The organism is Kitasatospora sp. NPDC001309, assembly GCF_042896295.1.
Taxonomy (GTDB): Bacteria; Actinomycetota; Actinomycetes; order Streptomycetales; family Streptomycetaceae; genus Kitasatospora.
The window spans coordinates 56281-110087 of sequence record NZ_JBIAXC010000024.1; the positions used below are offsets into that span (position 1 = coordinate 56281).

The following is a 53807-nucleotide window of genomic DNA, read 5'->3' on the forward strand; positions in this document are numbered from 1 at the left end:
CCGCCCGTCCGGCCCCGGCTCGAACCCGACCGTGACCGCCGCGAACACCCGCCCGCCGGCCGAGGACGACCGGCCCTCCTCCCCCGACGTCGCCCGCTCCTCCCCCGACGACGACAACGACAGCGACGACGCCCCCGCCCGCCCCGCCAACTCCTCGTGCGAGGTGGTCTCCCGGTACACCTTGGGGTGGACCGGCCAGGGCTGCCCCGGCCCGCGCCGCTCCGGCGGACACGGGTTGATGTCCAGCTGGGTCACCGAGGCCGCACCCTCGCGCAGCGCCGTCCCCAGGCAGTCGGAGGCGGTGTCCCCGCCGCCGACGACGACCACCCGCCGCCCCCGCGCGGACAGCGGCGAGACCGCCCGGTCCCCCTCGTCCACCCGGTTCGCCCAGGTCAGGTACTCCATCGCCGGGTGCACTCCGGCCAGCTCGCACCCGGGCACGGCCGGCACCCGCCAGGCACCGGCCCCCACCGCGACCACCACCGCGTCGTACCCGGCCCGCAGCTGCTCCCCGGTGACGTCCCGCCCGGCCCACACCCCGGTGCGGAACTCGGTGCCCTCGGCCCGCAGCTGCGCCAGCCGCCGTTCCAGCCGGTGCTTCTCCAGCCGGAACGGCGGGATCCCGTAGCGCAGCAGCCCGCCCGCCCGGTCGGCCCGTTCGTAGACGGTGGTGGCGTGGCCGGCCCGGGTCAGCTGCTGGGCGGCGGCCAGCCCGGCCGGCCCGGAGCCGATCACCGCCACCCGCCCGCCCGGTTCCGGCCGCTCGGGCGGCTGCGCCGCGTCCCAACCCTCGGCCCAGGCCCGGTCGGCGATCGCCAGTTCCACGTTCTTGATCGTCACCGCGTCCCCGTCGATCGCCAGCACGCAGGCGCTCTCGCACGGGGCCGGGCAGAGCCGCCCGGTGAACTCCGGGAAGTTGTTCGTCGCCAGCAGCCGGGCGGCCGCGGCCCGCCAGTCCGCGTCCGCGACCAGCCGGTTCCACTCCGGCACCAGGTTCCCCAGCGGACAGGCCGCGTGGCAGAACGGCAGCCCGCAGTCCATGCAGCGCTCCGCCTGTCCGCCCACCACCGGCAGCAGTGCCCCCGGCCGGTACACCTCCCGCCGGTCCCCCAGCCGCGCCCGGGCGTCCCGGCGCGCCCGCTCCGCGCGCGGGGTGGTGAGGAAGGCCATCCGCTCTGCCATCGAGGCCTCCGGCGGGGCGTACCGAAAGGGTCCGGCGGCCCACCCGGCGGCACGCCACCGTGTGGCCACCGTACGCCCACGAAGCGGCGCGCGACACCCGTGCCGGCCGGGAATCCGTGCCCCCGCTCTCCACTGCCGTGAGCACGCCAGGGAGAATCTCCCGCATGAGCCACACCGTGCTGATCGCCGAGGACGACCGCGCCATCCGCGACTCGCTCACCCGCGCCCTCACGCTGGAGGGCTACCGGGTGCGGATAGCCGCGGACGGCACCCAGACCCTGGCCGTCCTCGCCGAGCAGCGGCCGGACGTCCTGGTGCTCGACGTGATGATGCCCGCGCCGGACGGCCTGGAGGTCTGCCGCCGGCTGCGCGCGGCCGGCGACCGCACCCCGGTGCTGATGCTCACCGCCCGGGTCGAGGTCCCGGACCGGATCGCCGGGCTGGACGCCGGGGCCGACGACTACCTGGTCAAGCCCTTCGACGTGGACGAGCTGTTCGCCCGGCTGCGCGCCCTGCTGCGCCGCAACCCGCCCGCCGACACCCCCGAGGACGTCCTGACCGTCGCCGACCTGCGGGTCGAGCCGCCGGCCCGCCGGGCCTGGCGCGGCGGCGCCGAACTGGAGCTCTCCCGCACCGAGTTCGACCTGCTGGAGCTGCTCGCCCGGAACGCCGGCGCCGTCCTCGACCAGACCACCCTGTACGAGCGGATCTGGGGCTACGACTTCGGCCCGGGCTCGAAGAACCTCGCGGTCTTCATCGGCTACCTGCGCCGCAAGCTCGACCGCCCCGGCCTCACCCCGCTGATCCACACCGTCCGCGGCGTCGGCTACACGCTGCGCGAGCCGTGACCGGCCCGTCGGCCCGCCGCCCCCGGCTGCCGCGCCCCGGCCTGCGCACCACCCTCTCGCTCGCCTTCGCGGTGATGGCGGCCCTGGTCGCGGTGGTGATCGGCACGCTCGGCTACCACGCGGCGGCCGCGCTGATCCGCGACGACGAGTCGGACGACTTCAACTCGGCCGTCCACGCGGTCAGCGGCCAGGTGGACCGCCAGAAGCTGTTCCCAGGGGACTTCAACAGCCCGAGCGGGCTGAGCGAGCAGCTGCTGCACCCGATCAGGGTGACCGCCCAGGCCCTCGACTCGCACGGGGCGATCCTCCCGGGCACCGCGCACCTCGACCTGCCGACCACCGCGACCGACCGCGAACTCGCCCGCGCCGACGCACCCGCCCGCACGGTGATCGACGTGCGCCAGGTCGGCGGCCGGACCTGCCGGGTGGGCGTGGTCTCGCTCGGCGGCGGCCGGGGCGCCGTCCAGGTCGTGCTGCAACTCGACGACATCGAGGAGCTGTTGGAGGTGCTGCGGCACCAGATGGCGGCCGTGGTGGCCGTCGTCGTGCTGGTGGCGGGCGGATCCGGCTGGCTGGTCGCCGGGCGGATCACCGGCCGGCTGGTCCGGCTCACCGACGCGGCCGAACGGGTCGCCGCCAGCGGCCGCCTGGACGTCCCGGTGCCCGCCTCCGGCCGGGACGAGGTGGGCCGGCTCGGCCGCGCCTTCGACCGGATGCTGGTGCGCCTCGCCACCGCCAAGGAGAACCAGCGCCGGCTGGTCCAGGACGCCGGGCACGAGCTGCGCACCCCGCTGACCAGCCTGCGCACCAACCTCTCGGTGCTGCCCAGCATCGACCGGCTGCCGCCCGCCGAGCGCACCGCGCTGCTCGCCGACCTGGCCGAGGAGGCCCGGGAGCTGACCCAGCTGGTGGAGGAGCTGGTGGCGCTGGCGGCGGACCGCAAGGCCGACGAGGACCCGGTCGAGGTGGTGCTGGCGGAGGTGGTCCGCTCTGCCGCCGCCCAGGCCCGCCGGCGCAGCGACCGGGAGATCACCGTGGTCACGGACGACACCGTCGTCATCGCCCACCCGGACGCGCTGGCCCGCGCGGTGGGCAACCTGCTGGACAACGCGGCCAAGTTCGACCCGGCCGGGACGTCCCCGATCGAGCTGGTGGCGCACGGCCTCCGGGTCGAGGTCCGGGACCGCGGTCCGGGCATCGACGCGACCGACCTCGACCGGGTCTTCGACCGCTTCTACCGGGCCACCGCGGCCCGCAGCCTGCCCGGCTCGGGCCTGGGCCTGGCCATCGTCGCCGAGGTGGCCCGCTCGCACGGGGGCACCGCCTACGCCGCCAACCGGTCCGGCGGCGGCGCGGTGATCGGCTTCACCCTGGGCGGCTGAGCACCCCCGAGCACACCCGGGCACAGCTCAGCCCCCTCGGCCTCGGCACGCCGAACGGGCCCGGCGCGCACCAGGCGCACCGGGCCCGTTCGGAGGACGGGTCGGCTCTCAGACCGCGGCGAGCAGTCCCCGCCCGAGCCAGTCGGCGTCGTCCTTCACGCCCGGCAGGACGAAGAAGTACCCGCCGCCGGTCGGCGAGATGTAGTCCACCAGCGGCTCGTCGATCAGCCGGGTCTGGGTGGCCTCGAACTGCCGCACCACGTCCTGCTGGTAGCAGCAGAACACCAGGCCCATGTCCAGGTTGCCCGCCTTGTCCACGCCCCGGTCGTAGTTGAAGCCGCGGCGCAGGATGCGCGAGTCGTCGGTGTCGGCGGTGCGCGGGTTGGCCAGCCGGATGTGCGCGTTGAGCGGGATCGCCTTGCCGTCCGGGTCCTTGCCGTAGTCCGGCGCGTCGTTCTCCTGGTGCCCGTCCAGCGGCGCGCCGGTGTCGCGGCGGCGGCCGAACATCTTCTCCTGCTCGCTGAGCTTGACCCGGTCCCAGAACTCGATCAGCATCCGGATGATCCGGACCACCTGGTAGCTGCCGCCGGTCGCCCAGGCGGGCTCGCCGGCACCGTCGGTGACCCAGATCAGCCGGTCGCTCTCGCGGGCCGAGGTGGTGTCCGGGTTGGCGATGCCGTCCTTGAAGCCGAGCAGGTTGCGCGGGGCGCCGTCCGGGCGGGAGGCGCTCTTGAAGCCGTCGATCCGCCAGAGGATCTGCATCGCCCCGCGGGTGTGGCGGGTGATGTCGCGCAGTGCGTGCAGCACCGTGTCCTGCTGGTCGGCGCAGATCTGCAGCGAGAGGTCGCCGTGCAGCTCGCCGGGCTGGAGGTTGTCGTTGGGGAAGGTCTTCATCGGCGTCAGCTTGACGGGCTTGGCCTTGGCGAGCCCGTAGCGGTCGTCGAACAGCGAGGCGCCGACGCCGACCGTGACGGTGAGGTTGTCGGTGGGCACGGTGGGGCCGAGGATGCCGCTGTCCGAGGGCGGGGCGCCGACGCCGAGGTCGGGCGGGGTGCCGCCGGCGGTGAGCAGGCGGATCCGCTCGGTCAGGGTCCTGAACAGGTCCTCCAGGCCCTTGCGGTCCTGGGCGATGACCTGGCAGGAGACGAAGGCGGCGAAGCCGGGGGCCGGGGTGACGACGCCGGCCTGGTGGGCGCCGTGGAACGGGACGGCCCCGTTCGCGGGCTGGTGGGTGTCCCCGGCGGCGGCCGGTTCGGCCCCGAGGGTGAACGCCCCGCCGGCCAGTACGGCGGCCCCGGCGCCCGCGCCGAGCGCGGCCCGGACGAAGCTGCGCCGGGCCGGAGCGGCCGGGCAGCCGCCCTGGTCGGCGACCGACTCGGCGGCCGGTGCGGCGGAGACGGCGGCAGCGGCGTGCGGGAACGGGCAGGAGCCGGCGGCTGCGGTGTGGTCGGTCATCAGGCGGCCTTCCGGATCTCGAGCAGGGCGGGGACGGGCGAGAGGTCTTCGAGCAGCTGGCCGGTGGCGCCGTTCAGCTGGCGGCGGGTGCCGTCGGGCAGCTTGTCGAGCGGGGTCCAGCCGTCGGCGGTGTGCGCCGCGGCGACGAGGTCCCCGACCCGCTTCATCCCGGCGTTGACCCGGACCAGCACCTGCGGGTCGCGCTCGTCGAGCAGCGGCTGGAGCAGGGTCAGCAGCTCCTGGGTGCCGGCCAGGTTGGCCTGGGTGGTGGCGAGGTTGGTGCCGCTGCCCATGTCGGTGTCGCCGGTCAGCTCGAACTGGAGGGTGTTCTCCAGGATCTCGTGGGCGCGCAGCGGGAGGTCGCCCGGGTCGAAGTCCTGGGTGGGGAAGTCGTGCACCAGCTTGGCGACGTTCTGGGCGAGCTCGTCGGCGACCGGCGTCAGGTCGGCGGCGGACTGGCCGTGCCAGAGGCCGTACTCCAGGCGCAGGAAGCCGGTGAAGCCCGGGTCCTGGGCCTTGTCGGCGTAGCCGTCGGCGCGGCCGTCGATCTTCTTGTCGAGGTCGGCGAAGGTGCCGTAGGCGGCGCCGAGCGAGGCGTACTGGAGGTGGGCGGTGAGCCAGTCGGCCTTGGCGGCGTTGAGGTCGCCGCCGTGCACGTCGGTCTGGATCTTCTGGGTCTGCGTCATCAGGGTCGCGAGGCCCTTGGTGACGTAGTCCTTGTAGCTGTCCAGCGGGGCCTTGAGGTCGTCCTCGGAGACCGGCTTGACGGCCTTGACCTCGGCACCGCCGGAGACGTGCACGGTGGCGGAGGTCGCGGTGGTGCCGCCGGTGGGCACGCAGCGCCAGGCGTAGTCGCCGGAGCCGATGGTGGCGGTCAGCGCCCGGGTGGTGCCGGGGGCCAGGCCCTCGATCTCGCCGTAGACCGCGCCGGTGCCCGGATTGACCAGGTAGACCTCGGAGACCTTGTCGCCGCTGTTGTGCATCTGGAACACCTGCTGGCCCGGCTGGGGGGTGCCGAAGCCCTTGCCGCACTCCTTCTCGGAGACCGCGACGGTGGCCGAGCTGTCCTGCTTGCCGTCGCTGACGGCGATCACGGCGCCGGCCACCACGACCGGTACGGCGACCAGCGCGGTCGGCAGCACCCAGCGCGGCCGCCCGGTGCGCACCGGCTCGGCCTGCTCCGCGTCCGGCTTGCCCGCCGCAGCAGCGGCGGGGGCGGCGGGGGCCGCGGCCGGAGCCGCCGTGCCGCCGCGCACGCCCTCGATGAACAGGGTCATCACGATGCTCAGGTAGGCGATGTAGCCGACGACCTGGAGGACCGTCATGGTGACGGTCAGGTTGAGGGTGCCCTGGACCAGCGTGGCGTACCAGGACGAGGCGTCCAGGTGCCCGCTCAGGTCGAAGGCGTACGTGCTGCCGCCGCCGACCAGCCCGGACTCCTGGAGGTCGCGCAGGCCGTAGCCGAGCACGCCCGCGGCGACCACGATCAGGCCGGCGCCGGTGAGGGTGAAGAACTTGGTGAGGTTCATCTTGAGGGCCCGGCGGTACAGGCCCCAGCAGAGCGCGACGGAGAGCAGCAGGCCGACGGCGGCGCCGATGATCGGCCCGGTGGACTCCCCGGCGGTGCGCGCGTTGGTCCACAGGAAGAGCGAGGTCTCCAGGCCCTCCCGGGCGACGGCGAGGAAGCTGGTGAGCACCAGCGCGCCCGCGCCCATGGCCAGCGAGGCCTGGACCTTCTCCTTGATGTCGGCGGAGAGGGTGCGCGCGGAGCGGCGCATCCAGAACACCATCGCGGTGACGAAGCCGACCGCGATCAGGCTCAGCACCCCGCCGAACGCCTCCTGGGCGTGGCCGGAGAGGTTGGCGGCGGTGAAGGTGAGCACCGCGCCGAAGCTGAGGCTGAGTGCGACGGCCGCCGCGACGCCCGTCCAGACCTGGGGGAGCCGGCCCTTCTGACCGGCCCTCACCAGCGTGGCGACCAGGATCGAGACGATCAGGCCCGCTTCGAGTCCCTCGCGCAGCCCGATCAGAAAGCTGGGAAACGCCTCATCCCACATGCAGCGGGCTCCTCCCCCGGGCCGCCCCGGGTCGTACCTGTTCTGGAGCGCACCGCCGCGGCAGCGGCGGCACGGCACGGCGAACGCCCCGGACACCGTGGTCCAGGGCGTTGCGCTTAGCTTAGGCAAACCTTAGAGGGACGGCGGTCAACTGCACCCCCCGTTCAGGTAAGGGTTCGGTATGAGAACACCCATGCGCCGGGCAACTCCGCAGGTCGGAGCCGTCGGGGCCGCCGAGGGGCGGGCCGGTTCACCCCCACCACTGCTCGGGTGCCGCCTCGGGCCCGGGCTCCGGAGGGACCGTCACCGGTTCGGCGCAGCGCACCAGCAGCTCCCCCTCCTCCGTCCCGGTGACCAGGAAGCCCCGCTCCCGCAGGACGAGCGCGGCCGCCCCGCACAGCGCCGCCCGCGCCGACCCGGAGGGCGGACCGTCCGCCTCCGCCCCCGGGGACCAGCCGACCGCCACCCCCTCGGGGTGACGGTCGATCGACAGCGGCGAGGTGCCCGGTGCGGTGTCGAACCCGGCGCGGGACAGGGCCTCGGTGACGGACGCGAGGAGTTCACGGTGATCCACCATTGGCGCAGCGTAGGCCCGGCCCCGCGCGGCGCCCGGACGCGGCACGCGCCGAAACGGTTCAGCTGCACCCGGGCGCAGCATCTCCCCCGCCCGGCCCCGACCGGCGGCCAGCCGATCGGGCGTCAGGAACCCCCGTCCGGCCCGACACGAGCGGCCGGACGGCCCGATGGACGTGCACAGTCGGCCCCCTGCCGACAGCATGACAGAGTAAGCGCTCCATCACCCTGAGCAACGGGTCCAGTGAACCGCCCAGGTCCGCGCGCCGGTCCGCCCGGCGGACCCGTATCGAGAGGTCCCATGATCACAACACTTCGCCGGCCGGCGTCCTCGCCGACGGGCCTCCACGCCGGCACGCCGAGAACGCCGGGGAGCCCGTCGTGAGAACCGACCAGCAGTCGCAGCCGGGACCGGTGACCAGCACCCGCGCCAAACCGGCCAACAAGGCCGAAGCCCTCGCCGACTGGACCGACGGCCGACTCGGCATCTACTCCCTCGCCAAGGCCAACCTGCGCAAGATCTTCCCGGACCACTGGTCCTTCATGCTGGGCGAGATCGCGCTCTACACCTTCGTCATCATCATCCTGACCGGCGTCTGGCTGACCCTCTTCTTCAACCCGAGCATGGGCGAGGTCGTCTACGACGGCTCCTACGTCCCGCTCAAGGGCATCCGGATGTCCGAGGCCTACGCCTCCACCGTCAACATCAGCTTCGAGGTCCGCGGCGGCCTGCTGATGCGCCAGATCCACCACTGGGCGGCCGTCGTCTTCATCGCCTCGATGCTGACCCACATGCTGCGGGTGTTCTTCACCGGCGCCTTCCGCAAGCCCCGCGAGATCAACTGGATCTTCGGCGCGCTGCTGCTGTTCCTCGGCATGTTCGACGGCTTCATGGGCTACTCGCTGCCGGACGACCTGCTCTCCGGCACGGGCATCCGCTTCATGGAGGGCGCGGTCCTGGCCGTCCCGATCGTCGGCACCTACCTGCAGTTCTTCATCTACGGCGGCGAGTTCCCGGGCACCGACATCATCCCGCGGCTGTTCACCGTCCACATCCTGCTCATCCCGGGCATCATGGTGGGCCTGCTCGCGGCGCACCTGATCCTGGTCTTCTACCACAAGCACACCCAGTTCGCCGGGCCCGGCCGGACCAACGAGAACGTGGTCGGCATGCCGCTGATGCCGGTCTACATGGGCAAGGCGGGCGGCTTCTTCTTCCTGGTCTTCGGCGTCATCTCGTTCATGTCGGCGATCGCCACGATCAACCCGATCTGGGCGTACGGCCCGTACCGGCCCGACCAGGTGTCCACCGACGCCCAGCCGGACTGGTACATGGGCTTCTCCGAGGGCCTGATCCGGGTGATGCCGGGCTGGGAGATCAGCGTCTGGGGCGGCCACACCCTGAACCTCGGGGTGTTCATCCCGCTGATGGTCTTCCCGACCGTGCTGCTGGCCATCTGGTGCTGGCCGTTCCTGGAGGCCTGGGTCACCGGGGACCGCGGCGAGCACCACATCGCCGACCGCCCGCGCAACCACCCGGTCCGCACCGCGTTCGGCGTGGCCTGGATGGGCCTCTACCTGATCCTGCTGGCCGGCGGCGGCAACGACCTGCTGGCGACCCACTTCCACCTGTCGATCAACGCGATCACCTACGCCGTGCGGATCGGCTTCTTCGCCCTGCCGGTGGCGCTGTTCGTGATCACCAAGCGCTGGTGCCTGGGCCTGCAGCGGCGGGACAAGGAGAAGGTGCTGCACGGCCGGGAGACCGGCGTGATCAACCGGCTGCAGCACGGCGAGTTCGTCGAGGTGCACGCGCCGCTGCCGCAGGGCCGGCTGTACACCCTCACCTCGCACGAGCAGCCCGAGCCGGTCGAGCCGGCGCCCGAGGTGGACGAGAACGGCGTGGCCCGCCGGGCCGGCCTGTGGACCCGCACCCGGGCCAAGCTGTCCCGCGGCTTCTACGGCGAGGGCAGCCAGATCGCCAAGCCCACCGTCGAGGAGCACGAGGAGATCACCAGCGGCCACGGCCACCACTGACCGAGCCCCCGGCACGACCAGGGCCCGCTGCACCGGAAACGGTGCGGCGGGCCCTCGGTGTCGCCGGACTCCCCCGCGCAGTCGCCCGGGCGGGCCGGCGGTTCAGCCCCGCAGGGCGGCCGGGACGACGGCGAACAGCGCCGCCGCCAGGGTGACGGAGAGGCAGAGCGTCGCCCAGCGGGTACAGATCCGGCGGCACTCCGCGCGGTAGCGGGCGGCCAGCCGGCGGCAGCGGTCGACGGCGCGGTCGACGACCTCCTCGGCGTAGCGCAGGCGGTCGGCGGCGTAGGCCCGCTCCAGGTCCTCCCGTTCGGCCTCCGGCAGCCAGGGGAACTGCGCGGCGAAGGCGCGGGCGTCGCGTTCGGCCGCCGCGACCTCGGCCTCCCAGGCCAGGAAGCCCTCAATGCGGGCGATCCCCACCCGGGAGTTCCTCCGGCCGCCGCCGGCCGCCCCGCCCTGGCGCGGGGTCCGCGCCCGCGGTGGACGCCGTCTGCCGCTCATGACCGCTCCTCACGTCCTGTCGGGTCGTCCCGCCGGAATTCCTGCGCGGACGGGCTCCGGCGCCGAGTCGCTCCGCAACCACGCAACTACTACCAGCGACGAACCGCAGGTGGCGGGCGGCTCGCCACGACCCCGGGGGCCCGAGAAAACTTGCGTGTCACGCACTATTGCGCACCACGCACCTTTGGCGGGACAGTGGTGCCATGACGGACGGAGAGCCCGGACTGCGGGAACGGAAGAAGGCCGCGACGCGGGAGGCGCTCAGCTGGGCGGCGCTCAGCCTGGCGGTGGAACGGGGACTGGAGAACGTCCGGGTCGAGGACATCGCGGCCGCGGCCGGGGTGTCCCCGCGCACCTACAACAACTACTTCTCCAGCAAGGCCGAGGCGATCGTCTTCCGGCACCGCAACCGGATCATGCGGGCCGCCGAGGCCCTGGCCACCCGCCCGGCGGAGGAGCCGCTGTGGGAGGCGCTGTCCCAGGCCCTGGTCGAACCCTTCGACGGCGCCGAGGAGGAACCCGCCCCCGGCTGGGTCGCCGCCGTGCGACGGCTCCTGCGCGAACCCTCGCTCCAGGCCGAGCTGTTCCGCGGCGGCGCGCAGACCAGGGCCGGGCTCACCGCCGCGATCGCCGCCCGCACCGGCACCGATCCGGACCGGGACCTCTACCCGAAGCTGGTGGCCGCGGCCGCGCTCTCCGCGCTGCAGGTCACCAACGAGCACTACCTGGTCGCCGACCCGGCGGTGCCCTTCAAGCCGCTGTTCGCCGAGGCGCTGCGCCAGCTCGCGGCCGGGCTGCCCGATCCGTCCGCCCGGTGAACCCACCACACCCCTGGGGGAATTGACATGACCAACGAGGTCGTCATCGTCGGCGCCGGCCCGGTCGGGCTGTTCCTGGCCTGCGAACTGACCCTGGCAGGCGTCCGGCCGGTGGTCCTGGACCGGCTGCCCGAGCGCTCCGGCGAGCAGAAGGCCAACGGATTGGTCGGGCAGGTGCTCCGGCTGCTCGACCACCGCGGCCTCCACCGGGCGCTCAGCGGCGCCGCCGGTGCGCCGCGGCCCGTACCCCGGTTCGTCTTCGGGGCCTTCCCGCTGGAACTGCACCGGCTCGACGGCAATCCGCTGCACGCCCTGCCGATCCCGCAGCACCGGATCGAGGCCGTCCTGGAGGAACACGCCCTCGCGCTGGGCGTCACGGTCCTGCGCCGGTGCGAGGTCACCGGCTTCACCCAGGACCGGGACGGGGTCACCGTGGACCTCCACGGCCCGGACGGCGCAGGGCAGCTGCGCACCCGCTACCTGGTCGGCGCGGACGGCGGCCGCAGCACCGTCCGCAAGCGCGCCGGCATCGGCTTCCCCGGCGTCACCTCGCCCGACCCGGTCTCCCGGATCGCCCACGTGCTGCCGCCCGAGGGCCTGCGCACCACCGACGACGGCAAGCTCCTGCTGCCCGGCTGCCCGACCCCGTTCGGGCCGTGGACCCACACCCGCACCGAGCACGGCGTGTTCGTCATCTCCCCGTTCGGCCCGGACGCCGCCATGATCGCCACCATGGAGTGGGGCGGCCCGCCCGTCGACGGGGCCGGCCCGCTCACCCTGGACGAACTGCGCGCCAGCATCCGCCGGGTCACCGGCGCCGACCTGCCGCTCGCCCCGGCCCGGACGGCGGGACCGTTCACCCCGCGCCGCACCGTCGGCCACAACACCCGGCTCGCCGAGCGGTACCGCGAGGGCCGCGTCCTGCTGGTCGGCGACGCCGCGCACGTCCACGCCGCGACCGGCGGCCCCGGCCTCAACCTCGGCCTCCAGGACGCCGCCAACCTGGGCTGGAAGCTCGCCGCCGAACTCCGGGGCTGGGCCCCGCCCGGCCTGCTGGACAGCTACCAGGACGAACGCCGGCCGGTCGGCGAGCGGGTCTTCATGCACTCCCAGGCCCAGACGGCCCTGATGGCCCCCGGCCCCGGGATCACCGCGCTGCGCGCCCTGGTCGGCGAGCTGATCGCCCACCCGGACAACCTCGCCCGGATAGCCGCCCTGATGGCGGGCAGCGACGTCCGCTACGACACCGACTGCCCGCACCCGCTCGCCGGGGGCTTCGCCCCGGAACTCACCCTCGACACCCCGACCGGGAGCACCCGCCTGGCCGAACTCACCCACAGCGGAAGGCCGTTGCTGCTCGACCTGACCGGCGGCGCGCTCGGCCTCGCCGACCGGGCGGCCGGCTGGAAGGACCGGGTCGACGTCCTCGCCGCCGACTGCCCCCAGGCACCACCGCCCGCCGGAGCCCTGCTGCTGCGCCCGGACGGCTACGTCGCCTGGGCCTGCGCCCCCGGCGAGGCCGACCGGGCGGGACTGGACCGGGCGCTGCGCGGCTGGTTCGGCGAGCCGCGGATCTGAGTACCGGCACCCGGGCGGACTGAGTACTCCACCCCTGCCGGGGCGGCGGGAGCCGCCGGAAGACTGGGCGCATGAGCGAATCCCTGCCCACCGCAGCCGCCCCGATCAGGACCGCACCGGACCGCTGGTGGCGGGCCCCGTCGATCTCGACGGCGCTGACCCTGGCACTGCTGCCGCCCGCGGTCATGCTCCGGGGCCTCGGCGAAATGGCCACCGACCCCTGTACGTCCACGGGCCCGTGCCCCGCCGTGCCGCACCTGGCGGTCGCCTCGGCCGCCGTGGTCGCGGCGGTGATCGCGGTCGTCCTCCAATGGCCCGCGGCCCGGCTGTTCCGACCGGCCCGGGTGGCCGTCTCCCTGGTCCCGCCGGCCGCACTCGCGGTCGAGTTCTTCGCCATCCTGAGCATCGGCCCCGGCGCGTGACCCCGGCGCCCGCCCCCAGGTCAACTGAGGCCTGTCTCTTGGATCCTTGCCGGGTCCGCGACGCCGGGGCACGCACCTCGCCGCGTTGTCGTCGGTCACCAATGCTCCGCAGTGGCTCCCTCCTCCGCCTTGCGATGCACGCACCCCGACGCCGCGGCCTGATCCGACAAAATCCAAGAGACAGGCCTTAAGGTCGTCGCGGCCGCCCTTCGACGGGCGGAGGGAACCGGACGAACGGGGAACCATGCGCATCGGAATCATCGGCACCGGCGTGGTCGGGCAGACCCTCGCGGACAAGCTGGTCTCGCTCGGCCACCAGGTGGCCCTGGGCTCCCGGACCAAGGACAACGAGCACGGGCTGGCCTGGGCCGGAAAGGCCGGCCCCGCGGGCAGCTGCGGGACCTTCGCCGAGGCGGCGGCCTTCGGCGAGGTGGTGCTGAACGCCACCGGCGGGACAGTCTCGCTGGCGGCGCTGCGCGCGGCCGGGGCGGAGCACATCGCCGGGAAGCTGCTGATCGACGTGTCCAACCCGCTGGTGTTCGGCCCCGAGGGCGTCACCCTCGCCCCGGTCAACACCGACAGCATCGGCGAGCAGATCCAGCGCGAGTTCCCCGAGGCCCGGGTGGTGAAGGCCCTCAACACGCTGAACTGCGAGCTGATGGTCGCACCGGGCAGACTGGCCGGCGAGCACAACCTGTTCATCGCCGGGAACGACGCCGTCGCCAAGGCCGAGACGGTCGCCCTGCTGGGCGAGTTCGGCTGGCCGGCCGAGTGGATCGTCGACCTCGGGGACATCACCGGCGCCCGGGCGACCGAGATGATGATGCCGTTCTGGCTCCGGATGATGGGCCACTTCGGCGACGCCTCGTTCAACTACTCGTTCCGGCGGCCCGCGTAGCCCTCCGGGCCCGCCCCTCCCCCGGTGGTGGGGCGGGCCCGACGGTCGCCGACCGGCCGTGGGGGACAATGGTCGGCATGTCCCGACGTCGTTCCGCGCCCCGCCCCGCCGCTCCCCGGCTGCTGCCGTCCTCCCCGTGCCCGTGCGGCCTGCCCGCCGCCTACGGCGACTGCTGCGGCCGGCTGCACCGCGGCCAGGCGAAGGCCACCACCGCCGAGTCGCTGATGCGCTCCCGGTTCAGCGCCTTCGCCGCCCAGGACGAGGCCTACCTGCTGCGCACCTGGCACCCGGACACCCGGCCCGACGAGGTCGACTTCGACCCGGCCCTGCGCTGGACCGGGCTGGAGGTGCTCTCCACCAGCGAGGGCGGCGCCTTCCACGCCGAGGGCACGGTCGCCTTCCGCGCGCACTGGACGGAGGGCGGCGAGCAGGGCGTGCTCAGCGAGCACAGCCGCTTCGTCCGGCACGAGGGCGCCTGGGTGTACCTCGACGCCCTCTCGCTCGGCTGAGGACCCGCCGGCCGGGGCCGCCGCCCTACAGGTAGTCGTCCAGGCGGCCCAGCGAGTAGCCGGCCGCGGTGACCTCGTTGAGCACCTTGCGCAGCAGGTCCGGCATGGTGGCCTTCCAGTCGGAGGTGCCGCGGAAGTGGGTGAGGATGATGTCGCCCGGGTGGAGCTTCCGGTCGTCGTAGCGCCACTCCATGTGGTCCGGGAAGGCCTCCTCGTTCCACAGCGGGACGGCCTGCACCCCGCAGGAGGCCGCGGCGCGCAGGGTGTCGTCGTTGTACTCGCCGTACGGGGGGCGGAACAGCCGGGGGCGCACGCCGATCTGCTGCTCCAGCTGGTCCTGCTGGTCGCAGATCTCCCGGCGCTGGGTCTCGTAGTCGAGGACCTTGAGGTTGCGGTGGTTGATCGTGTGGTTGTTGATCTCCACGCCCTGCTTGTGCAGGTCCCGGAAGTAGCCGTAGTTGTCGCGGACGAGGTAGTCGGAGAGGAAGGCGCTGAGCGGGATCCCCAGTTCCGCCGCCATCCGGGAGAACTCCGGGTCCTTCTCGAAGCCGTCGTCGATGGTCAGGAAGACCACCTTGTCCTCGGTCGGCACCCGGAACACCACGGGCGGGCGGCCGTCCTTCAGTTTGACGCCCTGCACCGGGGTGAGGGTGGCCTTGGCGGCGGGGCGGGCCGGGGCCTTCAACGGCGGGTGGTCCAGGCCCCAGCGCTGGGCGGTCTCCAGGGCGGTGCGGGCCACGTCGGCCTGGCGGGCGGCCGCCTCGCTGCTGGTCTCCTCCTGCTCCCGGGCCAGGCCGGGGAGCAGCGGCGGAGCGGGTTGGGCCGCCCCGGGGCTCGCCGGGGCGGCGTCGGCTCCGGCGGGCGCTGCCGCGGCTCCGGCGGCGGGCGCCCCGGCGGCCGGGGCGGGCTTGGGCTGGGCGGCGGGACCGGCGCAGCCGGTGACCACGGCGGTGAGGCAGACGGCGGCCAGCAGTCCGGTGCGTGCGCCGCTCCGCTTCTGACCTTTCCTCAGATCCCCACTCATGCGACAAACTGATGGTCCGTTCATAGCTGCTACTGCTCCCCCGCCGGGCGCCCCCGCCAACCCTCCGTCACCCGCCCGGGGCAACGGCACGCCGCCCGCCTTGCCGATCCTTTGCCGAATCCCCCACAACCGGTACGAAAACCCTTTGCGCCCGCGGCACCCGGAAACGGATCATGCGCGCATGACCGACCGCTGGACCGTCACCACCGCCGACGTGACCGCCCCCGAGGCCACCGACCTGCTGCGCGAGTACTACTACGACGTGGCCAACCGCTACTACCGCCTGCACCTGGGCCGCGAGGGCACCCCGGAGGAACTGGAGTCCGGCCTCGCCGGCTCCCCCAGCGGCGACCTGGCCGCCCCCACCGGCCTCTTCCTGCTCGGCCGCTACGACGGCGCGCCCCAGTCCTGCGCCGGCCTGCGCCGCCACGACGCCACCAGCGTCGAACTCACCCGGGTCTTCGTCCGCCCCGGCCTGCGCGGCACCGGCGGCGGCGCCCAGCTGCTCGCCGCCGTCGACCGGGCTGCCCGCACCATGGGCGCCGAGCGGATCGTCCTGGACACCCGCCTCGACCTGGTCGAGGCCCGCGCCCTCTACCTGCGCAACGGCTACCGGGAGATCCCGGCGTACGGCGACACCGGCCCGTACTCCGAGGTCTGGTACGGCAAGGACCTCACCGAGCCGGGCCGCCACGGGAGTTGACCACCGGCACCGGCCCTGCCGCGCCCCTGCCCCGCCCTAGCGCGCCCCGGCCGCCCGGCGGCCCGCCAGGGCCGCGGCCAGCTCGGCGGCCGAGGGCGGGTTGGCGCCGGGGCGGGAGACGGTCAGCGCGGCGGCGGTGACGGCCTCGGCGAGGCAGTCGGCCAGATCCGTGCCGGCCGCGCGGGCGTGCAGAAGGGCCGCCATGAAGGAGTCACCGGCGCCGACGGTGTCCGCGACCGCGACCGGGACGGCCGCCACCCGCTCCCGGCGGCCCGCCGCGGTGAGCGCCAGGGCGCCCTCCGCCCCGAGGGTCACCGCGACCGTGTCGGGCCCCAGGGCGAGCCAGCGCTCGGCGACCGCCTCCACGGGCTCGCCCGGGTAGAGCCAGGCGAGGTCCTCGTCGCTCGCCTTCACCAGGCCGCTCAGCGCCACGCAGCGCTCGACCCGGCACACCGCCGCCGCCCGGTCGCCCATCAGCGCGGGGCGCACGTTCGGGTCGTAACTGACCGGCGCCCGGTCGCGCCACCGTTCCACCAGGGCGAGCACCGAGGCGGCGCCCGGTTCGGTGACCGCGCCGATCGAGCCGAGGTGGATCCCGGCGGGGGCGGTGGGGAGTTCGGTCGGCGGCAGCGTCCAGCCGATGTCGAAGGTGTACCCGGCCCGCCCCTGCCCGTCCAGCCGCACCACCGCCGAGGGCGTGCGGGCCACCTCGGCCGCCCGGACCACCACCCCGGCCGACTCCAGGTGGCGGCGGATCAGCCGCCCGTCGGCGTCCGGCCCCAGCTCGGTGAGCAGCACCGCCGGGCGGCCCAGCCGGGCCAGGCCGTACGCGACGTTCGCGGGGCTGCCGCCGGGGTGGACCCGGTCGGGGGCGCCGTCCGTCCGGACGATGTCGGCGACGCACTCACCGATCACCAGAAGGTGTGAAGCGGGGCTGGTCACGGCGGCTCCTGGCATCCGGTACGCGGGCGTCGTCCGGGGGCCACCCTACGCGGTGCGTCCGGGAAGGCGTCCGGGCACAGGAGTACGGCCGCCGGACCTGGCCAGGTTCTCCGACGGCCGTGGCCCCGTCCGTCAGGGGACGAAGCACTACGAACGCTAGCCCCGGCCCGGGGGCGCCGCCAGCACCGTGGTCCGTCCGGGGGACGCCCGCGTGTCGGCACCGTTGTGGCCGGATCCGGCGGGATCCGGCGGGATCCGGCGGGATCCGGCGGGACTCGGCCGGTCCCCGCCGGGCGGAGCTGACGGTCCAGTAGGGTCCGTGCCCGGTGCGCCGCGCACGCACCGCACGTCCGCCCCGTACGAAGTGTGGTGATCCCCCTTGCCCAGGACCCGTGCCGCCTCCGCCCTGGCACTCGCCCTCGGCGCGGTGCTGCTGTCCGCGAGCGCCCCGCCGGCCGCCGCCGTGGACGGTCCGGGCGATCCGGTCTTCCCCTCGCTCGGCAACCCCGGGTACCGGGCGCTCGCCTACGACCTGTCCTTCGAGTACCGGGCCGACACCCGGACCGTGGCCGGAACCGCGGTGATCACCGCCCGGACCACCCGGACCACGGCCGCCCTGTCGCTGGACGCGCTCGGGCTGGACGTGCACGCCGTCCGGGTCGACGGGCGGGCGGCCCGGTTCGCCGTCCACGACGAGAAGCTGACCGTCACCCCCGGGGAACCGCTGCGCCGGGGCAGCACCGCGCGGCTGACCGTCGAGTACACCGCCGACCCCCGCGCCGCCCTGCCGCACACCGGCTGGGTGCCGACCGCGAACGGCTTCGCGGTGGCCGGGCAGCCCGCCAGTGCCCACACCGTCTTCCCGTGCAACGACCACCCGAGCGACAAGGCCCGCTTCACCATCGCGGTGACCGCGCCGGATCCCCTGCTGGGCGTCGCCAACGGGGAGCTGGCGCAGACCGTGCCGCTCGGCGACGGCCGCACCACCCGGCGGTACGTCTCCCGCGAGCCGATGGCCACCGAACTCGTCCAGGTGTCCGTCGGCGACTACACCGTCCGCGAGCGCCCCGGCCCGCACGGGCTGCCGCTGCGCGACGTCGTACCGACCGCCCGGGTCGCCGAGCTGGCCCCGGCCCTGGACCTCACCGCCGACCAACTCCGCTGGGCAGAGCAGCACTTGGGACCGTTCCCGTTCGAGTCCTACGGCATCCTGCCGGTCGACAGCGACGACCCGGCGGCCTTCGGCTTCACCGGACTGGAGACCCAGACCCTCACCCTCTACAAGCCGGGCTTCCTGCGCCAGGCCGAACCGGCGATCGGCTCGCACATGATGCACGAGCTGGTGCACTCCTGGTTCGGCGACAGCGTCACCCCCGCCACCTGGGCCGACCTGTGGCTCAACGAGGGCCACGCCGACTACTACGGCCTCGCCTACCGCTACGAGCGCGGCTGGCCCGACGCCTGGGGCGACACCACCCTGACCGCCCGGATGCGCCGGGTGTACGGCCTCGGCGACCAGTGGCGGCACGACTCCGGCCCGGTCGCCTCGCCCACCGCCGACACGCTCTTCGACGACCAGCGCTACACCGGCGGAGCCCTGGTGCTGTTCGCCCTCCGGGAGAAGGTCGGCGCCGCCGCCTTCGACCGGATCGAGCGGACCTTCCTGCGCGAGCACCGCCACGGCACCGCCACCACCCGGGACTACGTCCGCACCGCCTCCGAGGTCTCCGGGCAGGACCTCACCGGCTTCCTGGACGACTGGCTGGACGGGCGGCGCACCCCGCCGATGCCCGGCCACCCGGACTGGACGGTGGCGCCCGCGACCACCGCACCGGACCCCGCCGGCGCCCGCCCCGCCGGGCCGCCACGGCTGACGGAGCACTCGGGAACGGTCTGACCCGCTTCGCGGCGTCCGACCGGCTTGCGGAGCTTTCGGACGCTCCGTCGCCGTTCGCCCGCCCGGGCGCGCCACCGTGCACGCCCGGGCGCCCCCGTGCGCCCCTGGCCGTCCGGGAACGGACGGGCCATGGTGGTCCCCACGGCCCGCCTGCCGCCCGGCCTAGCCCCGGCCGGCACGCGGGCCGTCCAAGCCCTCCCTCCCCGCACCACCGGGGCCGCGCCCGGAACCCGCCCGGGGAGCTGCGAAAATTCTTCCGACGGGCAGGCAACCCGGTCCGCCGCCCATCGCGTTCAGCAGCCGTGAGAACGACACGAACGAGGACGCGGCCCGCCGGGCCGCCACGGCTGACGGGAACGGTGCGGGAACCATGGCAGGGGCAGGGGCGGCAGCAGGATGACGGACGCGACACCGGACTTCACGGAGTTCGTCGCCGCCTGCGGCCCCAAGATGCTGCGCACGGCCTGGCTGCTCACCGGGGACCGGCACCAGGCCGAGGACCTGCTGCAGACCGCACTCGCCAAGGTCTGGCCCCGCTGGGAGCTGATCGCCCGCGAGCGGCCCGAGGCGTACCTGCGGAAGGTACTGGTCAACTGCCACGTCTCCTGGTGGCGGCGGCGCTGGACCGGCGAACTCCCGCACGAGGAGCTGCCGGAACCGGCGGTCGCCCGGGCCGACCCCTACGAGGACGTGCTGCTCGGGCAGGTGGTCGCCGAGGCGGTCCGCTCACTGCCCCCGCGCCAGCGCGCCGTGGTGGTGCTGCGCTTCTTCGAGGACCTCAGCGTGGAGGAGACCGCCGAGGTGCTGCGCTGCAGCACCGGAACGGTCAAGAGCCAGTCGCACCGGGCGCTGGCCGCCCTGCGCGGACGGCTCCCGGCCAGGGAACTGCTGCTGGACGGGGGACGTCGTGAACGCGTCTGATCCGCGCGAGGGCGCCGGGGTGGAGGAGGACGAGCTGCGCGTCCTGCTGCAGGAGGCCGTCCCGCCCCTGGCCGCGCCGAAGGACCGGATGGAGCGGGTGTTCGCCCGAGCGGCCCGGACCAGGCGGCGACGGCGCAACGCCGGCCTCGGGCTCGGCCTGACCGGCGGGCTGGTCGCCGCCGTACTGGCCGCCGCCCCGGCGATCGCCCCGAGCCCCGGGCCGGCGCAGGAGGCCGCGGGGCGGCCGACCGCCACCGCCTCCCCGCTCCCCACCGCAACGGGCGCCCCGCTCCGGTTCCCCGAGGTCGACGGGCTCCTCGCGACCCTGCCGCCGGGCTGGTTCTCGGAACCCGTCACCGGCGACCCGCACCAGGCCGTCGGGTACCTGGCCAACCGGCCGTTCAATCCGAACGGGCCCTGCTTCGGGCTGCCCGTCCCCTGCGGCGCATCGGCCGCGCAGCCGGCCCCCGACCGGGTACTGCTCACCCTGCGGCTGGTGAACGCGCCGGACACGGCCGGGCAGCCCGACGGAGCGACCACCGGGATGACGGAGACCCCCTTGGACAAGGAGTGCTCGACCCGCAACGGCAACCGGGAGCTCGTCGGCCGGCGGAGCGTCGACCTCAAGGGGCCCGCCCTGGTCGAGGTGACGGCCTGCGCCCTCGACCCCTCCGAACGGACCCTGCGGCAGGTGCAGCAGGTGCTCGACTCGATCCGGACGGCCGACCGCTGATCCCCTGACGCCCGGGCCGCCCCGCCCCGTCCCGGCCCCGTCGTCGCCGCTGCCGCCCGCACCCACCCGAAACGGAACCGCCATGTCCCTACCCCGTCGCGCCCTCGTGGGGCTGGCGCTGCTCCTGGTGAGCTGCGCCCCCGAGGCCCACGGACCGTCCACCGCGACCACCCCCGCCCCGACCGCCCCCGGCACCTCCGCCCCGGACCTCCCGGCCGAGCAGCCGGCCGTCGCCGTCGCCGCGCGCCCCGCACCTCCCGAGCTGCCGCGCCAAGTCCCGGGCGTAGGGCCGCAGTTGCGCAGCGCGATACCGGCCGGGACCCGGCAGGTGCTGGTGGTCACCGGCGACGGCCCCGAGGCCTCGACCGGGCACGCCGTGCTCTACCGCGACGACGGCGACGGGTGGCGCGCCGGGCCCGCCTGGCCGACCCGCAACGCCGTGCACGGCTGGACCACCGACCACCGCCAGGGCGATCTGCACTCCCCCGTCGGGGTGTTCACGCTCACCGACGCGGGCGGCCGACTGCCCGACCCGGGCGCCCGGCTGCCCTACCACCGGTCCGAGGACTTCGTGATGGGCGGCACCGGCTTCGAGGGGGAACCGCTGGCCGGCTCCTTCGACTACGTGGTCGCCATCGACTACAACCGGGTCCCCGGCTCGACCCCGCTCGACACCCGCCGCCCGCGCGGCACCGGGTACGGCGGCGGGATCTGGCTGCACGTCGACCACGGCGGGCCGACCCACGGCTGCGTCAGCATGACCGCCGACCGGATGCGGGAGCTGCTGCTCGCGCTCGACCCCGCGCTGCACCCGGTGGTGGTGATGGGGGACGCCCGGAACCTCGCCCGCTGAGCACGGACGCGGGCTCCGGGCGGGTCCCAGCGGGTTCCGGGCCGGCCCCGGCGGGTTCCGGGCGGGCCCCGGCGGGTTCCGGGCGGGCCCCGGCGGGTTCCGGGCGGGCCCCGGCGGGTTCCGGGCGGGCCCCGGCGGGCTGCGGTCAGGTCCGCGGCTCGGTGGTCCGGCCCCCGTCGAACCGGTAGGCGGTCTGGCCGAACCCGCCCTTGGCGAAGGCGAGGACCTTGGCCGGCCGCACCCCGAAGACCAGGGACGCGCCCCCGTCCTGGTGGGCGAAGCCGTCCGCCGTCACCCGGAACCGCCACTCGCCGTTCCACTTGGCCGCCCAGGCGGCCGCGAGACGTTCCAGCGCGGGGCGCGCGGTGACCCGCACGGCCACGCCCTCCACCACCACGTCGAGCCCCCGGTCCCAGCGGTCGCAGCCGGTGGTCAGCGCCACCTGCCGGTTCCCGCCCAGGTTCACGGCCTTCTGCTCCGCGGCGCCGGTGGTGAAGTGCAGCTGCCCGTCGAGCCACACGGCCACCAGGGGCGTGACGTGGGGGCGTCCGTCGGACCGCACCGTGGTGATCCAGAACAGCTGTGCCGATTCCAGCACCCCACGAACGGTCTCCCACGGCGTCGCGCCCGAACCGGGGTCGCTGAACCGTTCGTCGAACCGCGCATCCGGGTCGTTCGTGCTCATTCGTCGCTCCTGTCAGGAGGAAGTGGCCGGACACCACCACACCGCGATCGGCGGCTACCGGGCAAGGTGGCCGTCGGCCCCGGCCGTGGACGGCGACACGCCCCCCACCGTGCGCCCTTGCGGCCGGAGGGCCGTCGCGGCGACCCTTGGGACGAGCGACGGCCGGCACAGCCATGCCTTCGAAAGGGCACCCCCCATGCCTCAGGACACCGCGTTCACCCTCCCCTTCGACACCGCGACCAGCCCGGACGCCGACGCGGCCCGGCGGCGCAGCCTGCTCTGGAGCCGGCGGCAGGGGCTCGTCGCGGACCCGGTCGACGAGGCGCGCTTCCTGCGCTGGGACATCGCCGGGCTGATGGCCGTCTGGAACCCCCGGACGAGCGGGGCCCGGCTGGACCTGACCGTGGACGCCGTCGTGGTCGCCACCTTCCTCGACGACCACGTGGACGGCCCGCCGGCCGACCGGCCGGAGCGGGTGGACGCCGTCTGCGCGGACTTCGCCCGCGTCATCGCCGCAGGCGGCCGACCCCCGGCCGGGGCCGGGCCGCTGCTGCGGGCCTTCGGCGACGTGTGGCAGCGCCTCGCCGACGGCGCCTCCCCCGCCTGGCTGGAACGCACCGGACAGCACTGGCAGTGGTACCTCGGCGCGTACGCCCAGGAGGCCCGCAACCGCGCCCACCGACGCGTCCCGACCCTCGCCGAGTACGCCGAACTGCGCCGCCGCTCCGGCTTCGTGTACGCCATGCTGGACCTCAGCCAGAAGGCCTACGGCTTCGAACTCCCCGACCGGCTCTACACCCAGCCCGTGGTGCGCCGGATGGCCGACATCACCGCGGACGTCGTCGACACGCTCAACGACGTCCACTCCGTCGAGAAGGAGGAGTCGCGCGGCGACGTCCACAACCTCGTCCTCGTCATCGAGAACGACCCTGGCCGAGCCCGGAGTCGGGACCGCAGCCGGGACCACGGCCGGGACGGGGCCCCGGACCACGCGGACAGCATCCGGGAGATCCAGGGCATGGTCACCGCCTGGTGCGAGGAGTTCCTCGTCCTGGAGCAGCGACTGGCGAGCGGCGTCGGGCCGCGGGAGGCCGGCGCCGCCGCCCTGATCACCGACTGCATGCGCACGGCCATGAGCGGCTACCTGGAGTGGAGCAGGACCACCCGCCGCTACTCCCACCTCGTGCCCGCCGGCGAGGCCGCCCTCGCCGCCGACCTCGTGCAGACGAACTGACCGTCCCCGCAGGGAATTTCGACCCCGGGGCCCGGGCAATGGGCACTGGGCCCTAGGACTCCAGGGACTTGGCGGCGTCCCGGATGACGTCGAGGACGAAGTCGGGGTGCGACAGCATGGGGACGTGGCTGCTGTCGACGTCGAAGGTCTTCGCGCCCATCCGCTCGGCGGCGGCCCGTTCCAGGTCGGGGTTCACGGTGCGGTCGTTGTTCGCGACGATGTACCAGCTCGGCTTGGTGCGCCAGGCGGTGCCGGGGACCTGCTGGGCGAACAGGTCGGGGACGGGGACGGCGCCCGTCGCGAGGACCAGCTTCTGCTCGGCGGCCGGCAGGTCGCCGCAGAAGTCGCCGATGCCCGCCTCCAGCAGCCAGAGGCGCCCGTCGGAGACGCCGACGTGCGCGAAGACGGGCGTCGGGGGGAACTTCTCCTGCTGGCCCACCGAGGTCTCGTCCTCGTCCGGGGCGAGCGCGGCGATGTAGACCAGGGCGCCCACCCGGTCGTGGACGCCGGCCTTGGTGATCAGGGTCCCGCCGTAGGAGTGGCCGACCAGCACCACCGGGCCCGGCACGTGCTCGATGGCCCGGGTGACGCACGCGACGTCGCCCGCGAGTGAGTCGAGCCCGTGCTGCGAGCTGTAGACCTCGTGGCCCTCGGCCTGGAGCGTGGGGATGAGCTTGTTGAAGCACGACCCGTCGGCCCAGAGCCCGTGGGCGAATACGATGCTGGCCTTACCGGCCATGACGTCCTCCTTCGTCCTTCGTCGGTAGCGCGCCGTGACGGAACACGGACCACTGCGGCCAGTATCCGTTCGGTCACCGTGCGCGGCATCCCGGCCGCACGCCCCGGGCGCCTCCCCGGGCCGCGACGCTCCGGGGCCGCCCGTAACCCTTGCGGCGCGCTTTCGTTGGACCGGCCATGAAGAAGCGCAGCATGCTCGCCGTCGCCTCGCTCGCCGTCGGTGTGGTGGCCTCCCTGACCGCTCCGAGTGCGCACGCCAGCGAGATCGGCGGCCAGGAGGGCCTGCCCGGTCCGCTGACCAGCGCCCCGGACGCGGTGCCCGGGCAGGTCGGGGACGCGGGTGGCGTGGTCGGCCAGGCCACCGGCTACGTGACCGGCTCGGCGGACGGCCTGGCGCCGGTCACCCCCGCGTAGCCCTTCCCCGGACTCTCGGGGCGGGCCCGGGGAAGGGTGGGTGCGGCCGTCGTGCGGCTCCCCTCCCCGGGCCCGGGTCGGGTCAGGCGCGGAGGAGGTACCAGCCGCCCAGGCCGCTGCAGGCGGTGTTGACGTAGGCCCCGAGGCGGTAGCCGGCCGGGACGGGCTGGTACGGGCAGACCTGGAGTCCGGGCCGGGCGACCACCTGGAACCAGGAGCCGATGCCGCCGCAACCGGGCACCTGGTGGCCGGTGTTGACGTAGCCGGGCGGGATCGGAGAACCCGCGCAGGTCCAGATGCCGTCCCTGGCGAGCTGCATGAACCAGGCGTCGATGTTGGTGCAGCCGTTGCCGTTGGCGACGTGGGCGGTCAGGACGTAGCCGGGCGGGATGGGCGAGGTGCCGCAGGTCCACAGACCGTCCACCGGCAGGCGCATGTACCAGGAGTCGTAGCCGTCGCAGCCGGTGGGGTTGTGCCCGGAGAGCACGTAGCCGGCCGGGATCGGCGAGGTGGCGCAGGTCCAGATGCCGTCCCGTGCGGGCTGCTGGTACCACATGCCGGCGCCGTTGCAGCCGTTGTTGGTGTGCATGGTGAGGACGTAGCCCGGGGTGACGGGCGCGCCCCGGCAGATCCAACCGGGCCCGGCCGCAGCGGCCTTGGCGGCGGAGGCCGATGCGGCGGAGGCCCCGGTGGGTGCGGCGGAGGCGGGTGCGGCACCCGCTCCGACCAGGACGGCCACCAGCAGCGCGAGCGCCCCGGCCAGGGCGGCGAGTCGGCTTCGGAGGGCGGCGGTCGACGAACGGTCGAGCAGTCGGTCACGTAGTTCTGTCACTTCACACCAGTCCTGTCGGCAGGTCCGTAGGGCCCCGCACGGCGGCCGCGCGGGCGCCGGGGTGGTGGAACCGGTGCGACAGTAGCAAGGATTGGAACGCTCCAAGAGGGTTCCAGAGCAGCCAGCATGCCCACGTCAAAGGTTGGCCGGAAACGCTCGCCCGGACCGACCCGGGCGGGGCCGCTCCGGGCCGGAGCGGGGGCGGGCCGGTCAGGACATCGGGGCGCCCAGGTCCTGGGTCCACAGGGTGCCGGCGGGGCTGGTGGCGACGCCGACGCCGATGTCCTTGAAGCCGCAGTCGAGCATGTTGGACTGGTGGATCCCGCCGTCCATCCAACGAGCGAAGACGCTCGCCGCCGTGGTCGGGCCCCGGTCGAGGTTCTCGCCCCACTGGGACCAGCGGTAGCCGGCCGCGGTGATCCGGGCGTCCGTGCGGACGCCGTCCGGGTTCACGTGGTCGAAGAAGCCGCGGGCGGCCATGTCGTCGGAGTGCTTCTGGGCCGAGGCGTGCAGGCGGGGGTCGATCCGCAGCGGGGCGCAACCCGCCTTGGCGCGTTCGGCGTTGACCAGGTCCACCAGCTGCCGTTCCGGGTTGGGCTGGGGCGCGGCCGGGGTCGACCGGGTGGCGGTGGGCGAGGGCGTCGGGGTCGGGGTCCCGGTGGGGGTCGGCGTCGGCGTGGGGGTGGCGGTCGGGGTGTCCGGGACGGTCGCCGGCAGGGCCACCGGGGTGTCCAGGGCGGCGGCCGGGACGGTGGGCTCGGGCACCGCCGGGTGCGGCGGCTCGGTGGGGTTCGACCAGACCAGGGCCAGCGTGGTGACGGCCACCGCTGCGGCCGTACCGCCCGCCAGTGCGGCCTTGCGGGCGGCGGTGCCGGCCCAACCGCCGTGCGCGCCACCGCCGGTGGCCGCACCGGCCGCCGTACCGCCCGCGCCCGATCCCGCACCGGCCGCCGCCGTGTGGGCGCCCGCCGCGGCGGTCGCGGCGGTGTGCTGGAGGTGCAGCAGCGCGGGCGAGGCGGAGGGGATCGGGACCAGCGCGAGGCCGGCCAGCAGGCCCTCGGCCGGGAAGAGGTCGCGGCCCAGGCCGTCGCAGCCGGCGCAGCCGCGGATGTGCCGGGCGATCCGCTTGCGCCAGACCGAGTTCGGGGTGCCGTCGAACCCGGCGGTGACCTCGACGAGTTCGGGGCAGCGCGGGTAGGCGCCGAGGGCGCGGACCACGACCCGCCCGGCCTCCAACTGCTTCTTCATCCGCTGGACCCGCACGGCGGCGTGCGGCACGGTCAGGTCGAGGGCCTCCGCGAGTTCGGCGCGGGTGAGTTCGCCGGCGGCCTCCAGCCACCACAGGGCGAGCAGTTCACGGTCGTCCGGATCCAGCCAGCGGGTGGCCTCGGCCACCTCGCGGCGCTGGCCGGACAGGCCCAGGCGCAGGATGGTGAGGTCGGTGAAGTCGGCCCGGGGGTCCGGGACTTCCCAGGCCTCGTCCAGGCCGCCGACGGTGGGCTGCTGCTGCCCGGCGGCATGCCGGCGGCGGACCTGGTTCATGGTGATGGCGACCAGCCAGGAGCGGAAGGACTCCGGGTCGCGGAGCCCGTCCAGGCCGTCCAGGGCGCGGATCATGGTCTCCTGGGCCACGTCGTCCACGTCGGCGTGGCCGCGCAGGGCGCGGCCGGCCACGTTGTAGACGAGCGGCAGCCAGGTGGCGACCAGGGCCTCCTGGGCCTGTCGGTCACCTGCCTGCGCCGCGCGTACCAGGGTCGTCCCGGTCCTGTTCTGCACATCAGCGTTCATGGTCCGCACTCCGTCTTGCCGTGTTTCCGTCCGCCGCTGCCTCCTCGGAGACCTGTGGGGAGTGATCAGATAACAACAATGTGCGCGGAATCGGAAAATCGGACTGCCCGGTGGCCGGAGGTACCGGCCACCGGGGGCGAGCGGAGGCGGGGTGAGCGGAGGCAGGGGTCAGGGGACAGGGCTCAGGGGCGAGCAACGGGAACGAGGGGCGGGGCCGGTCAGGCCGGGGCGGCGAACACCTGGGTCCACCACGGGCCGTTGGCGCCGGTCCGCACCCCCACCCCGAGCTGCTTGAAGTCGCAGTTCAGGATGTTGGCGCGGTGGCCGGGGCTGTTCATCCAGGACTCCATCACGGCCGCCGGATCGCTCTGGCCCCGGGCGATGTTCTCGCCCCAGGTGCTCCAGCGGTAGCCGACCGCCTCGATCCGGTGGTCGGCGTGGTAGCCCTCCGGGCTGGCGTGGTCGAAGTAGTTGCGGTTGGCCATGTCGTCACTGTGCGACTGGGCCGCGCTGGCCAGCCGGGGCTCGGCGGCGACCGGGCCGCACCCGGCCTTGGCCCGCTCGGCGTTGACCAGGTCGACGACCTGCTGCGCGAACGCGGGGGACGACCCGCCACCCGCCGGGGCCGCGGCGGCCCGCTGGGCGGTGCCCGCGGCGGCGTTGGCGCTCGGGCGGGTGGTCGCCGGGCTCGGCTTGGCGGTGGCGGTGGCCGTCGGGGTCGGCGTCGCGGTGGGCTGGGCCGTCGGGGAGGCGGTGGCCGTCGCGGTGGCCGACGGGCTCGGGGTGGCCGACGGACCCGTCGCCGTCGGACTGCCCGAGGGCGGCACCGCGCCCGCGAGGCCCGCTCCCCCGGCGCCCGGCACCTGGATGCCCTCGTGCGTCCCCACCTCGGCGGCGACCAGCGAGTCGGCCGCGGCGGCCTGCCCGGCGAGGTCCCGGTCGCTCTGCTTGCCGCCGTACGCCGCGTAGCCCGCCCCGGCCAGCGCCGCGATCAGGCCCGTCCCGGCCACGGCGGCGACGACCGCGGTCACCGGCACGAACCCGCCGCGCCGACGTCCCCGGCGGCCGTGGCCGGTGTGCCGCTGGGCGGCCCGCCGCGCGGCCCGGCCACCCGGGCGGCCGGGGCCGCCGCTCCCGTCGGCGCCGCCGTCGCCGCCGCCGCTCGCCGGGATGACGGTCGTCCTGTCGTCGCTGTTCACGTGGCCACTGCTTTCTGTCCAGGTCGGCTGGTCGGGTGCCGACACCTGGGAGACCCCCCGGCGGAACGCCGATAACAGAAACTCCGAACGAATGTCCGGCGACTTGGTCACGTGATCCGGTCGAGCGCTCCGGTCGGCCGCCCCGGCGGGCCGAGCGGGCGCAGCGGGCCGGGCGCAGCAGACTCGACAGGCGCAGCGGGCGCAGCGGACTCAGCGGACTCAGCGGGCCGGGCTCAGCGGCCCGGGCCGTCCGGGGCCATGTCGTAGGTGACGAACATCGTCCGGGTGGCGACCTGGTCGTACTTGCTGCGCGCCCGGTGGTTGTCGTCCGCGGTGATCCAGCGCACGGTGCTCCAGCCGCGCTCGGCGGCGATCTCCCGCAGCCGGGCCAGCAGTTCGTCCACCGCCCCGCCGCCGCGCACCTCGGGCGCGACGAACAGGTCGTCCAGGAACCCGGCGACCGTGCCGTGCAGCGGCCGGGCGAACGGCCGGAAGTGCGCGAAGCCGACCGGCGTCCCCGCGCCGTCCCGGACCAGCAGCCCCTCCACCTCGTGCTCCGGGTCGTTGAGCCAGGACCACACCAGCTCGGCCTTCTCCTCCGGCATCGGCACCCGGTAGAACTCGCAGTACCCGCGGAAGAGTTCGCGCCAGCGCGGGTAGTCCCCCTCCTGCGGCGCACTGATGCTCCAACGGTTCACGGCGGCGGTGCTCAACTCGGTCTCCTCGCTGGTCGAACGGCTCGGGCCAGCATGCCGCCCCGTCGCCCGCCCGCCGATCTCCACCCCGGCCAACACCACCCGCCGCACACTCCACTCCGGCAGTTACCCCCGGGCCGTTTCCCCGGTTCCACCCGGGAGGGTGAAGGGCTTCTCCCCGCCGGACCCCATCGCCTACGGTGGGTCATCCCGACAGCACGGAACGGAGGTTCCGGCGGTGGACGAACCGACGGAGCAGTACCAGAGCTACAGCTGGCAGGACGAGGACGGAGGCCGGTACACCGCCCTCTACCCGGGCACCGAGGAGGCCGACGAAGCCGGCAAGGCGCGGCTGCGCGCCCTGGGTGCCCGCGCATCGGAGGACCTCGGGGCCGAACAGGAGCAGGAGGCGGGAACGGGGCGGCCGGGCACCGCCCGGGCCGGAGCCGGGTGGCGCCGGTCCGTCACCATCGACCTCAGGAACCCCACCCCGCTGCCCGGTCCGCAGCTCGACCCGCAGTGGCTCCGGGCCTGGTGCGAGGAGACCGGCGCGGCCCTCGCCGGGTTCACCCGGTCCTTCGCCGCCAGGTACGGCTTCCCGCCGGGCGAGAACGCCCTGGTCCACGCGACGGAGGCCGGCCGGCGGGCGGCGGACGCGCTCGGCGAACTGCTGCCGGTGCCCCCCGACCTGGCGACGCTCTACGGGGTGCTCGACCGGGCCTCCCTGCCCGATCTCGACAACGGCTACTTCATCCACCCGCCGGGCGCGGTGACGGGGCACGTCCGCGAGTACGGCGTTCCCGTCATCCAGGGCGAGCGCCTGGCGCTGGTCTTCGGCAGCGACGGCGCGGGCCACCTGTTCGCGACCGGACACACCGGACGGGTCTGGAGGTCGACCACGGCCTCCCACGACGGCGCCTTCGAACCCGCCGCCGCCACCCTGGAGGAGTTCCTCGACGGGATCGGCCGGCTGATCGCGGGCCCCTGAGCCCCTCCGCTCCTCCGGGCGGCCGGGCGGCCGGGCGGCCGGGCCGAGCACCCGGCCGCCCGGAGGAGCGGACTGCGGACTCAGAGCCGCTCGGGGACGGGGTTGCCGACCGCCTCGATGGCCCGGCGGACCGGGACCTTCACCAGGACGGCGAAACCGATCACGAAGAAGATCAGCAGCGAGATGATCGCCGAGCGGTAGCTGCCGGTGACCTGGTAGGCGAGGCCGAAGACCAGCGGGCCCATCCAGCTGGTGCCGCGGTCGCTGACCTTGTAGAGGCTGAAGTACTCGGCCTCCCGGCCGGCCGGGATCAGGTGCGAGAACAGCGAGCGCGAGAGCGCCTGGCTGCCGCCGAGCACCAGGCCGATCATGCAGGCCAGGACGTAGAACCAGACCGGCTGATGGGCCGGCATGAAGTAGCCGAGGGCCAGCGTGACCACCCAGCCGACCAGCGAGCCCAGGATGGTCTTCTTGGCGCCGTGCCGCTGGGCGATCCGGCCGAGCAGCAGGGCGCCGCCGATCGCCACGATCTGGACGATCAGCACCGCGATGACCAGGGTGCCCTGCTCCATGCCGAGTTCCTCGCTGCCGTACAGCGAGGCCTGCGAGACGACGGTCTGGATGCCGTCGTTGTAGCAGAGGAAGGCCGCCAGGTAGAGCAGCGTCAGCGGGTGCTTGCGCATGCTCTTGAGGGTGCGGCCGAGCTCGCGCAGGCTGCCGGCGGCCGGCTGGTCCGGCGCGGCCTCGGCGCGCGCCCGGACGACGCCGGCCCGGGAGGGCAGCCGCAGCATCGGGACGAGGGTGAACAGCGCCCACCACAGGCCGGCCGAGGCCAGGCAGATCCGCACGGCGGTGCCGGAGGAGAGGCCCAGCGCCTCGTGGCCCTGGAACAGCGCCAGGTTGGCGATCAGCAGCAGCCCGCCGCCCGCGTAGCCGTACGCCCAGCCCTTGGAGGAGACGGCGTCGCGCTCGTCGGGGGTGGCCAGGCCCGGGAGGTAGGCGTAGGAGAGCGCCACGGACACCGCGTACGAGATGTTGGCGACCACCAGCAGCGCGCCGCCGAGCAGGTAGCGGTCGCCGTCGAGGAAGAACATCCCCATCGTGGCGAGCGCGCCCACGTAGGCGAAGCCGCACATCAGCTCCTTGTGCCGCCCGGTGCGGTCGGCGACCGTGCCGGTCAGCAGCATCGCCGCGACCGAGATCAGCACCGAGAAGGAGACCGTGTACGGGAAGAACGATCCGGCGCGGATCGCCAGGCCGAGCGGGTGCACGTCGCCGGACGCGTCGGCGGCGTTCTTCGCCACCTCGGTCAGGTACGGCCCGAGGAAGACCGTCAGGACGGTGGCCGAGAAGGCGGCGTTGGCCCAGTCGTTGATGTACCAGCCGAACTGCATCCGGCGCAGGGCACGGCCGTCGTCGGCGGCCGCCGGCGGCGACGAGACGTCGTCCGGCAGGTGGTCCGTGGTGCTCATGGGCTCCTATTTCACTGTGCTGGAGCCGGTGCTGCCGTCCGTCCAGCAGCCGCGCTCGCCGAGGACGCCCTTCAGGACGTCGATGCGATCCGCCATGATGCCATCCACACCCAGGTCGAGGAGAGACCGGATCCGTGTGGCATCGTCCACAGTCCACACGTGGACCTGCAGGCCGAGGCGGTGGGCGGCCCGGACGAAGGCCCGGTCGACCACCCTGATCCCCCGGTGCCGCTCCGGCACCTGGGCGCACAGCCCGGCGAACGGCGCCCCACCCCGCGCCAGCGGGCCCGCCAGCGAGTGCAGCCGGAGCCGGGCCACCTCGCGCGGGCCCAGCGAGGTCGCCAGCCGGGGGCCCGCGGCGGCGCGCACGGCGGCGATCCGGCTGTCGGAGAAGCCGCCGACGCAGACCCGGTCCCAGGCGTTCGTCCGGCGGATCGCCTCGACCAGCGGCCGCACGGCGGGCGCCGCCTTCACGTCCACGTTGAACCGGGCCGCGGGGAACGCCCCGAGCAGGTCCTCCAGCAGCGGCACCGGCTCGGTGCCGCCGATCCGGGCCCGCCGGACGGTCTCCCACGGCAGCTCGGCGACCGCCCCGGCCCGGTCGGTCACCCGGTCCAGCCGGGAGTCGTGGAAGGCCACCAGCACACCGTCGGCGGTGGCGTGCACATCCGTCTCCAGGTAGCGGTAGCCCAGCGCCACGGCGGCCTCGAACGCGGCGAGCGAGTTCTCCGGGTGCCCGAGCTCACCGCCCCGGTGCGCGAAGGCCAGCGGCCCCGGGTGGTCGAGGAAGGGGTGCATGCGGTGCTCCGAGCTGCTGGGAAGGGACGCCGCGCGGCCCGCTCCGACGGCGCCTCGGGACCGCGCGCGTTACAGTATTACGCACCCTGTCAAGGAGTAACGGCCATGGGCGTCGGCTCCGGCGACGCCCCGGCAGTGACGAGCCGATGGATCTGCGCGGTCACCAGACCGGTGGGCAGGGCAGGGGCGAGCGCGGTGTCGTCGCCCTTGTAGAACACCGCGCGGTTGTCGCCGACCGCCGCGTACAGGTAGAGCCGGGTGAACCCGCCCCGGCCGGCCATCGCCCCGGTGGGCGACAGGAGACGGAAGCCGACGACCGGCACCTCCAAGGCCTGGAAGGCCACCGGCTCGACCTCCAGCGGCTCGGCGCCGGACCGGTCGTTCAACCGGAGGCTCGTGCAGCCGCCCCCGTGGACGGCGTCCCGCAGCGCCTCGAAGTCCGCCCGCGCACGGCCGCCGGGGACGCCGGCCAGCTGGACCGACGTCCGGTTGCCCGGGTTGTTGTCGCCGGTGACGTACGTGAGCCGGGCGGAGTCGGCCGACTGCTCGATCATGGCGTCGAGGACCGGCGCACAGGCCGGCTTCCGCTGGGCAGCCCTGGCGATCGTCGCCACCGTGGCGTCGGACGGCGGCGCCTCGTCCTCGGTGGTGGTGCCCGGCGGCAGCTCGGCGACGGGCGCCAGCGCCGCCCGCAGCTGCTCGCCGGACAGTGGGGCGAGCGGCCGCCAGGCCGTCGCGGCCTCCGGCGGGACGGTGGCCGGCGCCTTGGGCACCGGAGCGGACGCGGTGGGCCGAACGCCCGGGTCGGCCGTGCAGCCCACCGCGAGGGCGAGCAGCGCCAGGGCCACCAGTACCGTGCGTGCGGCGTGCCGTGCCAAGGATCTCCCCCGTCTCCCGCCCTGCCGACGGTTCGCCCCTCGGAACGGGGCGGCGGCGGGCGCGGCCATTATGGCCGCGGGGTGCGGCGGTCCGCCTCGGGTTTTCCGTCCTCGAACGGTCCGGTGGCCGGGGGCCCGTCGAGCTCCTCGGTGCGGCGCAGGTCGTAGAGGTAGGACTTGCCGGCCTTCCAGCTGCGCCAGGGGCCGAGCGGCGGGAACGGCCCCTGGCCCGGACGGCCGGACAGCGGCCAGCCGTTGGCGGTCCCGTCGGCGTCCACGGTGCACCAGCCCCGCTCGGGCAGCCACCGGCACCACACGTCGAGGTCGAGGCGCTTGAAGGACGGCCGCCCGTTGAACTCGCCGTCCCGGCGGTAGCGGTAGGCCAGGCCGTCCGACCGGCGCACGAACTCGATCGACACGGACGCTCCCCCTCACCGGTCAACTGCTGGACGGGAAAGGCTACGTGCCCGGGCGGTCGGGGTGCGGGGTCGGGGGGCCGCGCGGATGCTGGGGGTGGAGGTGGCGGCGGATGGGGTTGCGGCGGTTGGCGGAGGTGTCGCGGGAGGTGGCGGCGGAGCCCGGGCGGCGGGCGAAGGTGGGCCTGTTGGCGGGGTGCCTGCGGGAGCTGGGCGCCGAGGAGGGGGCGGCGGCGGTGGTGCTGCTGTCGGGTGAGGCGCAGCGCTTGCGGACGGGGGTGGGGTGGGCGGCCCTGCGGGAGTTGCCGGCGCCGGCGGTGGAGGCCTCCCTGGGGGTGCGGGAGGTGGAGCGGGAGCTGGAGCGGATCGCCGGGGTGCACGGGGCGGGGGCGCAGGCCGAGCGGCGGCGGCTGCTCGCGGGTCTGTTCGGGCGGGCGACGGAGGTGGAGCAGGGGTTCCTGCGGGCGGTCCTGGTCGGGGACCTGCGGCAGGGGGCCCTGGACGCGCTGGTCGGGGACGCGGTGGCGCAGGCGGCCGGGGTGCCGGTGGCGGCGGTGCGGCGGGCGTTGATGTTCCGGGGGTCGGCGCGGGCGGTGGCGCGGGCCGCGCTGGCCGGTGGGGCGGAGGCCCTGACGGGGTTCCGCCTGGAGGTGGGGCGGCCGGTGCGGCCGATGCTGGCGGCGTCCGCACCGGACGTGGCGGCGGCGCTGGAGCGTACGGGTGCGGCGGCGCTGGAGTGGAAGCTGGACGGGATCCGGGTGCAGGTGCACCGGGACGGCGGGGAGGTCGCGGTGTTCACCCGTGGCCTGGAGGACATCACGGCGCGCGTCCCCGAGGTCGCGGAGGCGGCGCTGGCGTTGCCGTTGCGGTCGGCGGTGCTGGACGGCGAGGCGATCGCGCTGGGCGCGGACGGGCGGCCGCGTCCGTTCCAGGAGACCGCGGCGCGTACCGCCACCCGGCGGGATCCGGACCGGTTGCGGGCCGAAGTCCCGCTCAGCGTAAGGTTCTTCGACCTGTTGCACCGGGACGGTGCGGACCTGGTGGACCGGCCGGGCCGGGAGCGCTGGGCGGCGCTGGCCGGGGCGGTGCCGGAGGGTCTGCGGGTGGCCCGGATCGAGACGGAGGACCGGGCGGAGGCCTCGGCGTTCTTCCGCGGGGCGCTGGCGCTCGGCCACGAGGGGGTGCTGGTGAAGGACCCGGCGGCCGGGTACGCGGCCGGGCGGCGCGGGGCGGGCTGGATCAAGGTGAAGCCCCGGCACACCCTGGACCTGGTGGTGCTGGCGGCGGAGTGGGGCAGCGGCCGGCGGCGGGGGTTCCTGAGCAATCTGCACCTGGGGGCGCGGGCGGCGGGCGAGCCGGGCCTCGGCCCGTGGGTGATGCTCGGGAAGACCTTCAAGGGGCTGACCGACGCCACGCTCGCCTGGCAGACCGCCGAGTTGCTCGCCCGGGAGGTCGACCGGGACGCCCGCACGGTGCGGGTGCGGCCGGAACTGGTCGTCGAGATCGCCTTCGACGGCCTCCAGCGCAGCCCCCGCTACCCCGCCGGGCTGGCCCTGCGGTTCGCCCGGGTGGTGCGGTACCGGCCGGACAAGAGCGCCGCCGAGGCCGACACCGTGGCCGCCGTCAGGGAGTTGGCCGCCGCCGAGGGCCTGTGAGGCCGTCCGCGCCGCCCCGTCCGACGGCCTGGCGCCGGTTGAAACGCATTGCGCGGCAAGGGCGTTCACGCAGGAGCCGAATCGGCCATTCTTGCCGATCCGTCCGCCCTACCGCTCCGTAGGCGGACCAGCGGCGGCTAGGTTAACCGTGACAACGAGAGGCGGCCGCCGGGCAGCCGGCGGCGCCCTGGCGAGAGGTGCCGACATGCAGGTGAGCGTCGACCGGGACCGTTGCTGCAGCTCCGGAATGTGTGTGATGAACGTGCCCGCGGTCTTCGACCAGGACGAGCGGGACAGCCTTGTGACACTTCGCCAGGTCGTGCTGCTGCCCGAGCAGTTCGACGACGTCAGACTCGCCGCCGAGCTCTGCCCGGGCCGGGCGATCAGCGTCACCGAGGACGGGCCCGCCGAGGCCGAGGTCTGACGGTCCCCACCTGCGGCCCCGCAGGCCGCCGGGAGGCCTCCCTGCACCCGGCAACCCCACGAGGACACCCGCGACACGAGGAGACCCCCGCCTTGACCGCCGTACCCACCGCCCCCGCCGCACCCACCGCCCCCGCCGTCCCGCTGCTGCCGGCCCCGCACTCCAGCGGCTGCCCGTTCGGCCCGCCGCCCGTGTACACCGAGGCCGCCGCCACCGCGTCCATGACCAGGGCCGAACTCCCCGACGGCGACGCCTGCTGGCTGGTCACCGGCTACGCCGAGGTCCGCACCGTGCTGTCCGACCGCCGGTTCAGCGCCGACGTGCGCCACCCGGCCTTCCCGCTGCTGGTCGCCGGCGCCCGCGAGGAGCTGGTCACGGGCAAGCCGAACTTCCTGCGCCTCGACGACCCCGAGCACGCCCGCCAGCGCCGTATGGTCACCGGGGACTTCCTGGTCAAGCGGGTGGAAGCGCTGCGCCCGGAGATCCAGCGGATCGTGGACGAGGCACTGGACCGGATGACCGCGGGCCGGACCACGGCCGACCTGGTCACCGAGTTCGCGCTGCCGGTGCCCTCGTTGGTGATCTGCGAGCTGCTCGGCGTGCCGTACCAGGACCGCGACCGCTTCCAGGGCCTGAGCCGCACCCTGCTCAGCCGGGACAGCACCGTGGAGGAGCTCCGGGTGGCCCAGGACGAGGTCCAGGACTACCTGCGCGACCTGACGGCCCGCAAGCGCGCGCAACCGGAGGACGACGTCCTGAGCCGGCTCGCGGCGCGGGACGACCTGAGCCCGGACGACGTGGCCGGCACGGGCGTGCTGCTGCTGGTCGCCGGGCACGAGACCACGGCGAACATGATCGCGCTGTCCACCGCGCTGCTGCTGGAGCACCCGGAGCAGGTCGCCAGGCTCGCCGACCCGGCCGCGCTGCCGGGCGCGGTGGAGGAGCTGCTGCGGCTGCTGACCATCGTGCACACCGGGCTGCCCCGGGTGGCGGTGGAGGACGTGGAGTTGGGCGGGGTCACGGTCCGGGCCGGGGAGGGCGTGATCGCGATGCTGTCCACGGCCAACCGGGAGGAGGCGGTGTTCGGCGGCGCCGGGCACCGGTCGACGGACGAGCTGGACCTGGACCGGGACGCCCGGCGGCACCTGGCCTTCGGCTTCGGCGTGCACCAGTGCCTGGGCCAGCCGCTGGCCCGCGCCGAGCTGCAGATCGCCCTGGAGACGCTGTTCCGGCGGCTGCCGGGGCTGCGGCCGGCCGGGGAGCGCGCGTTCCGCACCGAGTCGTTCATCTACGGGATGCGGTCGTTGCCCGTGACCTGGTGATCCTGCGCGGCGGCGGTCCTCCACTCCGGTGATCCTGCGCCCCGGTGCCCGCCGCCCGGCGGCCCCGGCCGCCGGGTGCCGGGTGCGCGGGTCACCCGGCTCGCCCCGGCGCCGGGGCGGGGGCAGGCTGGAGGGGCGAGGGACAGACCCGGCCCGACCGCGCCCGCGTCCGGGCGCGCCGGGGCCGGCCGAGGAGACGGAGCCCGCGATGACCGACATGAGCGAACGCTCCGCAGTGAGCACCGACCGCGAGCAGGACGTCCGGGCCGCCGATCCGGAGGAGGGCGTCACCTCGATGCAGAACCTGCACGCACAGGACACCTCCCAGGCGGAGGGCGACCCCATCCTGGACGAACCCGGCGCGAGGGGCCCGGACCGGGTCTGACCGTCCGCCACACCGATCCGACCGCCCGGCGGGACCGGGCGGTCCTTGTGACCGCAGGTGTCGCTGCCCGGATGGTGGCGCACCGGCGGGGGAGGATAGGCGCATGACCGAACACGATCAAACCGACCGGCAGACCCGGCCGCCCGCGGACCCGCGCACCTCGTGGGCGACCTGGACCACCCAGTCGATCATCAGCGGCCCCGGCGGGGTCACCACCACCGAGGTCGGCCCCATCTCCGGCGACCTCACCGTGCACACCACGTGGGTGGACGGCGAGGCGCGGCTGACCGTCCAGTACACCGGGGCGCTGGACTGGTACACGGTGTCCGGCAGCCCGGTCGCCGCGACGGACGAGAGCACCGCGCGGGCCGTCCACCAGGCGATGGTGAACGGCGTCAAGACGGGGCACGGAGCGGTCGCCCCGCCCCCGGCCCTCGGCGGCTGACCGCACCCCTCGTACGGGTCGGGACGGCCCCCGGCGCGCAACGGCGCGGCCCCCGCGTCCGGCCGACCGGGCACGGGGGCCGGACACTCGGGCCGGACGCGGGGCTCGGACACGGGGCTCGGATCAGCGGGGGGGGCGCGGCTGCCGCTACTCGGTGATCTCCACCCCGCGCCAGAAGGCCACCCGCCCCCGGACGTGCTCCGCCTCCGGCTTCGGGTCGGCGTAGTACCAGGCGGCGTCCGGGTTGGCCTGCCCGGCCACCTCCACCGTGTAGTAGTTCGCCGTGCCCTTCCAGCTGCACACCGTGGTGGTGTCGGAGGGCCGCAGGAACTCGGCCCGGACCGCCTCCCACGGGAAGTAGTGGTTGCCCTCGACGAGGACGGTGTCCTCGCTCTCGGCGACGACGGTGCCCTGCCAAATCGCTGTGGTCATGGGCCGATTGTGCCGCACGGGCGCGCCCGCGACCCGCGCTTCGGGGGGATCGCGCGGCTCGGCGGCTCGGGACGTCCGAGGCGGTTCAGGGCAGCGGGTGGGCGTGCACCGGCAGGTGCGGGGTCTGGTGGCCGCCGCTGGCGAGCATCCGGACCTCCCCGGCCTCGCTGATCTCGGCCCGGACGATCCCGCTGGCGTCCTCGTAGACGGGGTGCCCGCCCGGGCCCTTGGCGCTGGTCCGGACGACCACGACCACGTCCTGCGGGGCCTGGGTGCCGGGTGTGCCGGGGAAGGTGAGGGCGTAACGGTCGACGGGTTTCATCGGCGGATCCTGCTCCTCGCGTCTCAGACGGTCGTCCCGGCGGCACGGGCGTGCGAGCCCCGCACCTCCAGCTCGTCGAGCAGCCGGGCGGTGGCCTCGGCGACCGCGTCCACGGCCCGGTCGAAGGCCTCCCGGTTGTGGGCCGCCGGTGCCCGGAAACCGGACACCTTGCGGACGTACTGCAGCGCGGCGGCGTGGAAGTCCTCCTCGCCGGCGTCGGGCGTGACGGGCGGGCGCAGCGTCTTGATGTTGCGGCACATGAATCCAGTCTTGCGCGCGGGGGCCGCCGAGGCGAGCCCCCTGCTCCGCACGCCCCCGATTCGTCACACGGGCCTCACGGGGACGTCATCCGGGCCGATTAGGATTCTCGACGAACGAATTCCCTCGCCACGCACCCGCCGCGCACCCCGCCGCCCGAACCGCCCGCACCCGCCACGCACCCGCCACGCACCCGCCGGGCGCGGGCATCACCCCGGAGTCACCCCTTGCCTCTCGCGCTGTTCGCGCTGGCCGTCACCGCTTTCGCCATCGGGACCACCGAATTCGCCGCCATGGGGCTGCTCCCCCAGGTCGCCGACAGTCTGCACGTCTCCATCCCGCAGGCGGGCTGGCTGATCTCCGCGTACGCGCTGGGGGTGGTGGTCGGCGCGCCGCTGCTCACCGCGCTGGCCGCCGGGAAGCCCCGCAAGGCGGTGCTGGTGGCGCTGGCCGGGCTGTTCGCGACCGGCAACCTGCTGTGCGCGCTGGCCCCCGACTTCTGGACGCTGGCCGCCGCACGGCTGATCACCGGGCTGCCGCACGGCGCGTTCTTCGGCGCCGGGGCGGTGGCCGCCGCCGAGCTGGTGGCGCCGGACCGGCGGGCCCGGGCGGTCGCGGTGATGTTCTCCGGGCTGACCGTCGCCAACATCGTCGGCGTCCCGGCCGCGACCCTGCTCGGCCAGCACCTGGGCTGGCGGGCGACCATGCTGGTGGTGGTGCTGATCGCCGCCGCCGGGACGCTCGCCATCGCCCGGCTGGTGCCGGCCCTCCCCTCCCCCGGCCAGTCCGGGCTCCGGCACGAGCTGCGGGCCTTCCGCAGCGGGCAGCTGTCGCTGGCGCTGGCCACCGTGATGGTCGGCTGCGGCGGGATGTTCGCCTGCTACAGCTACATCGCGCCGCTGCTCACCGAGGTCTCCGGGTACGCGACCGGTTCGGTGACCGGGGTGCTGGCGCTGTTCGGGGTGGGGATGACGCTCGGCAACGTGATCGGCGGGTTCGCCGCCGACCGGGCGCTGCGGCCGACCGTCTGCGTCTCCTTCCTGCTGCTCTCGGCGACGCTCGCGCTGTTCGCGGTGACCGCGCACGCCCGCTGGTCGGCGGCCATCACGGTGGTGCTGATCGGCCTGTTCGGCTTCGCGATCGTCCCGGCGGTGCAGACCCTGGTGCTGCAGAAGGCGCGCAGCGCGCCCACCCTGGCCTCGGCGACGGTGCAGGGCGCGTTCAACCTGGCCAACGCCCAGGGGGCCTACTTCGGCGGGCTGGCCCTGGCCGCCGGGCTCGGCTGGACCTCGCCGACCCTGGTGGGCGCCGGCCTGGCCGCGGCCGGCGCCGTGGTCGCGGTGCTGGCCTGGGCGGCCGACCGGCGCCCGCCCGCCCCGGTCCCGGTGGAACCGTCGGCGGAGCGGACGGGCGTGCCACTGACGCCGGCCCCGACCCCGGCCTCGGCGCCGACCCCGTAGGAGTCAGCCGCGGCGCAGCGCGGTGAGCTCCGTCGGGGCGGCGCCGCGCCACCAGGTGGGGTCGGCGGAGCCGTCGGTGGTGCGTCCGTCGCGGTGGACGTAGTGCCGGACGTCGCGGCCCGGGTCGGCGAACTCGCCGGCCAGGGCGCGCTCCAGCCACTCCGCGCCGAAGCGGAAGGCCTCGGCGGCCACCCCGCCGAGCGGGTGGAACTCGTCCTCGTAGACCCGCAGCTCCTTCGGGGCCCGGACCCGCTCGAAGCTCGCCAGGGCCTGGGTGAGGTCGGTGAGCTCGTCGAACTCGCCGATCCCGTAGAGCACCGGGCAGGTGATCTCGGCCACCAGGTCGCCGAGCGGCATGCGGTGGGCGAGGTCGCGGTCGAAGGCCTCCTCGTCGGTGTACCCGGCCATGTACATGTAGTTGTTCTTGAAGGTCGGCTGGGCCCGCTCGAAGATCGTCGCGAAGTCCCCGGTGACGGCCTCGAAGGCGGCGAGCGCGGCGATCCGGCGGTCGGTGGCGGCGGCCCGGGAGCCCCAGTAGCCGCTCATCGAGATGCCGAACATGCCGATCCGCTCGGCGTCGACCTCCGGGAGCTCGGCCAGGTGGTCGAGGTAGCGGCCGATCGCCCGCTCGTAGTTGCCGAGGTCGACGGTCAGCCCGCCGGCCCGGGTCTGGCCCTGGCCGGGGCCCTCGATGGAGAGCGCGACGATGCCGCGGGAGGTGTAGTAGCGCTCGGCCGCCCAGATGTAGTCCTCCTTGATCATGTCCATCCCGGGGCCGAGGATGACGGCGGGCGCGTTCTCGACCCGCCCGGCGGGCAGGTGCAGCAGGGCGTGGATCGTCGAGCCCTCGAAGTCCAGCACCACCCGGCGGACCCGGCCGTCGCGCAGGGCGCCCAGGCGGTCCACGCAGTGGTCGGCGTGGGCGCGCAGCACCGCCTTGCGCGGGTCGGTGGCGTCGAAGATCGAGTACTGCGCCCGGCCCCACATGACGGCGGCCCGCAGGTAGAGGTCGGCGGCGGTCTGCGCGAAGCCCGCGCGCTCGTGGTGGGCGGCGCGCTCCTCGGCCTGGCCGGCCACCGTCGCCCACGCCTTGGGCAGCATGGCACCGCTCCTGACCAGGGCGAAGACCTTGGCGAAGTCGGTGTGGTCGTGGCCGAGCTGCTCCATGGTCCCGACGGCCTCGGGGTGCAGCGCGTCGAAGCCGCCCTGGGCGAGGGCGATGTCCAGGGCCCAGTTCTGGCCGGTCGAACGAATGGTCATGACGGTCTCCTCCTGGAGCGGTGTAGATAAGTACTTAGCGAGTAAGTACTTATCCATTAAGTACTGAGGCTAGTCTGTTGTCAACCCGCCGAGGAGGAACCCACCATGACGACCGCACCGCCGCCCGCGCCCGAACGCGCCCAGGCACTCGACCGCCTGGCCCGCGCCGCCTACCGGCTCAGCGCCGCGGACTCCCGGCTGCGCGGGCGCGCCACCCGCACCCCGGGCGCCCTGTCCCTCACCCACGCCCGCGCCCTGCGCACCCTGGCCGAGCGGGGGCCGCTCAGCATCACCCAGCTCGCCGCCGGCACCGAGACCACCGGCCCGGCCACCACCCAGCTGGTGAACGGCCTGGTCACCGCCGGCTACGTCACCCGCACCCGCCCGCCCGAGGACAAGCGGTCCGTCCTGGTCGCCCTCACCGAGGACGGCCGGGCCCGGCACGAGCAGCGCCAGGCCGCTCTGGCCGAGGCCCTGCACGCCGACCTCGACGACTACGACGAGGAGGCCCTGGACCGGGCCGCCGAGGTGCTGCGCCGGCTGTCCGCCGTCTACGACCGGCTGTAGCGGCGGACCGCCGACCCGGCGTGCCTAGACCTCCCGGTGCGCCTCGGCGAGGAGCAGGTAGCCCTCGCCGTTGGCCTTGATCCCGGCCCGCTCCTCCTCCGTCAGCTCCCGACGGACCTTGGCCGGGACCCCCGCGACCAGCGAGCCGGGCGGGACGTCCATCCCCTGGGTCACCACCGCGCCCGCCGCGACCAGCGAACCGCCGCCGATCCGGGCGCCGTTGAGGACGGTGGCGTTCATCCCGACCAGGACGTCGTCCTCGACGGTGCAGCCGTGCAGCACCGCGTTGTGGCCGACCGAGACCCGCTCGCCGACCACCAGCGGGAAGCCGGGGTCGGCGTGCAGGGTGCAGTTGTCCTGGATGTTGCTGCCCGTGCCGACGGCGATCGACTCGGCGTCGCCGCGCAGCACCGCGCCGTACCAGACGCTCGCCCCGGCGGCGACGCTGACGTCCCCGACCACGACGGCGTTCGGCGCGAGGAAGGCGCCCGGGTCGACGGCGGGCACCTTGCCCCCGACGGTGGCGATCAGCGGCTCTGCCATGACTGGTCCTCCTGGTGGTGATCGGCTGCACTGTCGCCGGTCAGCGTAGGGGGACGGTCAGGGCGCGGGGAGGGCGAGGTCGGGACCGAGGCCGGGGGCGGGGGCGGGAGCGGCGGGCGACTGCTGCGGGCCGCACAGGGCGGTGGCGGTCAGCCGGTTCCAGGCGGCGGTGGCGGCCCTCCCGTCGCCGACGTCGTAGGCGGTGACGACCGAGGCGAACTGGCGCCTGCCGTCCGCCGAGCCGAGCATCAGGGTGTTGTACCCGGGGATGCCGCCGGCGTGGCCCCAGAAGGTGCCGCACGGGGTGTCCACCCGCTGGAGGCCGAGGCCGTAGCCGCGGCCCCCGCCGGTCGCGGTGGTCCGCTGCATCTCGGCCAGTTCGGCCGGGGGCAGCAACCGGCCGCCGAGCAGCGCTCCGAGGAAGGTGGTGAGGTCGGCGGTGGTGGAGATGCCGGCGCCGGCGGACCCGGCCATCGAGGGGTCGAGCAGGGTGACGTCCACCGGGCCTTCGGCGGTCTTGAGGTAGCCGTGGGCGTGCGGGCCCGGGACGAAGGGCGAGTTGCCGGGCATCGAGGTGCCGGTGAGGTGCAGCGGGCGGATGATCCGGCGGGTGACCTCCTGCTGCCAGCTGTGTCCGGTGAGCTTCTCGATGATCATCCCGACCAGCACGTAGTTGGTGTTGGAGTAGGCCCAGTCCTGGCCGGGCGGGAAGGCCGGCGGGTACGTGTTCGCGATGTCGACCAGGTCCTGGAGGGAGTAGGGCCGGAAGCGGCGGCCGTTCAGCCAGCCCTCGTCGGTGGACTCGAAGGCCGGGTCCTGGGTGTAGTTGGCGACGCCGCTCGTGTGGTCGAGCAGTTGCCGGACGGTGATCGCGGCGCTGTTGGGCACCACGCCGGGCAGCAGGCACTCCAGCCGGTCGTCGAGGTCCAGCCGGTGTTCGCCGACGAGTTGGAGCAGGGTGGTGGCGACGAAGGTCTTGGTGGCGCTGCCGATCCGGAACCGGCCCTCGGGGTCGGCGGGGCCACCGGTGCCGAGGTCGGCGACACCGGTGGCGTTGCGCCACTCCAGCCGGCCGTCCTCCCGGACGGCGGCCAGGGCGGAGGTGGCGTAGCCCGGGCCGGTGAGGCCGGCCAGGGCCGCGTCCGCGGCGGCCCAGTCGGCCCGCCCGGCGGCGGAGTCCGTCCGGTCGGCCGGGTCGGCGGCGGTGAGGTGGAGGGCGCCGCGGCAGTCGGCGGCCGGGCGCGGTGCGGCGGGTGCGGCGAGGGCTGCCGGGGCGAGGGTGGCGAGCAGGCCCGCGGCCGCGGTGGCCGTGACGGCGGCGCGCAGCAGCGGACGACGGAGCCTCCGGACCGGGGCGGTCGGATCGGCGGTCATGCCGGTCTCCCTGGGTCAGGGCGCCGGAGCGTCAACTCCGACTGTTTCCATGGGCCTTGACACCATGGCAGGACCGGTCCGCAGCCGTCGTCAGCCTCCCGGAGGGCCCGCTACCCCGACCGTGGCCCGGGGCCGTACCCCGAGAGGTCTCGGGGTACGGCCGGGGGCCGGGCCCAGGACGGGCCCTCGCGGTGGGTCAGGACACCGGGGCCTTGGTGCGCAGGACCTCGATGAAGGCGCGCAGCCAGGCCGGGTGGTCGGGCCAGGCGCGGGCCGAGACGACCACGCCGTCCACCACCGCCTCGCCCTCCACGAACTCGGCGCCCGCCGCCTTGATGTCCGGGGCGAGCGCGGGGTAGGCGGAGGTGCGGCGGCCGTCGAGCACCCCGGCGGCGGCGGTGATCAGCGGGCCGTGGCAGATCTGCGCGACGGGCTTGTCCCCGGCGAAGAAGTGCCGGGCGATCCGCTGCACGTCCGGGTCGTTGCGCAGGTACTCGGGCGCGCGGCCGCCGGGGATCACCAGGGCGACGTAGTCGGCCGGGTCGACGTCGGCGAAGGCGAGGTCGGCGGGCCAGGTGTACCCGGGCTTCTCCGTGTAGGTGTCGTAGCCGTCCACGAAGTCGTGCACCACGAACTGCAGGAGCTTCTTGGTCGGGGCGGCGATGTCGACCTGGTAGCCCTCCTCGCGCAACCGCTGGTACGGGTAGAACACCTCCAACGACTCGGCGGCGTCCCCGGTGACGAGCAGGATCTTCGATGTCATCGCCGACATCCCTCCACGTGATCGAACCTCGGTCCTGGTACGGGCCCGGGCGCGGTGGCCGCCGCACCCGGGCCCGCACCAACCTCCCGTACCGGCCGCGCCGTTGGCAACAGGGCGCACCAGGCTTACGGCGGCGCACCACCCGGCGCGCGCGCCGGCCGCAAGCCGTGCGCGCCGGGGCGGGGGTGGGTGGGGCGGTGGGTGCGGTGCCCGGCTGTGGGGAGGTTGCGGGCGAGGCCTAGACTCTCGTGCTGCCTGCCCACCGACCGTCCACGACCCGTCCACCGGCCGTCCACCGGCCGCGGCCGGAACCGCCCCGGAGGAGCTCATGACCGATCGCACGACCTACCTCGTTCTCCCCGGGTACCAGAGTTCGGGCCCGGAGCACTGGCAGACCCGTTGGGAGGCCGCCGACCCGGAGGCCTTCCGCCGGGTCGAGCAGGCCGACTGGGACCACCCGGACCGGGCGGACTGGGTGGCGCGGGTGGACGCGGCGGTGGCCGCGGCCGCCGCCGACGGGCCGGTGGTGCTGGTGGCGCACAGCCTGGGCTGCGTCACCGCCGCCGACTGGGCGGCCGGTGCGGCCGCCGAGCGGACCGCCGCCGTGCGGGGCGCGCTGCTGGTCGCCCCCGCCGACGTGGACAACGCCGACGTGCCGGAGGTGTCGGGCTTCCGGCCGGTGAGGCTGGAGCGCCTCCCGTTCCCGACCGTCGTGGTCTCCTCCACCGACGACCCGTGGATCACCCCGGAGCGGGCCCGGGAGTTCGCCCGGGCCTGGGGCTCCCGTTACGTCGAGCCGGGCGCGTACGGGCACCTCAACGCGGACTCCGGGCTGGGCGACTGGCCGGAGGGCCGGAAACTCCTCATGGAGCTGTGAGCACATGACCGGGGGGACGATGGACGAGTGGACCGAACGGTACCGGCGCCGCCGGTCGCCGCGGGCCAGGCGGCTGCTGGCCCGACTGCTGCTCGCCGCGGGGGCGGCGGCCGTCCTGCTGTACACCGAGGGCCAGTGGGAGAGCCGCTCGGGCGGACTGATGCTGGTCGCCGACCTGCTGAACCGGCCGGAGCTGATGCTCGGCGGCGCGCTCGGCGCGCTGATCGCGGCCGCCTGGCTGAGCGACCGCCGCACCGCCGTACGGGCCGCCACCCGGGCGGTCACGGTGACCGCCGGGGTGGTGTTCCTGCTCGGCGTGCTGGCCGCGCACAAGGTGTCGGCGGCCGAGAGCCGCAGCCGGGAGGACGCGCCGGCCGGTGCGGAGCGCTCGCTGGTGGTGGTGCACCGCTCGTACGGCTCCGGGCCGCAGGCCGGTGAGCACTGGCAGGTGCTGCTGGAGAGCGGGCAGGGCTGGTCGGCCCGGCGCTGGCTGCTGGCGGACGTCGGCGGCGGCCCGGACGACGCCCGGCTGGTGACGGCGAGTTGGACGGGGCGCACCCGGATCACCGTGGTCACCGACTCCTACCGGCGGGTGTTCAACCTCGACCAGGACACCGGCGAGCCGGTCGAGGCGCGGTAGCGCCGACTTCGGCGGGAGGTGTCAGCGCAGCCCGAAGGCGTGGGCGGTGAGCGCCAGCAGGGCCGCGTTGCCCGCCGCGCCGAGCGCGGTGGCGGACAGGAAGCGGGCCGCCGTGCCGTCCGGGAACGGGTTGACGGCCATCGCGAGCAGGAACCCCGGCATCGTCCACACCACCGCCGTCCACTGCCGGACGGCGTTGGCCGCGCTCACCCCGCCGCGCAGTTCGCGGGCGGCGGCGACGGCGATCACCAGGTAACCGGCCAGGTAGCCGATCGAGGGCCAGAGGACGGCGGGGACGCCGAGGAAGCTGTGCGGCATGGCGCCCATCGTCCGCCGACGGGCCGCGGCCCCGCATGAGTACGGGTACTCATGCGGGGCCGCGGGCGTCACTGGTCCGACGGGTCCGGGGAGTCCGGCGGGGTGGTGGGGGCCGAGCGGCCGGTCGTGCCGCCGTCCGACGGGGAGTTGCCGCGCGGGCGGCCGGTCGAGCCCGGGCCGGGCGCCCCCGTGCAGGTCGCCGAGGACGGCGAGCCGGTGGGGGTGCCGCACCCGGGGGTCGGGCGGACCGGGTCCGGGATGTGGACCGTGGTGAAGTCCTGCTCGGGCATGGACCGCACGGCGTCGCTCATGGCCTGCTGCCAGATCGGCCCCGGGCCGGTCGCCCCGAACACCTCGGGCTGGTACTGGCCGCCGATCCGGATGTTGCGCATCGGCACCTTGACGCCCGGGCTGCCCAGCCAGACCGAGCCGGCCAGGTTGCCGGTGTAGCCGGTGAACCAGGCCGACTTCTTCTCGTCCGTGGTGCCGGTCTTGCCCGCGATCTGGCGGTCGTCGTCCAGCCGGAGGTCCCGCGCGGTGCCGCCCTTCTCGGTCACTCCGAGCAGCACGCTGTTGATCACGTCGGCGGTGTCCGGGGACATCACCTGGTCGCAGCGGGCCGGGGCCACCGGGACGTCCTTGCCGGCCACCGTGGTGATCCGGTTGATCGCCACCGGCGCGCAGTAGGAGCCCCGGGCGGCGAAGGTCGCGTAGACGTTGGCCATGGTCAGCGGGCTGACCTCCTGGGTGCCCAGGCCGAGGGCGGGCACCTCCTGCAACGGGTCGCCGCTCGCCTTGCCGGTCACGCCCAGCTTGTTGGCCATCTGCTTGACGGCGCAGAGCCCGATCTCCTGCTCCATCTGCACGAAGTAGGTGTTGACCGAGAGCGCCATCGCCTGCTTGAGCTGGTACGGCCCCTTCTCGCTCGGGCTCTCGTTGGGGATCGTCCCTTCCTTCCTGCCCTTGTTGAGGTTCTTCCAGGTGCCGTCGCAGGTCTTCATCGTCGGCCAGTCCATCCGGTTCGGCGAGTCGTACTGCTGGGTCGGCGACAGGCCGGCCTCCAGGGCGGCGGCGGCCACGATCGGCTTGAAGTTGGAGCCGGGCTGGAACCCGATGCCCCCGCCCATCGCCGCGTCCACGTTGAGGTTGACGACGGTCTGGTTCTTCTCCTTCGCCAGGCCGTACGGGCGGGTCTGGGCCATCGCCAGGATCTTGCCGCTGCCGGGCTCGACCATCGTCATCGCCGCCGAGACCGGGTCGGTGACGTACACCTTGGTGGAGACGGCGTGCTGGGCGGCGGCCTGCTTCTCCGGGTCCAGCGTGGTGTAGATGTTCAACCCGCCGGTGTCCCACAGCTTCTTGCGCTCGGCGGCGCTCTTGCCGTAGGCCGGGTCCTGCTTGACCACGTGGCGGACGTAGTCGCAGAAGAAGCCCATGCCGGCCTGGGCGGTGATGCAACCGTTCTGCGGGTCCTTGTAGTTGAGGCCCAGCGGGGCCGCCTTCGCCTCGGCCGCCTGCTGGGCGGTGATGTGCTTGTTCTCCACCATCTTGTCGATGACGGTGTCCCGGCGCTTCTGCGCGGCCACCGGGTGCAGCTTCGGGTCGTACTGGGTGGGGTTCTGCACCAGCCCGGCGAGCATCGCCGCCTCGGGGAGGGTGAGGTCCTTGGCGTCCTTGCTGAAGTACCGCTGGGAGGCGGCCTGGATGCCGTACGCCTGGTGGCCGTAGAAGGTGATGTTCAGGTAGTTGGTGAGGATCTGCTCCTTGGAGAGGTCCTCCTCCAGCTTGATGGCGTACCGCAGTTCCTGGATCTTGCGGCCCAGGGTCTTGCGCTGCGCCTCGCGCACCGCCACCGGGTCGTCCCCGGCCATCTCGACGTTGACGTTCTTCACGTACTGCTGGGTGAGGGTGGAGGCGCCCTGCACCGCGGCTCCGCTCTCCGCGTTCTTGGTGATCGCCCGCAGCACGCCCTTGAGGTCGACGGCGCCGTGCTCGTAGAAGCGCGCGTCCTCGATGTCCACCTGGGCCTTGCGGATCAGCGGCGACATCTGCTCGGCGGTCAGGACGGTGCGGTCGCGCTCGTAGACCTTGGCGATCAGGCCGCCCTTGGCGTCGAAGATCTGGGTCGCCTGGGTGAGCGGCGGGGTCTTGAAGTCGTCGGGGATGCTCTCGAAGCCCTCGGCGCCGCTCTTGGCGCCCAGGCCCATCGCGCCCGCCCCCGGGAGGATCAGCCCCGCCAGCAGGACGCCGCCCAGCACGCTGGAGCCGAGGAAGGTGGCCGCATGGCGCAGGATTCCGAGCGGGGTCTCACGGCGCCTCGGGCGCGGGACCCAGGTGTCGCCCGGGTCCGGGGCAGGTATGCGGCTCTTCGGTGACATAGTTCGAACATTACGGCCGTGAATCCCCACCGTGGGGGGCCTGTTGGCGAACTATTGTCACAAAATCGCGACAGGTTCGACTCATGTGTGAGGGTCGAACGTGGGTACACGCAGAAGCAAGGGCCGTTCGTCCACGGCCCGTTGCTCCTCCCCCGTCGGCGTCAGTCGGCGTCAGTCGGCGGCCGGGCAGTACACGTCCTCGGCCGGGCGGCGGCCCGTCACCAGGAAGTCCGTCACCACCGCGTCGCCGCAGGCGTTCCCGTTCGCCAGGTAGACGTCGTGGCCGCCGGAGTCGACCGTCACCATCCGCGCCCGGTCACCGAACGCCGCCCGCAGCTTGAGCGCGCCGGAGTACGGGGTGGCCGGGTCGCGCAGGTTCTGCGCCAGCAGGACGTTCGCCGGCCCCCGGCCGGTCACCCGCACCGGCGGCTCGGCGGGCGCGAACGGCCAGAAGGCGCAGGGCATCACGTTCACCGGCATGCCCGCGGTGAGCGGCCGGGCGGCCCGGTCGGCCGCCGTGTCCTTGGCGTAGGCCGCCGGGTCGGCGGGCCAGCGGACGTCGTTGCAGAGCGTGCCGACGGAGACCGCGAGGGTGTTCTGCACCGCCGCGTCGGGCGGCACCACCGGGGCGGGCAGCGGGCGGCGGCCGAGGCCCGCCAGCATCAGCCGGGCCAGGTCGGGGAACTTGGCGTCCGCGTACAGGCTGTTCAGCATGGACTCGCGCAGCACGTTGCCGCTCAGCTCGGCCGGGTTGGCGCCGGGCCAGGGCAGCGGGGCCGCGTCCAGCCGGGCGGCGAGGTCCAGGAACAGCGGGCGCACCTGCTCGGGGGTGTCCGCGACCCGGTCCGGGTTGTCCGGCGCCGAGGCCCACGCGGCGAAGTCGGGGAAGCGGTCCTCGGCGCCCTGGCCGAAGGCGGCCAGCCAGCCGCGGCCGACCTTCGACGGGTCCGGGTCGTCGTTGCTGTCCAGCACGATCCGGTCGGTGTGCCCGGGGAACATGGTGGCGTAGACGGCGCCCGCGTAGGTGCCGTACGAGGTGCCCCAGGCGGAGAGCTTGCGCTCGCCGAGGGCCTGGCGGATCCGGTCGATGTCGCGGGCCTCGTTGGCGGTGGAGATGCTGCGCAGCACCGGCCCCCCGTTGCGCGCACAGGTCTCGGCGACCCGGCGGGCGGTGGCCAGGTTGGTGTCGATCGAGCCGTCGACGGCCGGCCAGGGGCGCAGCTTGACCATCGCCAGGTCGGAGTGGTCCAGACCGCAGCTGACCGGGGTGGAGCCGCCGACGCCGCGCGGGTCGAAGCCGACCAGGTCGTAGCGGTCCAGGACGGACTGCGGGAGGCGCCCGACGGCGCTCGTGGGGAGGCCGGTCCCGGAACCGCCCGGCCCGCCCGGCACGGTCAGCAGCACACCGCGGCGCAGGCCCGGCTTGGCGGTGGCGATCCGGGAGACGGCGAGCGTGATCTGTCGGCCGTCCGGGTCGTTGTAGTCCAGGGGGACGGTGAGGTCGGCGCACTGCTGGCGGGGGTCGACCGGGCCCTGGCAGGTGGTCCAGTCGAGGCCGCCCGCGCCGGAGTGCTCCGGGACGGCGGCGGCGGCGGGAAGGGCGGTCAGCACGGTGACGGCCAGCGTGGCGAGAGTGGTACCGGTGAGCTTCGACATGCCCAAGAGTCTGCTGCGGCAGGGGAATCGGGCCCATGCCGCCAGCCGGTCGATCGGGGGTGGGGCAATCCCCCGACGGCGGACGGGGGCCGTCCCGCACCCGGCGGCGGCGCGCCGACCGTTCGTGTCCTGCGGGGTGACGGCGGGCCGGACGCCGATGATTTCGGGTGCTGTGGAGGAGAACTGAGGAGGCGTGAGGTGACGGCAGGGAACCCGCACGACGGGAACGCGCTCGTGCACGAGCACGATCACGATCACGCGCACGAGGAGCAGCAGCACCGGCACGAGGGGCCCGCCGCGCCCGTGGGGCACGGCCACGCCCACGGCCACGGCCACGGGCCCGCCGCGCCGGTCTCCGCCCGTCTGCGCACGGTGGTCGCGGCCGTGCTGATCCCGTTCGCGGTCGCCGTCGCCGTCGGCCTGGTGGTGCTCTGGCCGGGCGGGGTCCCGGCCCACCAGCACACCGGGGTCGGCTTCGACCAGCAGATCCGGCAGGGCCTGGTCACCCGGCTCCAGGAACTGCCCTGCGCCGACCTCGGCCCCGCCGACCGGGGCACCTGCCGGCAGGAGACCGTCGAGGTCACCGACGGCCCGGACCGGGGCCGCACCTTCACGGTGGTCGTCCACCCGTCCGAGTCGCGGCGCCACGAGGTCGGCGAGCGGGTCGTCCTCACCTCAGCGCCGAACGCCCCCGTGGAGCTGCGCTACAGCGTCGTCGACGTGGACCGGAACCTGCCGATGGGCGTGCTCGCCGGGCTGTTCGCCGTCGTCGTGGTGGTGATCGGCCGCTGGCGCGGGGTCGCCGCGCTGTTCGCGCTGGCGATCAGCTTCGCCGTGCTGTCGCTGTTCATCCTGCCCGCCATCCTGCGGGGTTCGGACCCGCTGCTGGTGGCGATCGTCGGCGCCAGCGCGATCATGCTGATCGCCCTCTACCTGTGCCACGGGCTCTCCGCGCGCACCTCGGTGGCGGTGCTCGGAACGCTGGCGTCGCTGGTCCTGATCGGGGTGCTCAGCCTGGTCTTCGCCGCCTGGGCGCGGCTGACCGGCGACACCTCGGAGGAGACCGGGCTGGTCCACGGCCTCTACCCCGGCATCGAGATCCGCGGCCTGCTGCTCGCCGGGTTCGTGATCGGATCGCTCGGCGTGCTGTTCGACGTGACGGTCACCCAGACCTCGGCGATCTGGGAACTGCACGAGGCCGACCCGACGATGGGCGCCGGCCGGCTGTACCGGACCGGCATGCGGATCGGCCGCGACCACATCGCCTCGACCGTCAACACCCTGGTGCTCGCCTACGCGGGGGCCGCGTTGCCGCTGCTGCTGCTGTTCTCCGTCGCGCACCGGACGCTGGTGTCGGTGGCCACCAGCGAACTGGTGGCCGAGGAGATCGCCCGCACCCTGGTCGGCAGCATCGGACTGGTCGCGGCGGTGCCGGTCACCACCGGGCTGGCCGCGCTGATCGCCGCCGCCGACCACCCCCGGACGGCACCCGTGCCCGCCGGGCGGCACCGGCCCGCCTGACACCCCGGCGCGGGGCGAGGCGAGGCAGGCGGACGGACGGGAGGTCAGAGGCCGAGCAGTCCCGGGTCCGAGGCCAGGGCGCGCAGCGGCTCGCGCGGGTCGGCGACCAGCCGGCGGGCCACCAGGTCGAGGATGCCGCCCACCCCGGTGACCTCCGCGGCCAGCACGCCGTCCTCGCGGGTCAGCCGCTGCACCACCTGGAAGGTCTTGCCCCCGCGCCAGACGAACGCGCAGCTGATCTCCACCGTGTCCCCGGCGCGCAGCTCCCGCAGGTACTTCACCGTGGTCTCCAGGACGACCGGGCCCACGCCCTTGGCCACCAGCTCGGCCTGGCGGATGCCGGCCGCGTGGAGGTACTCCCAGCGGGCGTGCTCGGCGTACTGCAGGTAGACGGCCTGGTTCAGGTGGCCCTGGGTGTCGGTCTCGTACCCGCGTACGGTGACCCGTGTGGTGAAGTCCTGATCGGTCATGCCCGCACGGTACTCCGGTGGGACGGGCGGGACGGCGTAACGTCCGTCACCCGCCGGGGACTACGGCAGGGTGAGGATCCGCGGACCGTCCTCGGTGACGGCGACGGTGTGCTCGATGTGCGCGGCCCGGCTGCCGTCGGTGGTGCGCAGGGTCCAGCCGTCCGGGTCGGTGTCGTAGTCGTCGCGGCCGCCGGCCGTCAGCATCGGCTCGATGGCCAGCACCAGGCCCGGGCGCAGCGGGTAACCCCGGCCGGGGCGGCCCTCGTTGGGGACGTGCGGGTCCTCGTGCATCCGGCGGCCGATGCCGTGGCCGCCGTAGCCGTCGAGCAGCCCGTAGCGTCCGGCGCGGGCCACCGTTCCGACGGCGTGGGCGATGTCGCCGATCCGGTTGCCGACCACGGCGGCGGCGATCCCGGCCTCCAGGGCGCGCCGGGTGGCATCGATCAGCTCGGCGTCCTCGGGCCGGGCGGGGCCGACGGTGAAGCTGACGGCGGAGTCGCCGCACCAGCCGTCCAGGACGGCCCCGCAGTCGATGCTCACCAGGTCTCCGTCGCGCAGCCGGTAGCCGTCCGGGACGCCGTGCACGACCGCGTCGTTCACCGAGGCGCAGATGACGGCGGGGAAGGGCACCGGCGCGAAGGCCGGCCGGTACCCGAGGAACGGCGAGGTCGCCCCGGCGGCCGTGAGCACCCCCCGCGCCACCTCGTCCAGCTCCAGCAGGCTCACGCCCGCGGCGGCCTCCCGCTGCACGGCCGCCAGCGCGTTGGCGACCACCCGCCCGGCCTCGCGCATCGCGTCGAGGGCGGCGTCCGACTTGAGTTCGACCATGGTGAACCTCTCCCCTGGATCCAATTCTTATACCGGTATTTGTATCACGGTTCCCCGGAAGGGTCGGGCGCCCTACACTCGACGGCATGGTGAGGACTCCGCTGACCCCGTGGGAGCGCGAGCGTGGGGAGCGCTTCGGGGCGCTGCTGCGTGAGGCGCGTGGCGAGCGCAGCATGGTCGAGGTGGCGGCGGTGGCCGGCGTCTCGGCGGAGACGCTGCGCAAGATCGAGACGGGGCGGGCGCCGACGCCGTCGTTCTTCACCATCGCGGCGCTGGCCTTCGCGCTGGACCTCTCCCTGGACGAGCTGGCGGGCGCCTGCGCGCTGCCCGAGGACGACACCGCCCTCTCCGCGTAGGACGGGCCCGGAACGGGGGACGGCCCGCCGGGCGCGGGGTGCGCCGGGCGGGCCGTCGTTCGCGGAGGGTGGTCAGCCGACCG

57 protein-coding genes (2 of these 57 only partly in view) are annotated in these 53807 nt (G+C 74.6%); 27 read left to right on the forward strand and 30 right to left on the reverse strand.

What is annotated here, in order from left to right; genetic code table 11:
* On the reverse strand, positions 1–1182 hold the 5' portion of the coding sequence (locus tag ACFY2K_RS23435) for a glutamate synthase subunit beta (protein ID WP_387713722.1). 366 nt of this gene lie to the left of the window's left edge; only the first 1182 of its 1548 coding nucleotides appear in the window; it begins with the start codon at positions 1180–1182; the stop codon falls past the left edge of the window.
* 164 nt (positions 1183–1346) lie between these two features.
* On the opposite strand from ACFY2K_RS23435, the gene ACFY2K_RS23440 reads away from it, so the two are divergent.
* Both ACFY2K_RS23440 and ACFY2K_RS23445 read left to right on the forward strand, forming a co-directional pair.
* Positions 1347–2030 carry a response regulator transcription factor gene (locus ACFY2K_RS23440; protein WP_380525550.1) on the forward strand — a complete coding sequence of 228 codons (684 nt, stop codon included), beginning with the start codon at positions 1347–1349 and terminating at the stop codon, positions 2028–2030.
* Positions 2027–3412 (forward strand): ATP-binding protein, encoded by a 1386-nt coding sequence (locus ACFY2K_RS23445; protein ID WP_387713725.1) that lies wholly within the window; start codon positions 2027–2029, stop codon positions 3410–3412. Before ACFY2K_RS23440 ends, ACFY2K_RS23445 begins: the two co-directional genes overlap by 4 nt.
* Positions 3413–3520: 108 nt before the next feature.
* Here the strand turns inward: ACFY2K_RS23445 and efeB are convergent, their stop codons facing one another.
* The 3 genes from efeB to ACFY2K_RS23460 form a co-directional block, all read right to left on the reverse strand.
* The gene (gene efeB / locus ACFY2K_RS23450) at positions 3521–4867 is read right to left on the reverse strand and encodes an iron uptake transporter deferrochelatase/peroxidase subunit (RefSeq protein ID WP_387713728.1); all 1347 of its coding nucleotides are present in this window, start codon (positions 4865–4867) and stop codon (positions 3521–3523) included.
* Positions 4867–6924, reverse strand: coding sequence for an iron uptake transporter permease EfeU (efeU, locus tag ACFY2K_RS23455; RefSeq protein ID WP_387713731.1), 2058 nt, complete (start codon positions 6922–6924; stop codon positions 4867–4869). Before efeU ends, efeB begins: the two co-directional genes overlap by 1 nt.
* A 250-nt stretch (positions 6925–7174) precedes the next feature.
* A complete protein-coding gene (locus ACFY2K_RS23460) occupies positions 7175–7501 on the reverse strand; it encodes a hypothetical protein (protein WP_387713734.1) in 327 nt (108 codons plus the stop codon).
* Positions 7502–7911: 410 nt separating this feature from the next.
* Between ACFY2K_RS23460 and ACFY2K_RS23465 the strand changes: the two genes are divergently transcribed.
* Complete coding sequence (locus ACFY2K_RS23465; RefSeq protein WP_380525576.1) at positions 7912–9534, forward strand: cytochrome bc complex cytochrome b subunit; 1623 nt, start codon at positions 7912–7914, stop codon at positions 9532–9534.
* 102 nt (positions 9535–9636) lie between these two features.
* Here ACFY2K_RS23465 and ACFY2K_RS23470 read toward each other — a convergent pair whose 3' ends face one another.
* Positions 9637–10035, reverse strand: coding sequence for a hypothetical protein (locus ACFY2K_RS23470; RefSeq protein WP_380525555.1), 399 nt, complete (start codon positions 10033–10035; stop codon positions 9637–9639).
* A 203-nt stretch (positions 10036–10238) separates the two neighbouring features.
* Between ACFY2K_RS23470 and ACFY2K_RS23475 the strand changes: the two genes are divergently transcribed.
* The 5 genes from ACFY2K_RS23475 to ACFY2K_RS23495 all read left to right on the forward strand — a co-directional run bounded on the left by ACFY2K_RS23475 (position 10239) and on the right by ACFY2K_RS23495 (position 14260).
* A complete protein-coding gene (locus tag ACFY2K_RS23475; protein WP_380525556.1) occupies positions 10239–10853 on the forward strand; it encodes a TetR family transcriptional regulator in 615 nt (204 codons plus the stop codon).
* A 27-nt stretch (positions 10854–10880) separates the two neighbouring features.
* Positions 10881–12431 (forward strand): FAD-dependent monooxygenase, encoded by a 1551-nt coding sequence (locus ACFY2K_RS23480; protein WP_387713737.1) that lies wholly within the window; start codon positions 10881–10883, stop codon positions 12429–12431.
* 71 nt (positions 12432–12502) lie between these two features.
* Positions 12503–12853, forward strand: coding sequence for a hypothetical protein (locus ACFY2K_RS23485; RefSeq protein WP_387713739.1), 351 nt, complete (start codon positions 12503–12505; stop codon positions 12851–12853).
* 244 nt (positions 12854–13097) lie between these two features.
* On the forward strand, positions 13098–13751 hold the full coding sequence (locus ACFY2K_RS23490; protein WP_387713741.1) for an NADPH-dependent F420 reductase: 654 nt from the start codon (positions 13098–13100) through the stop codon (positions 13749–13751).
* 77 nt (positions 13752–13828) lie between these two features.
* Positions 13829–14260, forward strand: a complete 432-nt coding sequence (locus ACFY2K_RS23495) for a YchJ family protein (protein WP_380402401.1) — start codon at positions 13829–13831, stop codon at positions 14258–14260.
* Positions 14261–14285: 25 nt separating this feature from the next.
* On the opposite strand, the gene ACFY2K_RS23500 is transcribed toward ACFY2K_RS23495, so the two are convergent.
* Positions 14286–15284 carry a polysaccharide deacetylase family protein gene (locus ACFY2K_RS23500; protein WP_380644890.1) on the reverse strand — a complete coding sequence of 333 codons (999 nt, stop codon included), beginning with the start codon at positions 15282–15284 and terminating at the stop codon, positions 14286–14288.
* Between the two features lie 181 nt (positions 15285–15465).
* Between ACFY2K_RS23500 and ACFY2K_RS23505 the strand changes: the two genes are divergently transcribed.
* On the forward strand, positions 15466–15987 hold the full coding sequence (locus ACFY2K_RS23505) for a GNAT family N-acetyltransferase (RefSeq protein ID WP_380525562.1): 522 nt from the start codon (positions 15466–15468) through the stop codon (positions 15985–15987).
* 36 nt (positions 15988–16023) lie between these two features.
* Here the strand turns inward: ACFY2K_RS23505 and ACFY2K_RS23510 are convergent, their stop codons facing one another.
* Complete coding sequence (locus ACFY2K_RS23510; RefSeq protein WP_387713745.1) at positions 16024–16929, reverse strand: carbohydrate kinase; 906 nt, start codon at positions 16927–16929, stop codon at positions 16024–16026.
* A gap of 379 nt (positions 16930–17308) precedes the next feature.
* Here ACFY2K_RS23510 and ACFY2K_RS23515 point away from each other — a divergent pair, with 379 nt between their 5' ends.
* The 4 genes from ACFY2K_RS23515 to ACFY2K_RS23530 all read left to right on the forward strand — a co-directional run bounded on the left by ACFY2K_RS23515 (position 17309) and on the right by ACFY2K_RS23530 (position 21333).
* Positions 17309–18826, forward strand: a complete 1518-nt coding sequence (locus tag ACFY2K_RS23515; RefSeq protein WP_387713748.1) for a M1 family metallopeptidase — start codon at positions 17309–17311, stop codon at positions 18824–18826.
* A gap of 396 nt (positions 18827–19222) precedes the next feature.
* Complete coding sequence (locus ACFY2K_RS23520) at positions 19223–19747, forward strand: SigE family RNA polymerase sigma factor (protein ID WP_380525565.1); 525 nt, start codon at positions 19223–19225, stop codon at positions 19745–19747.
* Positions 19734–20480: a hypothetical protein gene (locus ACFY2K_RS23525; protein ID WP_380525566.1), complete on the forward strand. Its 747-nt coding sequence runs from the start codon at positions 19734–19736 to the stop codon at positions 20478–20480. The genes ACFY2K_RS23520 and ACFY2K_RS23525 overlap by 14 nt, the downstream gene beginning before the upstream one ends.
* Before the next feature lie 82 nt (positions 20481–20562).
* Positions 20563–21333, forward strand: coding sequence for a L,D-transpeptidase family protein (locus ACFY2K_RS23530; protein ID WP_387713752.1), 771 nt, complete (start codon positions 20563–20565; stop codon positions 21331–21333).
* Between the two features lie 145 nt (positions 21334–21478).
* Here the strand turns inward: ACFY2K_RS23530 and ACFY2K_RS23535 are convergent, their stop codons facing one another.
* The gene (locus ACFY2K_RS23535) at positions 21479–22018 is read right to left on the reverse strand and encodes a pyridoxamine 5'-phosphate oxidase family protein (protein ID WP_387713755.1); all 540 of its coding nucleotides are present in this window, start codon (positions 22016–22018) and stop codon (positions 21479–21481) included.
* Positions 22019–22214: 196 nt separating this feature from the next.
* Here ACFY2K_RS23535 and ACFY2K_RS23540 point away from each other — a divergent pair, with 196 nt between their 5' ends.
* On the forward strand, positions 22215–23252 hold the full coding sequence (locus ACFY2K_RS23540; RefSeq protein ID WP_380525569.1) for a terpene synthase family protein: 1038 nt from the start codon (positions 22215–22217) through the stop codon (positions 23250–23252).
* Positions 23253–23304: 52 nt separating this feature from the next.
* Here ACFY2K_RS23540 and ACFY2K_RS23545 read toward each other — a convergent pair whose 3' ends face one another.
* Positions 23305–23991 carry an alpha/beta fold hydrolase gene (locus ACFY2K_RS23545; protein WP_380525570.1) on the reverse strand — a complete coding sequence of 229 codons (687 nt, stop codon included), beginning with the start codon at positions 23989–23991 and terminating at the stop codon, positions 23305–23307.
* A gap of 176 nt (positions 23992–24167) precedes the next feature.
* Between ACFY2K_RS23545 and ACFY2K_RS23550 the strand changes: the two genes are divergently transcribed.
* A complete protein-coding gene (locus ACFY2K_RS23550) occupies positions 24168–24404 on the forward strand; it encodes a hypothetical protein (RefSeq protein WP_380402434.1) in 237 nt (78 codons plus the stop codon).
* An 82-nt stretch (positions 24405–24486) separates the two neighbouring features.
* On the opposite strand, the gene ACFY2K_RS23555 is transcribed toward ACFY2K_RS23550, so the two are convergent.
* From ACFY2K_RS23555 to ACFY2K_RS23570, 4 genes are all read right to left on the reverse strand, one after another.
* Complete coding sequence (locus ACFY2K_RS23555) at positions 24487–25236, reverse strand: hypothetical protein (protein ID WP_380525571.1); 750 nt, start codon at positions 25234–25236, stop codon at positions 24487–24489.
* Positions 25237–25446: 210 nt separating this feature from the next.
* Entirely contained in the window at positions 25447–27024 is a 1578-nt protein-coding gene (locus tag ACFY2K_RS23560) for a sigma-70 family RNA polymerase sigma factor (RefSeq protein ID WP_387713760.1), read from the reverse strand.
* A 218-nt stretch (positions 27025–27242) separates the two neighbouring features.
* Positions 27243–28223 (reverse strand): CAP domain-containing protein, encoded by a 981-nt coding sequence (locus ACFY2K_RS23565; RefSeq protein ID WP_387713763.1) that lies wholly within the window; start codon positions 28221–28223, stop codon positions 27243–27245.
* Positions 28224–28456: 233 nt separating this feature from the next.
* On the reverse strand, positions 28457–28936 hold the full coding sequence (locus tag ACFY2K_RS23570) for a GNAT family N-acetyltransferase (protein WP_380587733.1): 480 nt from the start codon (positions 28934–28936) through the stop codon (positions 28457–28459).
* Between the two features lie 220 nt (positions 28937–29156).
* On the opposite strand from ACFY2K_RS23570, the gene ACFY2K_RS23575 reads away from it, so the two are divergent.
* Positions 29157–29906 carry a hypothetical protein gene (locus ACFY2K_RS23575; protein WP_380643426.1) on the forward strand — a complete coding sequence of 250 codons (750 nt, stop codon included), beginning with the start codon at positions 29157–29159 and terminating at the stop codon, positions 29904–29906.
* A gap of 80 nt (positions 29907–29986) precedes the next feature.
* Here ACFY2K_RS23575 and ACFY2K_RS23580 read toward each other — a convergent pair whose 3' ends face one another.
* The 4 genes from ACFY2K_RS23580 to ACFY2K_RS23595 all read right to left on the reverse strand — a co-directional run bounded on the left by ACFY2K_RS23580 (position 29987) and on the right by ACFY2K_RS23595 (position 33473).
* Positions 29987–31378, reverse strand: coding sequence for an MFS transporter (locus ACFY2K_RS23580; protein WP_380525123.1), 1392 nt, complete (start codon positions 31376–31378; stop codon positions 29987–29989).
* 6 nt (positions 31379–31384) lie between these two features.
* Entirely contained in the window at positions 31385–32176 is a 792-nt protein-coding gene (locus ACFY2K_RS23585; protein WP_387713767.1) for a glycerophosphodiester phosphodiesterase, read from the reverse strand.
* Positions 32177–32265: 89 nt separating this feature from the next.
* Positions 32266–33054 carry a hypothetical protein gene (locus ACFY2K_RS23590; protein ID WP_387713770.1) on the reverse strand — a complete coding sequence of 263 codons (789 nt, stop codon included), beginning with the start codon at positions 33052–33054 and terminating at the stop codon, positions 32266–32268.
* Between the two features lie 68 nt (positions 33055–33122).
* A complete protein-coding gene (locus tag ACFY2K_RS23595; protein WP_380525118.1) occupies positions 33123–33473 on the reverse strand; it encodes a hypothetical protein in 351 nt (116 codons plus the stop codon).
* Positions 33474–33583: 110 nt separating this feature from the next.
* Here ACFY2K_RS23595 and ACFY2K_RS23600 point away from each other — a divergent pair, with 110 nt between their 5' ends.
* The 5 genes from ACFY2K_RS23600 (at position 33584) to ACFY2K_RS23620 (ending at position 37701) form a co-directional block, all read left to right on the forward strand.
* Positions 33584–35125, forward strand: coding sequence for an ATP-dependent DNA ligase (locus ACFY2K_RS23600; protein ID WP_387713773.1), 1542 nt, complete (start codon positions 33584–33586; stop codon positions 35123–35125).
* Positions 35126–35330: 205 nt separating this feature from the next.
* Positions 35331–35549 carry a ferredoxin gene (locus ACFY2K_RS23605; RefSeq protein WP_380525115.1) on the forward strand — a complete coding sequence of 73 codons (219 nt, stop codon included), beginning with the start codon at positions 35331–35333 and terminating at the stop codon, positions 35547–35549.
* A 92-nt stretch (positions 35550–35641) separates the two neighbouring features.
* Positions 35642–36871: a cytochrome P450 gene (locus ACFY2K_RS23610; RefSeq protein WP_380525114.1), complete on the forward strand. Its 1230-nt coding sequence runs from the start codon at positions 35642–35644 to the stop codon at positions 36869–36871.
* Between the two features lie 208 nt (positions 36872–37079).
* Positions 37080–37256 carry a hypothetical protein gene (locus tag ACFY2K_RS23615; RefSeq protein ID WP_387713777.1) on the forward strand — a complete coding sequence of 59 codons (177 nt, stop codon included), beginning with the start codon at positions 37080–37082 and terminating at the stop codon, positions 37254–37256.
* A 103-nt stretch (positions 37257–37359) separates the two neighbouring features.
* Positions 37360–37701, forward strand: coding sequence for a hypothetical protein (locus ACFY2K_RS23620; RefSeq protein ID WP_380525113.1), 342 nt, complete (start codon positions 37360–37362; stop codon positions 37699–37701).
* A gap of 147 nt (positions 37702–37848) precedes the next feature.
* Here the strand turns inward: ACFY2K_RS23620 and ACFY2K_RS23625 are convergent, their stop codons facing one another.
* From ACFY2K_RS23625 to ACFY2K_RS23635, 3 genes are all read right to left on the reverse strand, one after another.
* Entirely contained in the window at positions 37849–38133 is a 285-nt protein-coding gene (locus ACFY2K_RS23625; RefSeq protein WP_380525112.1) for a DUF427 domain-containing protein, read from the reverse strand.
* An 85-nt stretch (positions 38134–38218) separates the two neighbouring features.
* Positions 38219–38455, reverse strand: coding sequence for a DUF6296 family protein (locus tag ACFY2K_RS23630; protein ID WP_360230768.1), 237 nt, complete (start codon positions 38453–38455; stop codon positions 38219–38221).
* 23 nt (positions 38456–38478) lie between these two features.
* Positions 38479–38715 (reverse strand): DUF2277 domain-containing protein, encoded by a 237-nt coding sequence (locus ACFY2K_RS23635; protein ID WP_380525111.1) that lies wholly within the window; start codon positions 38713–38715, stop codon positions 38479–38481.
* A 225-nt stretch (positions 38716–38940) separates the two neighbouring features.
* On the opposite strand from ACFY2K_RS23635, the gene ACFY2K_RS23640 reads away from it, so the two are divergent.
* Positions 38941–40173 carry an MFS transporter gene (locus ACFY2K_RS23640; protein WP_387713781.1) on the forward strand — a complete coding sequence of 411 codons (1233 nt, stop codon included), beginning with the start codon at positions 38941–38943 and terminating at the stop codon, positions 40171–40173.
* Between the two features lie 3 nt (positions 40174–40176).
* Here the strand turns inward: ACFY2K_RS23640 and ACFY2K_RS23645 are convergent, their stop codons facing one another.
* Entirely contained in the window at positions 40177–41433 is a 1257-nt protein-coding gene (locus tag ACFY2K_RS23645) for an alpha/beta hydrolase (protein ID WP_380525109.1), read from the reverse strand.
* A 105-nt stretch (positions 41434–41538) separates the two neighbouring features.
* Here ACFY2K_RS23645 and ACFY2K_RS23650 point away from each other — a divergent pair, with 105 nt between their 5' ends.
* Positions 41539–42000: a MarR family transcriptional regulator gene (locus tag ACFY2K_RS23650; protein ID WP_375897423.1), complete on the forward strand. Its 462-nt coding sequence runs from the start codon at positions 41539–41541 to the stop codon at positions 41998–42000.
* A gap of 24 nt (positions 42001–42024) precedes the next feature.
* Here ACFY2K_RS23650 and ACFY2K_RS23655 read toward each other — a convergent pair whose 3' ends face one another.
* From ACFY2K_RS23655 to ACFY2K_RS23665, 3 genes are all read right to left on the reverse strand, one after another.
* Positions 42025–42543 carry a gamma carbonic anhydrase family protein gene (locus ACFY2K_RS23655; RefSeq protein ID WP_380525107.1) on the reverse strand — a complete coding sequence of 173 codons (519 nt, stop codon included), beginning with the start codon at positions 42541–42543 and terminating at the stop codon, positions 42025–42027.
* Positions 42544–42600: 57 nt separating this feature from the next.
* Positions 42601–43917: a serine hydrolase domain-containing protein gene (locus ACFY2K_RS23660; RefSeq protein WP_387713786.1), complete on the reverse strand. Its 1317-nt coding sequence runs from the start codon at positions 43915–43917 to the stop codon at positions 42601–42603.
* A 196-nt stretch (positions 43918–44113) separates the two neighbouring features.
* Positions 44114–44680, reverse strand: coding sequence for a DJ-1/PfpI family protein (locus ACFY2K_RS23665; protein ID WP_387713789.1), 567 nt, complete (start codon positions 44678–44680; stop codon positions 44114–44116).
* Between the two features lie 328 nt (positions 44681–45008).
* On the opposite strand from ACFY2K_RS23665, the gene ACFY2K_RS23670 reads away from it, so the two are divergent.
* Both ACFY2K_RS23670 and ACFY2K_RS23675 read left to right on the forward strand, forming a co-directional pair.
* The gene (locus ACFY2K_RS23670; protein WP_380525030.1) at positions 45009–45557 is read left to right on the forward strand and encodes an RBBP9/YdeN family alpha/beta hydrolase; all 549 of its coding nucleotides are present in this window, start codon (positions 45009–45011) and stop codon (positions 45555–45557) included.
* Between the two features lie 4 nt (positions 45558–45561).
* Positions 45562–46197, forward strand: coding sequence for a hypothetical protein (locus ACFY2K_RS23675; RefSeq protein ID WP_380525029.1), 636 nt, complete (start codon positions 45562–45564; stop codon positions 46195–46197).
* Between the two features lie 21 nt (positions 46198–46218).
* On the opposite strand, the gene ACFY2K_RS23680 is transcribed toward ACFY2K_RS23675, so the two are convergent.
* From ACFY2K_RS23680 to ACFY2K_RS23690, 3 genes are all read right to left on the reverse strand, one after another.
* Positions 46219–46515 carry a hypothetical protein gene (locus ACFY2K_RS23680; protein WP_380643440.1) on the reverse strand — a complete coding sequence of 99 codons (297 nt, stop codon included), beginning with the start codon at positions 46513–46515 and terminating at the stop codon, positions 46219–46221.
* A gap of 68 nt (positions 46516–46583) precedes the next feature.
* Positions 46584–48893 (reverse strand): transglycosylase domain-containing protein, encoded by a 2310-nt coding sequence (locus ACFY2K_RS23685; RefSeq protein WP_387713792.1) that lies wholly within the window; start codon positions 48891–48893, stop codon positions 46584–46586.
* Positions 48894–49064: 171 nt separating this feature from the next.
* Positions 49065–50549 carry an alpha/beta hydrolase gene (locus tag ACFY2K_RS23690; RefSeq protein WP_387713794.1) on the reverse strand — a complete coding sequence of 495 codons (1485 nt, stop codon included), beginning with the start codon at positions 50547–50549 and terminating at the stop codon, positions 49065–49067.
* A 198-nt stretch (positions 50550–50747) separates the two neighbouring features.
* On the opposite strand from ACFY2K_RS23690, the gene ACFY2K_RS23695 reads away from it, so the two are divergent.
* Complete coding sequence (locus ACFY2K_RS23695) at positions 50748–52070, forward strand: YibE/F family protein (RefSeq protein ID WP_380531212.1); 1323 nt, start codon at positions 50748–50750, stop codon at positions 52068–52070.
* Between the two features lie 44 nt (positions 52071–52114).
* On the opposite strand, the gene ACFY2K_RS23700 is transcribed toward ACFY2K_RS23695, so the two are convergent.
* Both ACFY2K_RS23700 and map read right to left on the reverse strand, forming a co-directional pair.
* Positions 52115–52540, reverse strand: coding sequence for an acyl-CoA thioesterase (locus tag ACFY2K_RS23700; protein ID WP_380408287.1), 426 nt, complete (start codon positions 52538–52540; stop codon positions 52115–52117).
* Between the two features lie 60 nt (positions 52541–52600).
* Positions 52601–53368 carry a type I methionyl aminopeptidase gene (gene map / locus ACFY2K_RS23705; RefSeq protein WP_380643446.1) on the reverse strand — a complete coding sequence of 256 codons (768 nt, stop codon included), beginning with the start codon at positions 53366–53368 and terminating at the stop codon, positions 52601–52603.
* 86 nt (positions 53369–53454) lie between these two features.
* Here map and ACFY2K_RS23710 point away from each other — a divergent pair, with 86 nt between their 5' ends.
* On the forward strand, positions 53455–53724 hold the full coding sequence (locus ACFY2K_RS23710; RefSeq protein WP_380408291.1) for a helix-turn-helix domain-containing protein: 270 nt from the start codon (positions 53455–53457) through the stop codon (positions 53722–53724).
* A 72-nt stretch (positions 53725–53796) separates the two neighbouring features.
* On the opposite strand, the gene ACFY2K_RS23715 is transcribed toward ACFY2K_RS23710, so the two are convergent.
* Positions 53797–53807: the final stretch of an ABC transporter substrate-binding protein gene (locus ACFY2K_RS23715; protein WP_375897405.1), read on the reverse strand. 1384 nt of this gene lie beyond the right edge of the window; the window shows 11 of its 1395 coding nt (coding positions 1385–1395); its start codon lies beyond the right edge, outside the window; it ends in the stop codon at positions 53797–53799.

What these genes read in the sequence shown, in the direction of transcription:
- ACFY2K_RS23670 (WP_380525030.1), top strand. Translation starts at nt 45,009, where the DNA reads ATGACCGATCGCACGACCTACCTCGTTCTCCCCGGGTACCAGAGTTCG.
- ACFY2K_RS23650 (WP_375897423.1), top strand. Translation starts at nt 41,539, where the DNA reads ATGACGACCGCACCGCCGCCCGCGCCCGAACGCGCCCAGGCACTCGAC.
- efeB (WP_387713728.1), bottom strand. Translation starts at nt 4,867, where the DNA reads ATGACCGACCACACCGCAGCCGCCGGCTCCTGCCCGTTCCCGCACGCC.
- ACFY2K_RS23460 (WP_387713734.1), bottom strand. Translation starts at nt 7,501, where the DNA reads ATGGTGGATCACCGTGAACTCCTCGCGTCCGTCACCGAGGCCCTGTCC.
- ACFY2K_RS23535 (WP_387713755.1), bottom strand. Translation starts at nt 22,018, where the DNA reads ATGAGCACGAACGACCCGGATGCGCGGTTCGACGAACGGTTCAGCGAC.
- ACFY2K_RS23505 (WP_380525562.1), top strand. Translation starts at nt 15,466, where the DNA reads ATGACCGACCGCTGGACCGTCACCACCGCCGACGTGACCGCCCCCGAG.
- ACFY2K_RS23615 (WP_387713777.1), top strand. Translation starts at nt 37,080, where the DNA reads ATGACCGACATGAGCGAACGCTCCGCAGTGAGCACCGACCGCGAGCAG.
- ACFY2K_RS23470 (WP_380525555.1), bottom strand. Translation starts at nt 10,035, where the DNA reads ATGAGCGGCAGACGGCGTCCACCGCGGGCGCGGACCCCGCGCCAGGGC.
- ACFY2K_RS23490 (WP_387713741.1), top strand. Translation starts at nt 13,098, where the DNA reads ATGCGCATCGGAATCATCGGCACCGGCGTGGTCGGGCAGACCCTCGCG.
- ACFY2K_RS23520 (WP_380525565.1), top strand. Translation starts at nt 19,223, where the DNA reads ATGACGGACGCGACACCGGACTTCACGGAGTTCGTCGCCGCCTGCGGC.
- ACFY2K_RS23495 (WP_380402401.1), top strand. Translation starts at nt 13,829, where the DNA reads ATGTCCCGACGTCGTTCCGCGCCCCGCCCCGCCGCTCCCCGGCTGCTG.
- ACFY2K_RS23690 (WP_387713794.1), bottom strand. Translation starts at nt 50,549, where the DNA reads ATGTCGAAGCTCACCGGTACCACTCTCGCCACGCTGGCCGTCACCGTG.
- map (WP_380643446.1), bottom strand. Translation starts at nt 53,368, where the DNA reads ATGGTCGAACTCAAGTCGGACGCCGCCCTCGACGCGATGCGCGAGGCC.
- ACFY2K_RS23700 (WP_380408287.1), bottom strand. Translation starts at nt 52,540, where the DNA reads ATGACCGATCAGGACTTCACCACACGGGTCACCGTACGCGGGTACGAG.
- ACFY2K_RS23665 (WP_387713789.1), bottom strand. Translation starts at nt 44,680, where the DNA reads ATGACATCGAAGATCCTGCTCGTCACCGGGGACGCCGCCGAGTCGTTG.
- ACFY2K_RS23630 (WP_360230768.1), bottom strand. Translation starts at nt 38,455, where the DNA reads ATGAAACCCGTCGACCGTTACGCCCTCACCTTCCCCGGCACACCCGGC.
- ACFY2K_RS23645 (WP_380525109.1), bottom strand. Translation starts at nt 41,433, where the DNA reads ATGACCATTCGTTCGACCGGCCAGAACTGGGCCCTGGACATCGCCCTC.
- efeU (WP_387713731.1), bottom strand. Translation starts at nt 6,924, where the DNA reads ATGTGGGATGAGGCGTTTCCCAGCTTTCTGATCGGGCTGCGCGAGGGA.
- ACFY2K_RS23440 (WP_380525550.1), top strand. Translation starts at nt 1,347, where the DNA reads ATGAGCCACACCGTGCTGATCGCCGAGGACGACCGCGCCATCCGCGAC.
- ACFY2K_RS23655 (WP_380525107.1), bottom strand. Translation starts at nt 42,543, where the DNA reads ATGGCAGAGCCGCTGATCGCCACCGTCGGGGGCAAGGTGCCCGCCGTC.
- ACFY2K_RS23530 (WP_387713752.1), top strand. Translation starts at nt 20,563, where the DNA reads ATGTCCCTACCCCGTCGCGCCCTCGTGGGGCTGGCGCTGCTCCTGGTG.
- ACFY2K_RS23635 (WP_380525111.1), bottom strand. Translation starts at nt 38,715, where the DNA reads ATGTGCCGCAACATCAAGACGCTGCGCCCGCCCGTCACGCCCGACGCC.
- ACFY2K_RS23605 (WP_380525115.1), top strand. Translation starts at nt 35,331, where the DNA reads ATGCAGGTGAGCGTCGACCGGGACCGTTGCTGCAGCTCCGGAATGTGT.
- ACFY2K_RS23585 (WP_387713767.1), bottom strand. Translation starts at nt 32,176, where the DNA reads ATGCACCCCTTCCTCGACCACCCGGGGCCGCTGGCCTTCGCGCACCGG.
- ACFY2K_RS23580 (WP_380525123.1), bottom strand. Translation starts at nt 31,378, where the DNA reads ATGAGCACCACGGACCACCTGCCGGACGACGTCTCGTCGCCGCCGGCG.
- ACFY2K_RS23475 (WP_380525556.1), top strand. Translation starts at nt 10,239, where the DNA reads ATGACGGACGGAGAGCCCGGACTGCGGGAACGGAAGAAGGCCGCGACG.
- ACFY2K_RS23710 (WP_380408291.1), top strand. Translation starts at nt 53,455, where the DNA reads ATGGTGAGGACTCCGCTGACCCCGTGGGAGCGCGAGCGTGGGGAGCGC.
- ACFY2K_RS23675 (WP_380525029.1), top strand. Translation starts at nt 45,562, where the DNA reads ATGACCGGGGGGACGATGGACGAGTGGACCGAACGGTACCGGCGCCGC.
- ACFY2K_RS23540 (WP_380525569.1), top strand. Translation starts at nt 22,215, where the DNA reads ATGCCTCAGGACACCGCGTTCACCCTCCCCTTCGACACCGCGACCAGC.
- ACFY2K_RS23560 (WP_387713760.1), bottom strand. Translation starts at nt 27,024, where the DNA reads ATGAACGCTGATGTGCAGAACAGGACCGGGACGACCCTGGTACGCGCG.
- ACFY2K_RS23545 (WP_380525570.1), bottom strand. Translation starts at nt 23,991, where the DNA reads ATGGCCGGTAAGGCCAGCATCGTATTCGCCCACGGGCTCTGGGCCGAC.
- ACFY2K_RS23485 (WP_387713739.1), top strand. Translation starts at nt 12,503, where the DNA reads ATGAGCGAATCCCTGCCCACCGCAGCCGCCCCGATCAGGACCGCACCG.
- ACFY2K_RS23620 (WP_380525113.1), top strand. Translation starts at nt 37,360, where the DNA reads ATGACCGAACACGATCAAACCGACCGGCAGACCCGGCCGCCCGCGGAC.
- ACFY2K_RS23685 (WP_387713792.1), bottom strand. Translation starts at nt 48,893, where the DNA reads ATGTCACCGAAGAGCCGCATACCTGCCCCGGACCCGGGCGACACCTGG.
- ACFY2K_RS23660 (WP_387713786.1), bottom strand. Translation starts at nt 43,917, where the DNA reads ATGACCGCCGATCCGACCGCCCCGGTCCGGAGGCTCCGTCGTCCGCTG.
- ACFY2K_RS23480 (WP_387713737.1), top strand. Translation starts at nt 10,881, where the DNA reads ATGACCAACGAGGTCGTCATCGTCGGCGCCGGCCCGGTCGGGCTGTTC.
- ACFY2K_RS23500 (WP_380644890.1), bottom strand. Translation starts at nt 15,284, where the DNA reads ATGAGTGGGGATCTGAGGAAAGGTCAGAAGCGGAGCGGCGCACGCACC.
- ACFY2K_RS23625 (WP_380525112.1), bottom strand. Translation starts at nt 38,133, where the DNA reads ATGACCACAGCGATTTGGCAGGGCACCGTCGTCGCCGAGAGCGAGGAC.
- ACFY2K_RS23550 (WP_380402434.1), top strand. Translation starts at nt 24,168, where the DNA reads ATGAAGAAGCGCAGCATGCTCGCCGTCGCCTCGCTCGCCGTCGGTGTG.
- ACFY2K_RS23680 (WP_380643440.1), bottom strand. Translation starts at nt 46,515, where the DNA reads ATGCCGCACAGCTTCCTCGGCGTCCCCGCCGTCCTCTGGCCCTCGATC.
- ACFY2K_RS23600 (WP_387713773.1), top strand. Translation starts at nt 33,584, where the DNA reads ATGGGGTTGCGGCGGTTGGCGGAGGTGTCGCGGGAGGTGGCGGCGGAG.